The 45,618-nt window shown below is 74.3% G+C and carries 36 protein-coding genes; 19 read left to right on the top strand and 17 right to left on the bottom strand.

What is annotated here, in order from left to right; all coding sequences use genetic code 11:
• Positions 1-1,259 precede the first annotated feature (1,259 nt).
• Both ACFWUZ_RS33560 and ACFWUZ_RS33555 read left to right on the top strand, forming a co-directional pair.
• Complete coding sequence (locus ACFWUZ_RS33560) at positions 1,260-2,393, top strand: hypothetical protein (protein WP_384381463.1); 1,134 nt, start codon at positions 1,260-1,262, stop codon at positions 2,391-2,393.
• 153 nt (positions 2,394-2,546) lie between these two features.
• Positions 2,547-3,647 carry a phosphotransferase family protein gene (locus ACFWUZ_RS33555; RefSeq protein WP_384381461.1) on the top strand — a complete coding sequence of 367 codons (1,101 nt, stop codon included), beginning with the start codon at positions 2,547-2,549 and terminating at the stop codon, positions 3,645-3,647.
• Positions 3,648-3,656: 9 nt separating this feature from the next.
• Here ACFWUZ_RS33555 and ACFWUZ_RS33550 read toward each other — a convergent pair whose 3' ends face one another.
• The gene (locus tag ACFWUZ_RS33550; protein WP_384381459.1) at positions 3,657-4,115 is read right to left on the bottom strand and encodes a hypothetical protein; all 459 of its coding nucleotides are present in this window, start codon (positions 4,113-4,115) and stop codon (positions 3,657-3,659) included.
• Between the two features lie 217 nt (positions 4,116-4,332).
• Here ACFWUZ_RS33550 and ACFWUZ_RS33545 point away from each other — a divergent pair, with 217 nt between their 5' ends.
• From ACFWUZ_RS33545 to fxsA, 4 genes are all read left to right on the top strand, one after another.
• Positions 4,333-4,773 (top strand): Lrp/AsnC family transcriptional regulator, encoded by a 441-nt coding sequence (locus ACFWUZ_RS33545; protein ID WP_384381469.1) that lies wholly within the window; start codon positions 4,333-4,335, stop codon positions 4,771-4,773.
• A 67-nt stretch (positions 4,774-4,840) separates the two neighbouring features.
• Positions 4,841-6,460 (top strand): amidohydrolase, encoded by a 1,620-nt coding sequence (locus tag ACFWUZ_RS33540; protein WP_384381457.1) that lies wholly within the window; start codon positions 4,841-4,843, stop codon positions 6,458-6,460.
• A 308-nt stretch (positions 6,461-6,768) separates the two neighbouring features.
• Positions 6,769-7,536, top strand: coding sequence for a polyprenol monophosphomannose synthase (locus tag ACFWUZ_RS33535; RefSeq protein WP_384381455.1), 768 nt, complete (start codon positions 6,769-6,771; stop codon positions 7,534-7,536).
• A 160-nt stretch (positions 7,537-7,696) separates the two neighbouring features.
• Entirely contained in the window at positions 7,697-8,275 is a 579-nt protein-coding gene (fxsA, locus tag ACFWUZ_RS33530) for an FxsA family membrane protein (RefSeq protein ID WP_384381453.1), read from the top strand.
• Positions 8,276-8,389: 114 nt separating this feature from the next.
• On the opposite strand, the gene ACFWUZ_RS33525 is transcribed toward fxsA, so the two are convergent.
• The 3 genes from ACFWUZ_RS33525 to ACFWUZ_RS33515 form a co-directional block, all read right to left on the bottom strand.
• Positions 8,390-8,764: an RNA polymerase-binding protein RbpA gene (locus tag ACFWUZ_RS33525; protein ID WP_007262928.1), complete on the bottom strand. Its 375-nt coding sequence runs from the start codon at positions 8,762-8,764 to the stop codon at positions 8,390-8,392.
• 312 nt (positions 8,765-9,076) lie between these two features.
• Positions 9,077-10,459 (bottom strand): MFS transporter, encoded by a 1,383-nt coding sequence (locus tag ACFWUZ_RS33520; RefSeq protein ID WP_384381451.1) that lies wholly within the window; start codon positions 10,457-10,459, stop codon positions 9,077-9,079.
• Positions 10,460-10,526: 67 nt separating this feature from the next.
• Positions 10,527-11,297 (bottom strand): glycerophosphodiester phosphodiesterase family protein, encoded by a 771-nt coding sequence (locus ACFWUZ_RS33515; protein ID WP_384381449.1) that lies wholly within the window; start codon positions 11,295-11,297, stop codon positions 10,527-10,529.
• Positions 11,298-11,492: 195 nt separating this feature from the next.
• Between ACFWUZ_RS33515 and ACFWUZ_RS33510 the strand changes: the two genes are divergently transcribed.
• Entirely contained in the window at positions 11,493-13,001 is a 1,509-nt protein-coding gene (locus tag ACFWUZ_RS33510) for a PLP-dependent aminotransferase family protein (RefSeq protein WP_384381447.1), read from the top strand.
• Positions 13,002-13,013: 12 nt separating this feature from the next.
• On the opposite strand, the gene ACFWUZ_RS33505 is transcribed toward ACFWUZ_RS33510, so the two are convergent.
• A complete protein-coding gene (locus ACFWUZ_RS33505; protein ID WP_384381445.1) occupies positions 13,014-14,672 on the bottom strand; it encodes a hypothetical protein in 1,659 nt (552 codons plus the stop codon).
• 72 nt (positions 14,673-14,744) lie between these two features.
• Entirely contained in the window at positions 14,745-14,939 is a 195-nt protein-coding gene (locus ACFWUZ_RS33500) for a hypothetical protein (RefSeq protein ID WP_030706611.1), read from the bottom strand.
• Between the two features lie 316 nt (positions 14,940-15,255).
• On the opposite strand from ACFWUZ_RS33500, the gene ACFWUZ_RS33495 reads away from it, so the two are divergent.
• Positions 15,256-15,672: an ankyrin repeat domain-containing protein gene (locus tag ACFWUZ_RS33495; RefSeq protein WP_384381443.1), complete on the top strand. Its 417-nt coding sequence runs from the start codon at positions 15,256-15,258 to the stop codon at positions 15,670-15,672.
• A gap of 321 nt (positions 15,673-15,993) precedes the next feature.
• Positions 15,994-17,391: a HEAT repeat domain-containing protein gene (locus tag ACFWUZ_RS33490; RefSeq protein WP_384381441.1), complete on the top strand. Its 1,398-nt coding sequence runs from the start codon at positions 15,994-15,996 to the stop codon at positions 17,389-17,391.
• Between the two features lie 245 nt (positions 17,392-17,636).
• Here ACFWUZ_RS33490 and ACFWUZ_RS33485 read toward each other — a convergent pair whose 3' ends face one another.
• The 3 genes from ACFWUZ_RS33485 to ACFWUZ_RS33475 are packed head-to-tail and all read right to left on the bottom strand — an operon-like array spanning position 17,637 to position 19,916.
• A complete protein-coding gene (locus tag ACFWUZ_RS33485; protein WP_384381439.1) occupies positions 17,637-18,500 on the bottom strand; it encodes a biotin-dependent carboxyltransferase family protein in 864 nt (287 codons plus the stop codon).
• Complete coding sequence (locus ACFWUZ_RS33480; protein WP_384381467.1) at positions 18,493-19,113, bottom strand: allophanate hydrolase subunit 1; 621 nt, start codon at positions 19,111-19,113, stop codon at positions 18,493-18,495. The genes ACFWUZ_RS33485 and ACFWUZ_RS33480 overlap by 8 nt, the downstream gene beginning before the upstream one ends.
• A gap of 8 nt (positions 19,114-19,121) precedes the next feature.
• Entirely contained in the window at positions 19,122-19,916 is a 795-nt protein-coding gene (locus tag ACFWUZ_RS33475; protein WP_384381465.1) for a LamB/YcsF family protein, read from the bottom strand.
• Between the two features lie 115 nt (positions 19,917-20,031).
• Between ACFWUZ_RS33475 and ACFWUZ_RS33470 the strand changes: the two genes are divergently transcribed.
• From ACFWUZ_RS33470 to ACFWUZ_RS33460, 3 genes are all read left to right on the top strand, one after another.
• Positions 20,032-21,537 (top strand): hypothetical protein, encoded by a 1,506-nt coding sequence (locus tag ACFWUZ_RS33470; RefSeq protein ID WP_384381437.1) that lies wholly within the window; start codon positions 20,032-20,034, stop codon positions 21,535-21,537.
• A 262-nt stretch (positions 21,538-21,799) separates the two neighbouring features.
• Positions 21,800-22,702: a hypothetical protein gene (locus ACFWUZ_RS33465; RefSeq protein WP_384381435.1), complete on the top strand. Its 903-nt coding sequence runs from the start codon at positions 21,800-21,802 to the stop codon at positions 22,700-22,702.
• Positions 22,703-22,801: 99 nt separating this feature from the next.
• Positions 22,802-27,520, top strand: a complete 4,719-nt coding sequence (locus ACFWUZ_RS33460) for a hypothetical protein (RefSeq protein ID WP_384381433.1) — start codon at positions 22,802-22,804, stop codon at positions 27,518-27,520.
• 162 nt (positions 27,521-27,682) lie between these two features.
• Here the strand turns inward: ACFWUZ_RS33460 and ACFWUZ_RS33455 are convergent, their stop codons facing one another.
• A complete protein-coding gene (locus ACFWUZ_RS33455) occupies positions 27,683-28,135 on the bottom strand; it encodes a hypothetical protein (protein WP_384381431.1) in 453 nt (150 codons plus the stop codon).
• 430 nt (positions 28,136-28,565) lie between these two features.
• Here ACFWUZ_RS33455 and ACFWUZ_RS33450 point away from each other — a divergent pair, with 430 nt between their 5' ends.
• The 4 genes from ACFWUZ_RS33450 to ACFWUZ_RS33435 are packed head-to-tail and all read left to right on the top strand — an operon-like array spanning position 28,566 to position 32,937.
• Positions 28,566-31,415: a nitrate- and nitrite sensing domain-containing protein gene (locus ACFWUZ_RS33450; RefSeq protein WP_384381429.1), complete on the top strand. Its 2,850-nt coding sequence runs from the start codon at positions 28,566-28,568 to the stop codon at positions 31,413-31,415.
• The gene (locus ACFWUZ_RS33445; RefSeq protein ID WP_384381427.1) at positions 31,412-31,843 is read left to right on the top strand and encodes a roadblock/LC7 domain-containing protein; all 432 of its coding nucleotides are present in this window, start codon (positions 31,412-31,414) and stop codon (positions 31,841-31,843) included. Before ACFWUZ_RS33450 ends, ACFWUZ_RS33445 begins: the two co-directional genes overlap by 4 nt.
• Positions 31,844-31,859: 16 nt before the next feature.
• Positions 31,860-32,330 carry a DUF742 domain-containing protein gene (locus ACFWUZ_RS33440; protein ID WP_384381425.1) on the top strand — a complete coding sequence of 157 codons (471 nt, stop codon included), beginning with the start codon at positions 31,860-31,862 and terminating at the stop codon, positions 32,328-32,330.
• A complete protein-coding gene (locus ACFWUZ_RS33435) occupies positions 32,311-32,937 on the top strand; it encodes an ATP/GTP-binding protein (protein ID WP_384381423.1) in 627 nt (208 codons plus the stop codon). The genes ACFWUZ_RS33440 and ACFWUZ_RS33435 overlap by 20 nt, the downstream gene beginning before the upstream one ends.
• Before the next feature lie 181 nt (positions 32,938-33,118).
• On the opposite strand, the gene ACFWUZ_RS33430 is transcribed toward ACFWUZ_RS33435, so the two are convergent.
• The 4 genes from ACFWUZ_RS33430 to ACFWUZ_RS33415 all read right to left on the bottom strand — a co-directional run bounded on the left by ACFWUZ_RS33430 (position 33,119) and on the right by ACFWUZ_RS33415 (position 35,891).
• A complete protein-coding gene (locus ACFWUZ_RS33430) occupies positions 33,119-34,309 on the bottom strand; it encodes a lipid-transfer protein (RefSeq protein ID WP_384381421.1) in 1,191 nt (396 codons plus the stop codon).
• Positions 34,306-34,770, bottom strand: a complete 465-nt coding sequence (locus ACFWUZ_RS33425; protein WP_384381419.1) for a Zn-ribbon domain-containing OB-fold protein — start codon at positions 34,768-34,770, stop codon at positions 34,306-34,308. Before ACFWUZ_RS33425 ends, ACFWUZ_RS33430 begins: the two co-directional genes overlap by 4 nt.
• Positions 34,771-34,831: 61 nt before the next feature.
• Positions 34,832-35,170, bottom strand: a complete 339-nt coding sequence (locus ACFWUZ_RS33420; protein WP_384381417.1) for an Mpo1-like protein — start codon at positions 35,168-35,170, stop codon at positions 34,832-34,834.
• Positions 35,171-35,183: 13 nt separating this feature from the next.
• The gene (locus ACFWUZ_RS33415; RefSeq protein WP_384381415.1) at positions 35,184-35,891 is read right to left on the bottom strand and encodes a M15 family metallopeptidase; all 708 of its coding nucleotides are present in this window, start codon (positions 35,889-35,891) and stop codon (positions 35,184-35,186) included.
• Positions 35,892-35,902: 11 nt separating this feature from the next.
• Between ACFWUZ_RS33415 and ACFWUZ_RS33410 the strand changes: the two genes are divergently transcribed.
• Positions 35,903-36,418, top strand: a complete 516-nt coding sequence (locus ACFWUZ_RS33410) for an NUDIX domain-containing protein (RefSeq protein ID WP_384381413.1) — start codon at positions 35,903-35,905, stop codon at positions 36,416-36,418.
• A gap of 825 nt (positions 36,419-37,243) precedes the next feature.
• Here ACFWUZ_RS33410 and ACFWUZ_RS33405 read toward each other — a convergent pair.
• Entirely contained in the window at positions 37,244-39,616 is a 2,373-nt protein-coding gene (locus ACFWUZ_RS33405) for a glycoside hydrolase family 31 protein (RefSeq protein ID WP_384381411.1), read from the bottom strand.
• Between the two features lie 242 nt (positions 39,617-39,858).
• Here ACFWUZ_RS33405 and ACFWUZ_RS33400 point away from each other — a divergent pair, with 242 nt between their 5' ends.
• Both ACFWUZ_RS33400 and ACFWUZ_RS33395 read left to right on the top strand, forming a co-directional pair.
• Positions 39,859-41,835, top strand: a complete 1,977-nt coding sequence (locus ACFWUZ_RS33400; RefSeq protein WP_384381409.1) for an acetoacetate--CoA ligase — start codon at positions 39,859-39,861, stop codon at positions 41,833-41,835.
• Between the two features lie 74 nt (positions 41,836-41,909).
• On the top strand, positions 41,910-42,902 hold the full coding sequence (locus ACFWUZ_RS33395) for a hypothetical protein (RefSeq protein WP_384381407.1): 993 nt from the start codon (positions 41,910-41,912) through the stop codon (positions 42,900-42,902).
• Positions 42,903-42,967: 65 nt separating this feature from the next.
• Here ACFWUZ_RS33395 and ptsP read toward each other — a convergent pair whose 3' ends face one another.
• Entirely contained in the window at positions 42,968-44,638 is a 1,671-nt protein-coding gene (ptsP, locus tag ACFWUZ_RS33390; RefSeq protein ID WP_384381405.1) for a phosphoenolpyruvate--protein phosphotransferase, read from the bottom strand.
• A 75-nt stretch (positions 44,639-44,713) separates the two neighbouring features.
• Positions 44,714-45,163, bottom strand: a complete 450-nt coding sequence (locus tag ACFWUZ_RS33385) for a PTS glucose transporter subunit IIA (RefSeq protein WP_384381403.1) — start codon at positions 45,161-45,163, stop codon at positions 44,714-44,716.
• Positions 45,164-45,618 lie beyond the last annotated feature (455 nt).

Here is a 45,618-nt window from a genome sequence, read left to right as displayed (position 1 = left end):
AGCCAGACCTCGACCAGACCGTCAGCAGGATCGGGCAGCGCATCAACGCCGCACACACCCTTCTCGCCTCAGCGTCTGCGACCCGCCTGGAGCTGGACATAAGCCGCCGCCGGTCCGGTGGGCACCGCACGTTGCTTGGCGTCCGCGACCCGCCCGGGGTTGGACATAAGCCGCCAACGCTCCGGTAGGCACCGCACGTTGCTTGGCGTCCGCGACCCGCCCGGGGTTGGACATAAGCCGCCAACGCTCCGGTAGGCACCGCACGTCGCTTGGCGTCCGCGACCCGCCCGGGGTTGGACATAGGCCGCCAACGCTCCGGTGGGTACGGCACGTTGCTTGGCGTCTGCGGTCCGTCCGGGGTTGGACGTGGGCCGTGACCGGTAGGTCCGGGGAGCTTGCCTCTCACGCACCAGCGGGTTGCTTCACCGTGTGGACGCGGGATCGGGAGAGATGTGGCGTCTTGCCGGAGTGAGGGGCCGAAAGATCCGGCATCAGACTCCGTCAGCTCCCGTCCCGTGCCCTGACGGTCGCAGTGGGCCCCCGCCCACAGACATGCATAGGTGCATACGCGCGCACAACTGTGTCGCAGACGCCTGGCGACGCGCCTCACCACCGGAGCGTTGGCGGCCTATGTCCAGCCGCAGACGGACTGCTGACGCCGGGCGACGTGCGGTGCGTACCGGACCGGTGGCGGCTTATGTCCAACCCGCAGACGGCTCGCAGACGCCAAGCAATGAAGTGGAGGGTGGGAGTTGATGCGCTCCCCGATTCTGCTGATGATCTGGTCGAGGTCTGGCTCCGACAGGGCCACTGGGGGCCAGGCCCTGGAACGCTGACCGCCCCGCATCTCGTATCGGTCCCCGGTGAGCGTCTTTTTGGGGGGTTCCCGTCGGTCCTGTCTTTCCGTGGCGGGGCGGGCGGTCAAGGGGGGCCGAAGGCCATCGCGAAGCGACGCGACGAAGGAGCGCCCTTGAGGGCCCGTCCCGCCACGGAGAGACGATAGGACTGGCGGGAAACCCCCAAACCCTCCCTGATCCCGCCAAGGGGTAACAGCCCCCCGAAGCCCAACCCCGGCCAAGTGTGCCGGACTGTCAGGTTGTGCCAGAACTCTGGTCCCGGCCAGCCTTTCTGACGTACCGTCATATGCACTTGCTGCTGCCCGCCTGCCCGCCTGCCCGCCTGTTGCCTCGCTCCGGCCGGTCGACCCTGGCCGCCCCCTTGCCCCGGCCCACGCCCGTCCGTTCTTCAGGAGGTCCGCCATGCCCGCCGACCGGCCCGTCGCGCTCGACGAGTACCCCATCCACCAGGCCCCCTTGTCGATGAAGCACGTCGTCAGTGGCGACCGGAACGCCTACGACCGGTGCATCTTCCACGTCTTCGACCACGCCGGCCGTGCCGTACTCATCCTCGGCCTCGGGGTCTATCCCAACGCCGGGGTCATAGACGCCTACGCCACCCTCCGCATCGGCGAGGAACTCCTCGCCGTGCGGGCCTCCGACGCACTCGGCGACGACCGGATGAACCTTTCGGTGGGCCCGCTGTCCATCACCGTCGACGTCCCGCTCCGGCAGCTCACCCTGCGTTGCGCGGCCGACCCCGCCGACCCGCAGGGGCTGTCGTACGAGATCACGTGGACCGCCGAGTTCCCCGCCGTCTGGGAGCCTCACCACGTCCAGCGGCGCGGCGACCGCCTCATCCTGGAGGGCCGCCGCTTCGTCCAGGCCGGTCAGGTCGCCGGAACCATCAGGGCCAAGGGCGAGGAGTTCGCCCTCACGGCGGGGGAGTGGACCGGGACCCGGGACCGCAGTTGGGGCGTGCGGCCGATCCCGGGGGAGGACGGGGGCCGGGCTGCGGAGGAGTACCGCCCCGAGGGCTTCCACTGGCTCTGGATCCCGGTCCGCTTCGAGGACCGGTTCGTCATGGTCATCGCGCAGGAGGACGCGGACGGCCACCGGATCCTGAACGAGGCCGTGCAGGTCTTCCCCGAGGGCAGCGGGCGCCGCGACGTCCAGCTCGGCTGGCCGCACACCGAGATCCGTTACCGACCCGGCAGCCGGCACCCCCGGAGCGCCGTCGTCCACCTCACCGACCCCTCCCGCAAGCCCATGGAACTCGGTGTGGAGATCCTGAACTCCTCCCCGCTCGCCGTCGGCGCCGGATACCCGCCCGCAGCGGACTGGCAGCACGGGACCTGGCAGGGCCGTGGCTGGACCGACCGCCGCGTCTACGACCTGTCCGACTCCGCCGCCCACCCCATGGCCGCCTTCGGCGTCACCGACCACTCGGCCCGCTTCACCCTCGACGGGCAGGTCGGCCACGGCATCTTCGAGCACGGCAGCTTCGGACGGCACGACCCCAGCGGCTTCGCCGACTACTCCTCCGTCGCCCCGTAGGACCACGGACCGTCGCGAACCCCGTCATCCGCTAGAGCCCCTGCGAGCCCTGCAAGCCCAGCAACCCCCTGCGCCCCCAGCACCCCCGACAACCCCAGCACCCCAGGAATCCAGGAACCCCCAGCAACCCCCAGGGAAAGGGGCCCCCATCCCATGGCCACCGCACCCCGTCCGCGCACCTCCACCCGGGAACCCGAAGAACTGGGCCGGCGTCTCGCCGCCTGGCTGGACCGCGAACTCCCCGGGGCGAAGGTCGGCAACGTGTCCGTCCCGGGGTCCAACGGCATGTCCAGCGAGACCCTCCTCTTCGACCTGGAGCACCCCGACGCCCCGGTCCGCGCCTGTGCGCTGCGGCTCGCCGCCGATCCGGCCGCCTACACCGTCTTCCCCGTGTACGACATGCCGCGCCAGCACCGTGTGATGAGCCTGGTCGCCGCGCACACGGACCTGCCGGTCCCGCGCGTGCTGTGGCTGGAGGAGGACCCGGGCCCGCTCGGGGCGCCGTTCTTCGTGATGGCCCGCGCAGAGGGCCGCGTACCGCCCGACGTCATGCCCTACACGTACGAGGGCAACTGGCTGCACTCCGCGACCGACGCGGAACGCGCCGCACTGCAGGAAGCCAGCATCGCGTTGCTGGCCCGCCTCCACGACCAGTTCCCGGGCGGGGAAGCCGAGTTCCTGCTCCCCGCGGGCGAGGGCAGCCCGCTGCGCCGGCACGTGGACGTCCAACGCGCCTACTACTCCTGGGTGGTCGAGGGCAAGGCCCGGTCCCCGCTGCTGGAGCGGGCGTTCGCCCGGCTGGAGGAGCTGTGGCCGGCCGACGAGGGCCAGGCCGTCCTCAACTGGGGCGACGCCCGCATCGGGAACGTCGTCTACGACGGCTTCACGCCGGTCGCCGTCCTGGACTGGGAGATGGCCGCCTACGCCCCGCGCGAGGTCGACCTCGGCTGGACGGTCTACCTCCACCGGTTCTTCCAGGACCTCACCGTCGGATTCGGCCAGCCCGGCCTGCCGGACTTCCTGCGCCGCGAGGACCTGGAGCGCCGCTACGCCGAACTCACCGGGCACACCCCGCGGGACATGGAGTTCCACACCCTCTACGCGGCCCTGCGGCACGGCATCGTGATGCTGCGCATCGCCTACCGCCAGGCGCACTTCGGCGAGGCCGGCAGCCCGGCGGCCACCGGCGATCCCGACAGCCTGATCCTGCACCACGCCAGCCTGGCCGCCATGGTGCAGGGCACGTACTGGTAGCGGCGCGGGTCAGGCGGCCTGCACGTGCTGCTGCCGCGTCTGCGGCGGCAGCACGGGGCTCACCACGCGGACCGGACGCGAGCCCGGACCGCCGACGTGCGAGAAGGGCTGCGTCCGCCAGTCCAGCCCCTGGGGCAGGGTGGCCGACAGGACGACCGGGTCGAGCTCCGCGGCCGCGGTCTCCGGCGGGAGGATGCCCACGGTGGGCAGCGCGTCCGCCGCGGGCCGCCCGGTGCCGGCACACACCGTGAGCCCGAAGGGGTTCCACGGGGTCAGGCAGAGGGCGTGCTGCGGGAGGTACTCCTCGTCCGCGACGAGGGCGATCGACTGGCCGCAGTCGGGGCAGATCGCGTGGTGGATCTCGAAGCCTTCGGCGTCCTCGAGGGTATCGAGGTATTCGTCGTCCTCGGATTCGAGAGGTTCCAGGGGCTCCGGTTCGGTGCGACCGGTGCGCTTGGTGTTCAGCATGGATGTACTCCCCCTTGGGTGGGCCGGGCGGGCAGGTTCTTCGGCCTCGGCCACAGCAAGCACTTCCCGTCGCGCGGCACGAGTAACCACAACAGCCCGTCGTACGCCGGTATACCCTTGTGGTTTTGGTCACATGCCTGCCGCAGATGCCACCAGTGGGTGGACAGCACTGGGCCTGGACCACCCTTGGGCCTTAGGTTGAGCGGCTATGAGCGCAATGGAGGACCTGGACCGCCAGATCGTGGATCTGCTCGTGCGGGACGGGCGGATGAGCTACACGGACCTGGGCAAGGCCACCGGACTGTCCACGTCGGCGGTGCACCAGCGGGTGCGCCGTCTGGAGCAGCGCGGGGTGATCCGGGGCTACGCGGCCGTCGTCGACCCCGAGGCCGTCGGCCTGCCGCTGACCGCCTTCATCTCCGTCAAACCGTTCGACCCGAGCGCTCCGGACGACATCGCCGACCGGCTGTCGGGCGTCCCCGAGATCGAGGCCTGCCACAGCGTCGCGGGAGACGAGAACTACATCCTCAAGGTGCGCGTGGCCACTCCGCTGGAGCTGGAGGACCTCCTGGGCCGGCTGCGCGCCCTCGCGCACGTGTCGACCCGTACGACGGTCGTCCTCTCCACCCCGTACGAGGCGCGCCCGCCCCGGGTCTAGGGGCCGGCCCGCCGTCAGGCCGCACCCGCGTCCGGCCGGGCCCCGGGGAGGGGCGAGACTGGTCGGCATGACCGAGCGCGCGATCCCCGCCCCCAGCGACCCCACCCGTACCGTCCTCCTGCGCGGGGGAGAGGTCCACAGCCCCGCCGACCCCTTCGCCACCGCGATGGTGGTCGAGCGCGGCCACGTCGCCTGGGTCGGTTCCGAGGGGGCGGCCGACGCCTTCGCACAGGGGGTGGACGAGGTCGTCGACCTCGGCGGGGCGCTCGTCACGCCCGCCTTCACCGACGCCCACGTCCACACCACTTCGGCCGGTCTCGCGCTGACAGGCCTGGACCTGACCGGCGCCCGCTCGTCGGCCGACGCGCTGGACCTGGTCCGCGCGTACGCCGCGAGCCGTCCGGCCGACCGGGTGCTCCTCGGGCACGGCTGGGACGCGGCCCGGTGGCCCGAGCGCCGTGCACCGCGCCGGGAGGAGCTCGACCGGGCCGCCGGCGGCCGTCCGCTCTACCTCAGCCGGATCGACGTGCACTCGGCCGTGGTGACCACCGCCCTGCTCGACCTCGTCCCCGGCGTGGACGCCGACGGGGACGAGCCGCTGGTGCGCGACGCCCACCACGCGGTCCGCGCGGCCGCCCTGGCGGCCGTGACCCCCGCCCAGCGCGCCGAGGCCCAGCGGGCCGCGCTGGACCGGGCGGCCTCCCTCGGGATCGGCTCCGTGCACGAGTGCGGCGGGCCCGGCATCTCCTCCGAAGAGGACTTCACCGCGCTGCTGGACCTGGCCGGGGAGCGCCCCGGGCCGCGCGTCTTCGGGTACTGGGCCGACCGGGACCTCGGCCGGGTCAAGGAGCTCGGTGCGATCGGGGCGGCCGGAGACCTCTTCGTCGACGGGGCCCTCGGCTCGCACACGGCCTGCCTGCACAGCCCGTACGCGGACGCCGCCCACACCGGTACCGGCTACCTCGACGCCCGCGCGGTCGGGGAGCACGTGGCGGCCTGTACGGAGGCGGGCCTCCAGGCCGGTTTCCACGCCATCGGCGACGCCGCGGTCACCGCCGTCGTGGAGGGTGTCCGGGCGGCCGCCGAGAAGGTGGGCCTGGCCCGGGTCCGTGCGGCCCGCCACCGCGTGGAGCACGCCGAGATGATGACGCCCGCCACGATCGCGGCCTTCGCGGAGCTGGGCCTGACCGCTTCCGTCCAGCCCGCCTTCGACGCCGCCTGGGGTGGCGAGGAGGGTATGTACGCGGACCGGCTGGGCGCCGAGCGGGCCCGTACCCTCAACCCGTACGCGGCCATGCTCAAGGCCGGGGTGCCGCTGGCCTTCGGCTCGGACGCGCCGGTGACCCCGATGGACCCCTGGGGCGCCGTCCGTGCCGCGGCGTTCCACCGCACGCCCGAGCACCGCGTCTCCGTACGGGCGGCGTTCACGGCCCACACCCGCGGGGGCTGGCGGGCCGTCGGCCGGGACGACGCGGGCGTCCTCGTCCCCGGCGCCCCCGCCGACTACGCGGTCTGGCAGACCTCCGAACTGGTCGTCCAGGCCCCGGACGACCGGGTCGCCCGCTGGTCCACCGACCCCCGTTCCGGCACCCCCGGACTGCCCGACCTGAGCCCCGGCGCGGAGCTGCCGGTGTGCCTGGCGACGGTGGTCGGCGGGCGGGAGGTATTCGTACGCCCACAGGGGTGATGCGGTCGACCTCGGTTCGGTACGGGCGGCCGGACCCGGATAGGTTCGGCCGGGTCCACCACAGGACGTCCGCGCCGGATGGATCCGTCTGCTCAAGCGCGCCCGCGCCTCGGGGGCGAGGGGAGGTTTCGCCGGGCGGCGGGTGGCGCCAGGTCGGGGCCCGGCGGTCCAGTAGACAACGGTCAGGGGCGGCCCGCAGCCAGCGAGCGCCTGACCGGCCCGAAGGACCGCGGGCCCCGATCGCTGTTCTAAAATCATCCACTGTGACAGGACGTGCAGGACGAACAGGAATACCTAAAGGGGACTCAGTGAGCGACGGCGGACAGCAGAGCTACGGACCGCTCGGTACAGCCTTGGTGATCATTCCGACCTACAACGAGGCGGAGAACATCGGGCTGATCGTCGGCCGTGTCCGCGCGGCGGTGCCCGAGGCCCACATCCTCGTCGCGGACGACAACAGCCCCGACGGCACGGGCAAGCTGGCGGACGAGCTGGCGGCCGGTGACGAGCACGTGCACGTCCTGCACCGCAAGGGCAAGGAAGGCCTCGGCGCCGCGTACCTGGCGGGCTTCGCCTGGGGCCTGGAGAACGACTACGGCGTCATCGTGGAGATGGACGCGGACGGTTCCCACCAGCCGGAGGAGCTGCCCCGCCTGCTCACCGCGCTGGCCGGCGCCGACCTGGTGCTGGGCTCCCGCTGGGTGCCGGGCGGCCGGGTCGTGAACTGGCCCAAGAGCCGTGAGATCCTTTCGCGCGGCGGTTCGACGTACTCCCGGCTCATGCTGGGTGTGCCGATCCGCGACGTGACCGGCGGCTACCGCGCGTTCCGCCGCGAGACCCTGGAGGGGCTGGGCCTGGACGAGGTGGCCTCCGCGGGCTACTGCTTCCAGGTGGACCTGGCCCGCCGGGCTGTCCGGAAGGGCTTCCGTGTGGTGGAGGTGCCCATCACGTTCGTGGAGCGCGAGTTCGGCGACAGCAAGATGAGCAAGGACATCGTGGTGGAGGCCCTGTGGCGGGTCACCCAGTGGGGCGTCAAGGCGCAGGTCGCCAAGCTGACGGGCAAGGGCAAGGCCTGACCGCTCCCCGGCCGGGGCCCGCTCCGGCCCGACCGGGCCGGGCACCCCTCGCCTGACCGGGCCGTTCGCCCCGTACCCGACCGGGCCGGGCACCCCCTAGGGGATGTCCGGTACCTCCGACTGAGGTCGTTTTTACGCGGGCCCAGGCACACTGGGTGTCATGACGACCGGCGTTCCCACTTCGACGGCCCCCCGGCGGCGTTCGCCCGCCCGTACGTTCCTTCCCCTCGCGGTCGCCGCCTGGCTGATCCTGGAGATCTGGCTGCTCAGCCTGGTCGCCGGGGTGGCCGGGGGGCTGGCCGTCGCCGCGCTGCTCGCGGGCGGGATGGTGCTCGGGGTGGTGGTCATCAAGCGGGCCGGGCGGCGTGCCTTCAAGAACCTGGCGGAGACCTTCCAGCAGGCTCAGCAGGGGCAGCAGCCCACCCCGCAGCAGCCCGGCCAGGGCAACGGCCTGACCATGCTGGCGGGCCTCCTGCTGATCATGCCGGGCCTGCTCTCCGACCTGGCGGGGCTGCTCTGCCTGCTTCCGCCCGTCCGGGCGTGGATCGGCCGCAGGGCCGCCCGTTCGCTGGAGCGGAAGATGGCCTCGGTGCCTGCGGGCAGCTTCGGCGACGCCTTCCAGCAGGCACGGATCCGCCACCCCGACGGCAAGGTCGTCCAGGGGGAGGTCATCCGGGAGGGCCGGCCGGACGGGCCGCAGGGGCCGGACACCGGCTACCGCCCGCCGCTCGCTCCCTAGACCGGCGCGACCGTCGCAGGCACAGGGATCAGCGGCGGGGAGAACAGCGGAAAGCCGAGGGGCCCCGCCACACAGTGTGTGGCGGGGCCCCTCGGCTTGTGCGTCGTCCGGCTGTCAGGCGGACTTGCGGCTGTCCCGCGGATGCACGGCAATGTTCATGGCGCCGGAACGAAGGACTGCGAGCCTTTCGGCCAGCACTTCCTCCAGCTCCTCGCGGGTGCGCCGCTCCATGAGCATGTCCCAGTGCGTTCGCGCAGGCTTGCCCTTCTTCTCTTCGGGCCCGTCCCCGTCCACCAGGAGTGCCATGGCGCCGCACGCCTTGCACTCCCACTCCGGCGGAATTTCTGCCTCAACCGAGAACGGCATCTCAAATCGATGTCCGTTCTGGCATGCGTACTCCACCGCCTGGCGCGGGGCCAGATCGATGCCGCGGTCCGTCTCGTAGCTGGTAACCACGAGGCGCGTACCGCGGAGAGCTCGCTCACTCATGAATCGTGCCTCCCGGGCTTGTCGCCCACAGGACAGGTGTCGCTGTCGTCGTCATCCGGTCAACGTCCGGTCGGCGGTATAGATTCCCGCTCCGGGTCGTGCGTCGCCCGTCGTGCCGCCCCTTGTTGTACCCACCAATGCCCGTTTTGTCACATCTGGCAGCAGATGTCACCCAACGTCCACGCTTCTTGCGCGCGCAGTAACGGTCCGCCTGGCAGGCCAAAGGCGTACACTACCGGCCCTTTGCTTCAACGTCTAAATTCGTTCGGAATTCGTTCGCAGGTCCGGGTCGGGAGCACGCGCGGACCGGACTCAGATCCGCTCGGGTACAGGATTGCCTGCAGCCTCCACCGCGCGCCGCACCGGCACTCGCGCGAGGAGCACGAAACCCAGTGCGAAGAAGACCACCAACGAGATGATGGCGTCCCGGTAGCTGCCCGTGACCTGGTAGGTCAGGCCGAAGACCAGCGGTCCCACCCAGCTCAGACCGCGGTCGCTCAGCTCGTACGCCGAGAAGTACTCGGCCTCCTTGCCCGCCGGGACCAGGTGCGAGAACAGCGAGCGCGACAGCGCCTGGCTGCCGCCCAGCACCAGCCCGATCATCGCGGCGAGTGCGAAGAACCACATCGGGGTCCGGGCCGGCAGGAAGTACCCGAGCGCCAGCGTCAGCGCCCACGCGGCGAGCGACCCGAGGATCGTGCGCTTGGCGCCGTGGATCCGGGCCAGGCGGCCCATCCCCAGGGCGCCCGCCACCGCCAGGACCTGCACCAGCAGTACCGCCCCGATCAGGGTGGACTGATCCAGCTCCAGCTCCTCCGAGCCGTAGATGGAGGCCTGCGAGATCACCGTCTGCACGCCGTCGTTGTAGATCAGGTACGCCAGCAGGAAGGACAGGGTCAGCGGATAGCGCCGCATGTCCTTGAGGGTCGCGACGAGCTGCTTCCAGCCGTTGACGGCCGGCGCCGCCCCCGGCTCGCGGACCACCGCCCGGTCCCGCAGCCTGCGCAGCGGGATCAGCGCGAAGGCCCCCCACCACAGGCCCGCCGAGGCCAGGCAGATCCGCACCGCCTCGCCCTCGGTGAGGCCGAAGGACGCGTGGCCCTGGTACAGGACCAGGTTCATCACCAGCATCAGGGAGCCCGCGGTGTAGCCGAAGGCCCAGCCCCGCGACGAGACCGTGTCCCGCTCGTCGGGCGTGGAGATCTGCGGCAGGTAGGCGTTGTAGAGCACCATCGAGACCGACAGCGCCGCGTTCGCCACGACCAGCAGGAGTCCGCCCAGCAGGTAGCGCTCGCCGCCCAGGAAGAACATCCCGGCCGTGGCCGCCGCCCCCGTGTACGCGGCCACCGCCAGCAGCGGCTTCTTGCGGCCGGTCCGGTCCGCGACCGCACCCGCCAGCGGCATCAGCAGCACGGCCAGGATCACCGAGGCCGACACCGAGTACGCGTAGAAGGAGCCCGCCCGCACCGGGATGCCCAGCGGGTGCACGAAGCCCTCGGCGTCCGCCGCCGCCTTGGCCACCGAGGTCAGGTACGGGCCGAGGAAGACCGTCAGCACGCTGGCCGAGTACACCGATACGGCGAAGTCGTAGAAGTACCATCCCCGCTGCTCGCGCTTGCGCGCGGCCGCCGAGGCCGCGGCCGATCCGCCGTCCTCGGACCCGGGCTCCGCCTCGTCCGTCGTCTGCGCACTCATCCGGTGCCCCCTCGCTGGTCCCCGTACCGCACCGGCACCGACCCCGGGGCGGCCGGCCGCGGGCGTGTCAGGCCCAGGCGCCGCGCCGGTCCAGCACCGTGCGCAAGATGTCGATCCGGTCGGTCATGATGCCATCGACACCCAGGTCGAGCAGTGCCTCCATGCGTTGCGGTTCGTTCACGGTCCACACGTGGACCTGGAGCCCCCGTTCGTGCGCGGTGCGCACGAACCTCCGGTCGACCACGCGGATGCCCGCCTGGGTCTCCGGAACCTGTGCCGCCACCGCCCCGACGCGCAGCGCCGCGGGAATCGCGTACGAACGCAGCCGCAGGCCGACCACCCCGCGCACGCCGTACGAGGTCGCCAGCCGGGGGCCGGCGATCCGCTGGGCCCGGGCCACCCGGCCCTCCGAGAACGAACCCACGCAGACCCGGTCCCAGATCCCGCGCCGGGCGATCAGGTCGACCAACGGGTGCAGGGCCAACTCGGCCTTGACGTCGATGTTCCAGCGGGCTTCGGGGAACTCCTCCAGCAGCTCCTCGAAGAGCGGCAGCGGTTCGGTGCCCGCCACCCGGGCCTCGCGGACCCGGCTCCACGGCAGCTCGGCGATGCGGCCCCGCCCGTCGGTGACCCGGTCGAGGGTCGCGTCGTGGAAGGCCACCAGCTTGCCGTCCGCCGTGGCGTGCACATCGGTCTCGAAGTACCGGTAGCCCGCTTCGGCGGCCCGGTGGAAGGCGGCGGCGGTGTTCTCCAGCCCGTCCGCGGCACCGCCCCGGTGCGCGAAGGGGATCGGAGCCGGGTGGTCCAGATACGGGTGGCGAAGGCGTGCGTGCGTCACGGCCGCAGTATCCCCCGTGCCGTGCGCGGGGGCAGCCCGTGGGGGAGGAGGCGGGCCGTGGGGCGGCGGGCCGGTCCGGACGTTGCCCTGGTGGAAGTGGACCGGAGCGTGACAGTCTGGGGCGCGAGACATCAATCCAATCCAGGCTCCCGACCCGCACGCGGGGGCCAATTTCCCGAAGGTGGCCCGCACGTCATGGCCGAATGGACGTCGGCGGTCGGTGCCGCGCAGCTCGCCCGCCTCATCAGCTCCCAGCAGGAGCGGCCCGCCCCCGCCGTGCCGGGCGCCCGCAAGCCGCCCGCGTACCGCACCCTGGCCGACGCGATCCGCCGGCTGGTCCTGGAAGGCCGCGTCGCGGTCGCCGCCCGGCTCCCCGCCGAGCGGGAACTGGCCGTCGCCCTCGCCCTCAGCCGCACCACCGTCGCCGCCGCGTACGAGGCGCTGCGCGGCGAGGGCTTCCTGGAATCCCGCCGGGGCGCCGGCAGCTGGACCTCCGTACCGGCCGGGAACCCGCTGCCCGCCCGCGGCCTGGAACCCCTGCCGCCCGAGTCCCTCGGCTCGATGATCGACCTCGGCTGCGCCGCGCTCCCCGCCCCCGAGCCCTGGCTGACCAAGGCGGTCCAGGGCGCCCTGGAGGAGCTGCCCCCGTACGCGCACACCCACGGGGACTACCCGGCGGGGCTGCCCGCGCTGCGGCGGATGCTGGCCGACCGCTACACCGAACAGGGCATCCCCACGATGCCCGAGCAGATCATGGTCACCACGGGTGCCATGGGCGCCATCGACGCCATCTGCACGCTCTTCGCCGGGCGCGGGGAGCGGATCGCCGTCGAGTCGCCCTCCTACGCCAACATCCTCCAGCTCATGCGCGCCGCAGGAGTGCGCCTGGTGCCCGTCGCCATGGCCGACGGGCTGACCGGGTGGGACATGGACGTCTGGCGGCAGGTGCTGCGCGATTCCGCCCCCCGCCTCGCCTACGTGGTCGCCGACTTCCACAACCCGACCGGCGCGCTGGCCTCCGAGGAGCAGCGCCGGGCCATGGTGGAGGCGGCCCGGTCCGCCGGGACCGTGCTCGTGGTGGACGAGACGATGGCCGAGCTCCAGCTGGACCCGGAGCACGCCATGCCGCGGCCCGTATGTTCCTTCGACCCGGCGGGCAGCACGGTGGTCACCGTGGGCTCGGCCAGCAAGGCCTTCTGGGCCGGCATGCGGATCGGCTGGGTCCGCGCGGCCCCCGACGTGATCCGGAGCCTGGTGGCCGCGCGGGCCTACGCCGACCTGGGTACGCCGGTGCTGGAGCAGCTGGCGGTGAACTGGCTGATGCGGACCGGGGGCTGGCAGGAGGCCGTGCGGATCCGCCGGGAGCAGGCCCGGGAGAACCGGGACGCGCTGGTCGCGGCGGTGCGCCGGCAGCTGCCGGACTGGGAGTTCGAGGTTCCGCGCGGCGGGCTGACCCTGTGGGCCCGGGCGGGCGGCCTCTCCGGCTCCCGGCTGGCCGAGGTCGGCGAGCGGGTCGGGGTACGGGTGCCGTCGGGGCCGCGGTTCGGCGTGGACGGGGCCTTCGAGGGCTACGTCCGGCTGCCGTTCACCGTCGGCGGGCCGGTGGCCGAGGAGGCCGCCGCCCGGCTGGCGGCGGCGGCCCGGCTGGTCGGGACGGGGGCGGGGGGCAGCGGGGCGGAACCGCCGCGCACCTTCGTGGCCTGAGGTACGTCGTCCTCAGGGGGTCTCGGCCGGGACCTCCGGGGTCTGCGGGACCTCCGAGGGGGCGGCGGGGCCCTGTGCCTGCGCCGGGGGGTGGGCCTGGAGGGGCTTGGCCGCCGGGGTGCGGTCCGGGGCGCCTGCCGCGTTCCGGGGGCCGTCCTGGCCCGGTCGCCGCTCAGGGAGGAGTTCCAGTACGGCCTGGCGGAAGCCGGGGTGCGTGGCGTCGTCGTAGGGGTCCGGCGTGGCGGGCACCTGGAGCCGGTGCACCGGGCCGGTGCCGAGCCGGGCGTACCCGCGGCCGGGCGGGACCTGGCTGGTCGGGGTGGTGTGCGGCGGCAGGCCGAGGACGTCGGTGATCTGCTGGATCGCGGCCGGCCCGAGCACGACCCGGGCCCGGGTGTGCTGCCACACGGCGTCGTGGAGCAGTTCCAGGTGGTCGAACTGCTCGGCCACGACCACCGTGATGTGCGCGGCCCGTCCGTGCCGCAGCGGCACCTGGAGCTGGGCGAGCGGGTCGGGCCGGCCGTCGGCGGCCGCGAGGTGCGCGAGCACGCTCGGGCGGTCCAGCAGGATCCACAGCGGGCGGCGGGTGTCGTCGGGGGCGGGGTGGCCGCTCTCGCGGGCCCGGTGGGTGGCGACGAGCCGCCGCTCGGTCTCCTGGGCGGCCCATTCGAGGGTGTTCAGCGCCCCGGTCGGCCCGCACTCGACGGCGAGGACCCCGGTGCGGCCGGTGAGGCAGGCGTACTCTCCGCTGCCGCCGCCCTCGACGACCAGTACGTCGCCGCCGTGCCGCAGGGCCTGGAGGGCGATCGAGCGCAGCAGGGTGGAGGTGCCGGAGCCGGGCAGGCCGACGGCGAGCAGGTGCGGTTCGGTGGAGCGGGGGCCGGTGCGCCAGAGGACCGGCGGGACGTCGCGGGGCTCGCCCCCGTCCAGGACGGGCAGGGTCCGCCGGACGTTGCCCGCGTCGGTGAAGCCGAGCACGGTCTCACCGGGAGAGGTCACGAACGGCTGGGCGGCGATGCCCGTCGGCAGCGCCGCCAGCACGCTCAGGTCGAGCTGGTTGCCCTCCTCGTCCCATTCGAAGAGATACTCCCGTCCGCGCCCGGACTTGGCGTGCAGCAATGTTTCGATCCGGGCCCGTGAGGCGGCCTCGCCATCGGTGAAGTAGGCCGGGTAGTGGATGCGCAGCCGGGTGACGCGGCCCGCCTCGTCGAACTCGTAGCCGCTGAAGGCCTTGTCCCATTCCCCGCCGTGGGCGAAGAGCGGATTCGGATCCTCCGGGACGGAGAAGTACGGCACGAGGGCTTCGTAGAGGGAGCCGAGCCGTTCGGTCTCGGCATCGCTTGGCCCGGTCTTCACCGGGGTGCGGTCGCGTCCCTGCCAGGCCGCCGCCGCCATGAGGGTGATCAGGGCGAGGAGCGGGCCGTAGGGGACGAGCGCGACCACGAGGACGCAGGCGGCGCCCAGGAACAGCGCGGGACCACGCTTGTCCTTGGGGGTCTCGGCCCATGTGCGCCGCCCGGCCGAGGCCAGGATGCGCAGGCCGCGTCCGATGGTGAGGAGCGGATGGAGGACGTCCGTGGCGCTGTCGGCGGCCGTGCGAGCGAGGTCGCGGCCCCGTGCCAGCGACGTGGTGCCGCTGCTGAGGATGCGGGGAAGTGGGCGCCGGGCCACGGGCGTCTCCTGGAGTTGTGGGGTGTGACGGGTGCTTCGGGTGGGGCTGGGTGTTCGCGTGCGGGGGCCCGTCTAGAGCTTGATCCCGCCGAGCAGGCTGGCGAGGCTCGCTGTGCTCGCCGTGATGCTGGGGGCGATGGCGGAGCCGGCCAGGAAGAAGCCGAAGAGCGAGCAGACGAACGCATGGGACAGCTTCATTCCGTCCTTCTTGAAGAACAGGAAGCAGATGATGCCGAGCAGGACGACACCTGAGATGGACAGGACCATGAGAATTTCTCCTGGTGGGTGGGGACAGTCACCATCAGTTGTTCCAGGCTCACAGGAAGTATCAATGCGACAAAAGGTGCATACGGGTGAATGGCGCCGTTTTTCACTTGACCGGCTCACCCCGGCTGGCGCGTCGGGCGTGGAGGGGGCAAGGGTGATCTTTGCCTCGGGCCGGACCCGGCATGTCCAGGTCCGGGCGCTACTCTGGCGATTCACCCGCACGGACGCAGTGCCGTGCACCCCCCTGCCCGCCTCCGGCCCGGGGACGGGTGTCGGGGCGGGCCATGCGAGCAGCGAGTGAAAGACGGTACGAACCATGAGCGAGCACACCGAAGGCACCTCGGCGGACGGTCCCGACGAGGACGTCATCGAGCTGGCCACCAAGATCTTCGACCTGGCCCGGCAGGGTGAGGCCCAGACGCTCGCCGCCTACCTGGACGCCGGAGTCCCGGCCAACCTCACCAACGACCGGGGTGACACCCTCGTGATGCTGGCGGCCTACCACGGCCACGCCGAGGCCGTCACCGTCCTGCTCGCCCGGGGCGCCGAGGCCGACCGCGCCAACGACCGGGGCCAGACCCCGCTCGCCGGAGCCGTCTTCAAGGGCGAGGAGGCCGTCATCCGCGCGCTGCTCGCCGGCGGGGCCGATCCGGACGCCGGAACGCCCTCCGCCGTGGACACGGCGCGCATGTTCGCAAAGGCCGACCTGCTGGAACTCTTCGGAGCCAAGTAGTCCGCTTTTTGCCGGGCCGTGACCGGTGCAGACCTCACGGTCTGGTCACGGCAGCCGTAAATGTGGTCGCGGTGCACAAACCGCCTGGGCCATCATGGCGTCGGATTCGATTCGCGAACACGGGGGGCGGGCCGGAGCGGGCAGGACACGAAGGGTGTCCCTGCCCGGCCCGGCCACCATGGTCACGAAGTACCGACGAGAGTGAGAAGGCAATGGTCTACATCGAGCGGAACATGACGGCGAACGTCCTCACATGCTGTTACGCGGCCCTGTGAATCCCGATTCCCGGTTGCGTCCCCAGCTTGATTTGAGGCCATTCCCATGTTCGAACCAGTCATAGCACCGAGCGGCACCCTGCTCGGGCTCCTCCAGCGCGGCCGTGGCGACGGCACGCTGCACGCACTCGCGGCACCCCGTACCGAGGCCCTCGCGGCCCTCGACCGGTGCGTGCTCGGCGACCCGCGTCAGGACTGGCAGGTCGAGAACCGCTCCTTGTACTACGCCCGCCTGTACCTGGACCTCGACGGCCCCCTCGGCGCCATCGAGACCCACCTCTTCTGCGCCGAGGACCTCGTCGACGACGAGGAACACCGCACGGGCCTCGCCCTGTCCGTCCTGGGCCACCTGGCCTCGTACGGCCGTGCCGACGCGCTGATGCTGCTGCGCCGGTACGCCGCCTCCGGCGCGAACTGGGCCTGGGCCCTCGACGAGCTGGCCCTGCGCGACGACGACGGGGGACTGCGCTCCCTGGGCGCGTCCGTCGTCGCCCGCTTCCCCGCCACGGCGGAGGGTGAGGCGCGGCTGGCCGCCGCCGTCCGCGACGCCTACGAGCCCCGGCCGTGGTGCCTGTGGGAGGAGTCCCCGGAGTACGGCGAGCGGCTGCGCGCCGCCCGCCGACAGGGGTCCTTCGACCGCTGGCAGCGCCAGCTGACCCCGAACGGCCCCCGGCCCGGCTGGGGCGTCCAGGCCGTCTTCGACTGGGCCGCCGACGGACTGCGCCGCGGGACACCGCTGCACGTGCCCGCAGCACGCTGCCTCGCCGCCGTGGCCGCCCCCGAGGACCGCTCCGCCATCTTCGAAGCCGCCGCCGGAGCCGCCGGCGAGGCCGCCCGGGCCACCGCCCTGCACCACCTGGTCCTCGCCGAGCCGGAGAACCCGGCCGTGCTGGACCTCATCGAAGCCGCCGCCGACGAGCCCGCCGTGGCCGCCTACGAGCGCATGTGCGGCCCCGCCGCCCTCGACCGGGCCCGGCGCTGGATCCACCGCCCCGACGCGCTGGGCGCAGCCGCGGCCGCCGTCCTGGCCTCCCGCGGCGGGGCCGAGGACGCCGGACTCGTCCTGGGCGCCCTGCGCTCCACGGTCCGCGGCTCCGGCCCGGACACCCGGCGGCTGTACGCCCTGGTCGACGGAGCGGGCCGCCTCGCCATCGGCTGCGCCGCCCCCGTCCTGCGGCACATCTACCGCGAAACGGCCTCGTCCCACCTGCGCGGCAGGGCCGCGCGCGCCCTCGCCAGCACCGACCCCACCTTCGCGGCGGGCTTCGCGGTCGAATGCCTCTGGGACTGCGAGGAGACCACCCGCGAGGTGGCCGCCCGCCACGCCGAGACCGCCGACGCCCGGGTGGCGCCCCGCCTGCGCCGCCTGGCCTCCGATCCCGCCGAGGAAGAGGACGTGCAGTCGGCCGTACGCAGCCGGATCGCCCCGGAATCGGCCGTCTGACAGCCGTCCGGCAGTCGGCGGCCGGCCCCGGCCGCCGCGCACGCACCGCGCCCCCGGTCCGGGAACGGACCGGGGGCGCGGCTGCCGCCGGGTAGGACCGGTGGCTACGGCGTGCGCGGGACGCCCGGCGCTGTGGACGGCGTAGCCGGGCACGGGCCGGACGCCCGCCGTCGGGTCGGACGCCAGGTGCGGGCCGGCGACCCGGCGGGTGACGAGGACGGCGTCGCCGTGTTCGGCGGGGAAGCTCACCGGCTCCGCGTGAACCGGACCGGGATCCCCGGTCTGGCCTGGGCCGCCGCGTCCAGTGCCGCCGCCGGGACCACGCCCACCACCGGGTAGCCGCCCGTCACCGGGTGGTCGGCCAGGAACACCACCGGCAGGCCGTCCGGCGGTACCTGGACCGCGCCCAGGACCATGCCCTCGCTCGGCAGCTCACCGGGGCGCGCGCGCACCAGGGCGCTGCCCGCCTCCGTGCGCAGGCCGATGCGGTTGGACATCGCCGAGACCCGGAACCGCGCACGCCACAGGTCCGCGAGCGAAGCCCGCGTGAACCAGTCCGCCCGCGGCCCGAGCCGGAGCGGGAGCAGGAGCTCCGCAGGCGCCCCGGGCAGGGCGCAGACGTCCGCCCCGCCGACGGGACCGGGCCCCGGCCGGCCCACCGGCAGGAGCATCCCGGCGGCCACGACGGCCGGGCCCAGCCCCGACAGCAGGTCCGTCGAGCGGCTGCCCAGCACCGGCGGGACGGCCAGGCCGCCCCGCACGGCGACGTACCCGCGCAGCCCCGACTCCGCCCGGCCCACCTCCAGCTCCGCCCCGGCCGGCAGCCGGACCGGAGCTCCCCAGGCCGCCGGGCGCCCGTCCACCCGTACCGCGCAGGGCGCCCCGGTGACGGCCACCGTCACCGGGGCCAGGGCACGCAGCCCCACCCCGTCCGAGGTCGTCTCCAGGGCCGCCGCGTCCGGCGGGTTGCCGAGCAGCCGGTTGGCCCGTACGTACGCCCCCGTGTCCAGCGCCCCCGAGCGGGGCACCCCCAGGTGCGCGTGGCCCGGCCGGCCCAGGTCCTGGACCGTGGTCAGGGCCCCCGGCCGGACCACCAGCAGCTCACTCATCGCCGTCCTCCGTGAACCGCACCCGTACCCCCGGCGCGAACAGTGCCGCGGGTTCCCGCGCCGGGTCCCAGAGCACCGCCCGGGTGGACCCGATCAGCTGCCAGCCGCCGGGGGAGGAGCGCGGGTACACCCCCGCGTACTCGCCCGCCAGCGCCAGCGAGCCCGCCGGAACGGCCGGCCGGGGCGTGTCCCGGCGCGGCAGGCGCAGGTGTTCAGGCAGCCCCGTCAGATAGCCGAAGCCGGGCGCGAACCCGCAGAAGGCCACCCGGAAGACGAGACCGCCGACGATGCCCGCGACCTCCGGAGCCGCCACCCCCCACCGCTCCGCCACCTCCGCCAGGTCCGGACCGTCGTACCGCACCGGCACGGTCACCAGCGGCCCCTCGGTCTCCGCGAGCGGCGGCACCTCCCAGCCCGCGATCCGGGCCGCCAGCGCCGAAGGATCGCGTACGCCGTCCAGCAGCACGGTCCGGGCCGCGGGCACCACGTCCCGTACGCCGCCCAGCTCGCCCGCGTCCCGCCGCCGCAGCACCTCGGCGTGGAGCGCCGCCACGTCCGCGGCCGACCCCAGCTCGATCAGCAGCCCCTCCGCCCCCACGGGCAGCGCACGCATCCTCAGGCTCACGCGAAGGCCTCCACCCGGATCCCGGCCGCCTCCAGCGCCGCGCGCACGCGCAGCGCGATCCCCGCCGCCCCGGGGGTGTCCCCGTGCAGGCACAGGGAGCGCGCGGCCACCGCCACCGGGGAGCCGTCGCACGCCGCGACCGTCCCCTCGGCGGCCAGCCGCACGGCCCGCTCGACGACCGCGTCCGGGTCGTGCACCACCGCGCCCGGCTCCCCGCGCGGCACCAGCGTCCCGCCCGGCGTGTACGCCCGGTCGGCGAAGGCCTCGGCTACGGGAGCCAGCCCGGCCTCCGTCGCGGCCGCGAGCAGCAGCGATCCCGGCAGCCCCAGGACCGGCAGCCCGGCCGGCCCGGCGGCCAGGCGCACGCCCGCGACCACGGCCGCCGCCTGGTCCGCGTCGTGCACGGTGCGGTTGTAGAGCGCGCCGTGCGGCTTCACGTACGACACCCGGGAGCCCGCCGCCCGCGCGAAGACCTCCAGCGCCCCGATCTGATAGGCCACCTCGTCCGCCAGTTCACCGGGCGGCACGTCCATGGAGCGCCGCCCGAACCCCGCCAGGTCCCGGTAGGAGACCTGCGCCCCGATCCGTACCCCCCGCTCGGCGGCCAGCTCGCAGACCCGGCGCATGATGGACGGGTCCCCGGCGTGGAAGCCGCAGGCCACGTTGGCGCTCGTGACGACGGAGAGCAGCGCCTCGTCGTCGGTCAGCGTCCAGCGGCCGAACCCCTCGCCGAGGTCGGCGTTCAGGTCGGTCGGGACGGCGGGCCCGGGGACGGCCGAGGGTGTGATCATGGAAGCCATGCGGCGAGCGTAGAACAGCGCGCACGCCGTCTCCCCCGAGGCCGGGACGATCCGGCCGAACCATGCCGTTTGGGATGTTGTCAGGGTCAGCGCCTAGTCTTTGTCCGTGACTCTCCCCGCCCCGGCGAAGACCCTTCCGTCCCCGGCGCCGGGCCCGGCCGCCGACGAGGGCCTGGCCCGGCGGCTCCGCGCCCTCGCCTGCACCGCCCCGCTCCACGACCTCGACGTACGCAAGGCCAATCTGGCCGGCGAGTACGGGGTCTACGCGATGGCGGAGGTCGCCCTGGCCGCGATCGACCTGGTCACGCTCAACATGGACTTCGACACCGGCGCCGACCACGAGCAGATAGTGGCCAGACTGCTGCCCCGGGTCGCCGCCCAGGCCCCGGGCCGTCCGGCGGCCGAGCACGAGCGGGTGGCCCGCTGGGTGCTGGAGAACCTGATCAACGTCGGCAGCGTGGACCGCGGCTTCCGCGCGATCTACGGCACCTTCGGCCCGGACGGGGTCTACGTCCGCCGCGACTACGACTTCAAGCTGATCGAAGAGGTCCCGGGCTACGGCGGCGCCGTCTACCTGCGCACCACCGACGAGGCCGTGAACGTCCTCGTCGGCGCCCTCGACACCGACGTCACCAGCGCGCAGATCGCCGCCGAGGTCAAGCTGGAGGTGCTGATCAGCCGCGGGCGGCTCGCGGACGCCCAGCTCGCCGCGGAACAGGCCCGGTACCGGACCGTGCAGTACGCCGAGACCCTGCGCCGCACCCTGGACGCGACCCGGCGCAACGTCCGGGCGGTGGACTGGCTCCAGGCCGTCCCCGACATGATCGCGGAAGCCCTCGACCACGTCGCCGACCGCTACCGCCACGAGAACGCGATCCTCACCAACATCCGCAAGGCGCGCGACGAGGCGGAGGAGCCCGAGAACAAGCGGCGCGCCGCCGAACTCGTCGACATCGTCAAGGACTGCATCCGCCGCCACACCCAGCTCCAGTCCCGGCTGCTCGACGCCGGACCGCTCTTCCGCGCCGAACAGGACCGGCAGGCCTTCGCGGCCCCCGCCCCGCGTTCCGGCATCGACCTGTACGGGCAGCTCGTCGCCCCGCTGCTGCCGCTGCCCCTCGCCCAGGCGGGCCGGGTCACCGACGCGTTCTTCGCCTCCGGCGCGGGGTTGCGCACCCCGGTCTCCGTGCGGGTGGCCGACCTGGTGGACATACTGCTCACCCCGCCCGTGGAGCGGGAGCACCTCGGCGCGGAGATGCCGGAGCCGGACCTCATCGCCACCCCGGACGACAGCCGCTTCAGCGAGGAGCAGCTCGCCCGCGCGACGGAGCTGCTGAACCTGCCGCACGACGCGCCGCGCCGGCTGTCCGGGCTCCTGGCCGAGGCCCGCCGCACCGATCCCGAACTGCCGTACCTGGTGGCGCTGCTCGCCGTGCACGCGGCGAGCCCGGCCGTGGGGACGGCGTACCGCCAGGGCGAGGAGCGGCTGCTCTTCGCGGTGGACGACGGCACCGCCCTCGACGACCCCGAGTTCGGCGGGGCCGACCTGATCGTCGGCACGGCCCTGCTGGACGCCGCGGGCATGGCGGCCGACCGGGCGGAGGCGTCATGACGCCGGCGCCGCTGTCGCCGCCGTCGTCGTCTCTGCCGCCGCTGCCGTCTCTGCTGCTGTCGCCGCCGCCGTCTCTGCCGCCGCCGTCGTTTCGGTCGACTTTGCTGTCGTCGTCGCTGCGGTGCGGCCCTCCGGGTCTTGCCCCCGTACCGCGGCCCGGCCGGACCGGCCGCCGCACCCGGGCTGCCGGGGCCGCCGGCCCCGAACCGGCCGCCGTACCGCACGCCCTCCCCACCACCCGTACCGCCGAGGAGACCCGCCCGTGAGCGACCGCCACGCCGAGCACCCCGCGTGGAGCGAGCCCGACGCGCCGTCGGCTCCCGTCGCGCACGCCCCCGCCGGGGCACTGACCCCCGCCGACGCCGCCGACGCGGCCCGGCTCGTCGCGCTGGGGCTCCAGCCCAAGCTGCTCCCGGCCCGCGACGCCGAGTACGCCGAACTGCTGCGCCGCTACCGCGAGGACCCCGCCTTCGGCCGGCTCGCCGACGCCGTCGCCACCGGCCTCGGGCTCATCGTGCTGGAGGTGTCGCCCCGTGCGGGCATGGCCGTCGCCGCCGGCGAGGACTCCGTGTTCGCCGTCCGCATGGGCGACTACGCCCGCCGCACCGCCGCCGACTCCGCGGACCGCTTCCTGCACGGCCTCGCGCACCTGGCCGTCGCCGCCCTCGCCTTCCCCCGCCCCGAGGACCTCGCCGACGACGGCTACATCGGCCGCGTCACCGTCAACGGGGTCGACGCCTTCGTCCGTCAGACCTGCCGGCGCCTGGAGGAGCGCGCCGAGGAGCTGGGCGAGAACACCGACCCCGCCACCGACGCCCCCGGCCTGGAGGCCGCCTGGCGCGTCTACGCCCGGCGCAGCGCGACCGGCGCCACCAAGGACGCCCGCCGCCTGGCCGGCTCCACCACCGGCATCGTCGGCAAGGCCGCCGCCTTCCTCACCGACTCCGGTTTCCTCCAGCGCACCGGGGACGACGCCGGAGGCACCTACCGGACCACCCCCCGCTACCAGCTCCAGGTCCGCGACATGGCGGGCAGCGCGGCCATGGCCGAGCTCCTGGAACTCGGCGTGGTCCCCGTCAGCGACGGCTCCGCCACCCTCCTGCCGCCGCCCGAGGGCGACGACCTGGAACTGGCCGCCGACGCCGGACTCCCCTTCCACGCCTGAGCCCCCGCACCCCCGAGCAGCCGCCGCCCGCCCGCCCTTTCGCCGCCCGCCCGTCCTGCCCTCCGTACGACCCACGAGAGACCACGAGAGTCCGCCGCCATGTACGAGCTGTCCCGGATCCGCCTCTACTCCATCGGGCCCGCCGGCGCGCGCTACGCCGACACCGTGCTCGACCTGCGCGGAGTCGGCGAGCCGGTGCCCCACCCGGCACCCACCCAGGCGGAGTTCTTCGAGGACGAGCCCACCGGCCCGCCGCGCCGTCCCGCGCCCGCCGGAGTGCTCTTCCTGGAGAACGGCGGCGGCAAGTCCGTCCTGCTCAAGCTGATCTTCTCGGTGATGCTGCCGGGCCACCGCAACACCCTCGGCGGCGCCAGCTCCGGCGTGCTGCGCAAATTCCTGCTCGCCGACGACTGCGGCCACGTCGCCCTGGAGTGGCAGCACACCCAGACCGGCGAGTGCCTGGTCGTCGGCAAGGTCAGCGAATGGCGGGGCCGCCAGGTCTCCAACGACCCGCGCAAGTTCGCCGAGGCCTGGTACTCCTTCCGCCCCGGCCCCGGCCTCAGCCTCGACAGCCTGCCCGTCGCCGAGGCCACCGCCGTCCGCCCCTCCGCCGAAGGCGCCTCCGGCGCGCAGGGCCGGCGCCGCACCATGAAGGGCTTCCGCGACGCCCTCACCGAGGCGGGCAAGGCTTACCCCCACCTCGAAGTGGCGTGGGAGGAGATCCACGACCGCTGGAACGAGCACCTCACCGAACTCGGCCTCGACCCGGAGCTCTTCCGCTACCAGCGCGAGATGAACGCCGACGAGGGCGAGGCCGCCGGCCTCTTCGCGGTCAAGAAGGACTCCGACTTCACCGACCTCCTGCTGCGCGCCGTCACCGACACCCGCGACACCGACGGGCTCGCCGACCTCGTCCACGGCTTCGGCAACAAGCTCGGCCGCCGCGCCGAGCTGATGGCCGAACGGGACTTCACCGCGGGCTCCGTGGACCTGCTCACCAAGATCGTCGAGGCGGCCGGGACCCGCTCCCGGCTCCGTGACGTCCACGCGGGCGCCGAACGCCGTACGCGCACCCTCGCCCGGCGGCTGTCCGCCCGGGCCACCGAGGAACGCGGCCGCGCCGCCGACCTCGCCCAGCGCGTCACCGCCGCCGCCCACGAGGTCACCGCCGCCGAATCGGCGCGAGCCCGCAGCGCTGCGGTCTCCGCCGAACTCGCCTACCGGCACGCCTCGCTGGCCCTGACCGTCGCCGACAAGGCCGCGGCCGCCCAGCGCCGCGAGCTCCTGGAGGCCCGCACGCTCCACTCCGCCTGGCAGGCCGCCGAGACCGTGCTGCGCCACCGCGCCGCCGCCGACCGCTCCGCCCGGGTCGCCGCGGCGATCCTCGAAGCCGAGCGGGACGCGGCCCCCGCGCTCGCCGCCCGCGCCACGGCCGCCGCCGACCTCGTACGCGCCCTGCACACCGCGGCCGAGCACGGCGAACGCCTCGCCAACGAGGAGGAGGAGCGCTCGGCCGTCCTGCAGGACGCCGGGGAGGCCGCCCACCGCGACGCCACCGCCGCCGCCACGGCCGCCCAGCGGGCCCGCAGCGAGGCCGAACACCTCCGTTCGCGCCTCGGCGAGGTCCAGCAGGAGACCGCCGAGGCCGTCCGCGCGGGCTGGCTCGACGACTCCGCCCCGGACGCCGACCCGGCCCGTGCCGCCCTCGCCGCCGCCGATGCGGAGCAGACCGCCGTGGCCGCCTGGGACGAGGCCCGCGAAGCCTCCAGGGCCGCCTCCGAAGCCGCCCGGGAGGCCGCCGCCGCGGAGTCCCGCTCCGAACTCACCGCCGCCCGCGCCGCCGACGCGGCCGAGGCAGCCGAAGCCGCCCACGAGGCGGAACACCGTACGGCCGCCGCCCTCGCCGCCGCACCGCGGCTGACCGAGCTGCTCGGCCTCCCGTCCGCCCCCGACGCCCCGGTCCCCGCGCCCCGCGCGGGCGACGGCTCCGCCGCCGGCGCTGCGGACGGGCAGCCCCGCGCCGGCGGTTCCGGCCCCGGCGCCGCCCCCGGTGGCGCCTCGCCGACCGCGGCCCGTGCCGCGCTGGCCACCGCCACCGGGCAGCTCACCGCGGAGGACCTCGACCGGGGCGCCGACGAGCTGCGCGCCCTGCTCACCGACGCGGTCGCCTCGGCGGAGCGCCAGCTGTTCGAGCTGCGCACCGCGGCCGCGGACGACGCCCGGATCCTCGGGGCGCTCGGCGACGGCGGCCTGCTGCCGCCCGGCCCCGACGTCCTCGCCACCGTCGAGTACCTCGGCGAGCACGGCATCCCCGCCCTCCCGGGCTGGCGCTACCTCGCCCAGTCCGTGGACCCCGCCGACCACGCCGCCGTCCTCGCGGCCCGCCCCGAACTCGTCGACGGCGTCGTCATCACCGACCCCGACACCCACAGCCGCGCCCGCGAGGTCCTCTCCGGCGCGGCCCTGCTGCCGCGCTCCACCGTCGCCGTCGGTACCGCCGCCGCCCTGCTGGCACCCGTACCGGCCGCCGACCCCGACACGGCCGCGGCCGCCATCTTCATCGTCTCCCCGAACCCGGCCATGCACGACGAGCAGGCCGCCGACGAGGAACGCCAAGCCCTGCGCACCCGCGCCACGGACCGCGACGCCGAGATCCGTGACCTGGCAGCCCGCCTCTCCGGGGACCGCGAACTCGCCGCCCGTCTCGCCTCCTGGCGCACCGGCTGCCCGCCCGGCCGCCTCGCCGAGCTCGCCCAGCAGGCCGCAGCGGCCCGTACCTTCGCCGAGGAGGCCGACGCCGAGCTCGCGGAGGCCCGTACGGTCCGCGCCGAGGCCGAGGAGGCCGCCGCCGACGCCACCCGCGTCCGCGACGAGCGCCAGGACACCGCCCAGCGCGCCCGCCGGGTCGCCGACGCCCTCGCGGGCCTCGCCTTCAGGCTGCGCGAACGCGCCGGCTGGCAGGCCCGGCTCCGCGAACTCGCCGACGACGCCGCCGAGTCCGAGGCCCGCGCCGAGGTCTGCCTGGACCGGGCCCGCGCCGCCGACGAGGACCGCCGCGCCGCCCAGCGGGCCGCCGACGACGCCCGGCGCACCGCCCGCGCCCTGCGCGCGGAGCGCGCCGAGATCGCCGGCGCCCCCGACCCGCTCCCCGAGGACGACGGCGCCCCCAAGTCCCCGCTGCCCGACCTCCGCGAGGCCTACCGCGCCGCCTCCCAGCTCTACGAGAAGGTCGGCGTCGGCGCCGACCTGCGCGCCGAGCAGGCCCGCGCCGAGAGCGACGAGAGCGCCGCACTCGCCGAACTCGACCGCCTCACCAACAAGGTCCGCACCCGCGCCGCCCAGCTCCTCGAAGGCACCGACGGCGCCGACGGCCCCTCCCGCCAGGCGGCCGCCGCCCGCGCCGAATCCCTCGTGCAGATGCTGGAGACCCGCGCCTCCCAGGCCAGCGAACAGCTCGGCCGACTGCGGGGCGAGGCCGAGCGGCACGCCCCCGCCGAGGGTGAGGCGCACACCGAACTGCCCGAGGACATGGTCCCGGCGGACGTCGACCAGGCACAGGGCCTGCTGCGTACGGCCACCGCCCAGCTCGCCGCCCACACCGCCGCGGTGGAGCACGCCCGCGCCGCCCACGCGGACCTGCTGCGCGCCCACCGGGCCGCCGAGGACGGAGCCGGCGGCTTCGACGAGACCGCGGCCCTCCTGCGCGACCTGCTGCGCGACCACACGCACCCGGAGGACGAGCAGGAGCCGGCCGCGCACCCGGGCACCCTGGAGGAGGCCCGGCAGTCGGCCGCCGAGGCCCGCCGCTCCCTGCGCGGCTGCGCCACCGAGCTCTCGGCCGCCGAGTCCGCGCTGCGCGAGGCGAGCGACATCCTGGTCCGGCACGCCAACGCCACCCGCTACGAGCAGGTACGCACCCCCGCGCGCCAGCAGATCCGCGAACTGCCCGCCTCCGCCCTGCCCGAACACGCGGCGGCCTGGGCGGCGGCCTTCGCCCCCCGGCTGCGCGTCCTCACCGACGAGCTGGAGCAGCTGGAGCGCAACCGCGACAGCATCGTCGACCGGCTGCGCGGCCTCGTCGAATCGGCCCTGGCCACCCTGCGGTCCGCGCAGCGGCTGTCCCAGCTGCCGGAAGGCCTCGGCGAGTGGTCGGGCCAGGAGTTCCTGCGCATCCGCTTCGAGGAGCCCGACCAGGCGACCCTCACCGAGCGCCTCGGCGAGGTGATCGACGAGGCCACCCGGGCGGCGGTGAAGAAGAACAGCACCGCCTCCTTCGGCGAGGGCCGCCGTGACGGCATGTCCCTGCTGCTGCGCGCCGTCCAGGCGGCGCTGGAGCCCAAGGGCATCTCCGTCGAGATCCTCAAGCCGGACGCGGTGCTGCGCGCCGAGCGGGTCCCGGTCGGGCAGATGGGAGACGTCTTCTCCGGCGGGCAGCTGCTGACCGCGGCGATCGCCCTGTACTGCACGATGGCGGCGCTGCGCAGCAACGACCGGGGCCGGGACAAGCACCGCCACGCGGGCACGCTGTTCCTGGACAACCCCATCGGCCGCGCCAACGCCACGTACCTGCTGGAGCTGCAGCGCGCCGTCTCCGACGCGCTCGGCGTCCAGCTGCTGTACACGACCGGCCTGTTCGACACCACGGCCCTCGCCGAGTTCCCGCTGGTCATCCGGTTGCGCAACGACGCGGACCTGAGGGCGGGCCTGAAGTACATCAGCGTGGAGGAGCACCTGCGCCCGGGCCTTCCGCAGCAGTCCACCGAGGGGGAGACCATCCACGGCGAGATCACGGCCACCCGGATGTTCCGCCGCAGCTGACCCTGCCGTGGCGACGCGGCTCCGTACGCGGCCGCCCCTGGGATGCGCCGACGATCGCGGCCCCGGCGACCGGCCCCGCCCCGGCGACCGGGCGCGTCGACCGGGCCCGGCGACGGCGTTCGCCGACCCGGCGCGACCCGGGGCCGGGATCGGCCGGGGGGCCTAGCGGCGCCCGAAGGCCGTCAGGGGCCCGTCCTCGCGGCGTATGCGCCCCGCGCCGGGTCCGCGCGCGGCCCGGGCCGCGCGCGCCGCCCGGCCGGCCTCGCGGCGGCGGGTCCGCGCCGTGCTGCTCGGCTCGGACAGGACCCCGTACCGCTGGTTCCACGCCTGCCGGGTGATCCACACGTCCAGGACGCCCCAGGTGGCCACGATCGTCCCCGCGACCGCGGCGAGCGCCATCGGGAAGGCCAGCCACGAGCCCGTGAGCGTGAGGAAGAAGCTGATCGTCGCCTGGGTCAGGGTCACGGCCACGATCAGCACCGCCCGCACCGCGGACGCCCTCACCGGGTCCGGCATCCGGCGCCTGCGGGCCGGCTCCTCCACCCACAGCCCGCGCCCCTGCCCGTCCGCCCCCGTCCCGCCGTCCCGGCGTCCGTAGCCCTCGTCACTGCTCATGGTCCGCTCCCTCCCCACCACGCGGTCCGCCATCCGTCCCTGCCCGCCGCGCGACGTCCGTCAGGACACCTGTCCCAGACGTCTACCCAGACGTCCGTCCCATGCGTCCCCTCGAACAGACAGACGTACGGCGGCGTCGGGAGATTCCCGCATCGCGGACACCTCACCGGGCCGGGTGATGCCGGAACACACAATTCCAGCCATCCATCCGATTGCGGGAACCGACGCCTCACCGAGTGTCATCTGCCGCATATCGGGCGGCTCTTGACCGGAAGTATCGGACAACTGGTGATCTTCGTCCAGGGGTCCGGCCGAAAACGTTTGGACACGCCTTCGAGGCCGCTCCGTGGCAGTAGTAGGCTCACGCCGTTTAAATGACGGAACACCGACCTCCGACAACGGGGTTGAGCTGGGGGAGGCTGGGGAGGCCATGCGCTTTCGCGGGAAGTCCATCCGCCGGAAGATCGTGGCGTTGCTCCTTGTGCCGCTCGTCTCCCTGACCGCCCTCTGGGGCTTCGCCACGGTCATCACCGGCCGCCAGGCCGTCCAGCTCCTCGATGTCGCCTACGTCATCGAGAAGGTCGGCTATCCCATCGAGGACGTCGTCCGCGTCGTCCAGAAGGAACGCCGCCAGAGCCTCGTCGTCCTCGGCGACCCCCGTTCCTCGGCCGCCACCGCCGAACTCGCCAAGAACCGCGCCGCCACCGACGAGGTCGTCGAGCAGATCAGCGCGAACGCCCGGGACCCCGAGGTCACCGACGAGCTGAGCACCCCGAACGCCCAGCGGCTGCGCACCATCCTCGCCGCCTTCCACGGCATCAGCGCCCTGCGCCACTCCGTCGACCAGAACACCCTCGACCCCGGCCAGGCCCTGGAGCTCTACAGCCGCCTCGTCGACCCCTGCTACGACTTCCTCATGAACCTCCACGCGCTGGAGGACGTCGAGATGGACAAGCAGGGGCGCGCCCTCGTCGGCATCACCCGGGCCCGCGAGGCCTTCTCGCGCGAGGACGCCGTCATCGCTTCCGCCCTCGCCGCCCACAGCGTCAGCGCCACGGACATCCGCAACGTCTCCGACTTCTCCGCCAACCGCAGGCTGCTGTACGAGTTCAACCTCGCGATCCTCCCGGCCGCCGACCGCCGGCGGTTCGAGGAGTACTGGGCCGGCAGCGACACCAAGGCGCTGCGCGACGCGGAGGAAAGGTTCCTCTCCGGCGGGACGTCCAAGAACCCCCGGATCACCGCCGCCCAGTGGGACGAGGCCGCCGCCAAGGTCCTCGACGACCTCGCCGTCATGGGCACCGCCGCCGGAGACCGCTACCAGAAGCGCGTCGAACCCGTCGCCATGGACGTCCTCGTCCAGGCCGCCGTCGCCGGAGTCCTCGGCTTCATCGCCCTGACGGTCTCCCTGGTCCTCTCCGTACGCATCGGCCGCGACCTGGTCCGCGACCTGTCCCGGCTCCGCAAGGAGGCCCACGAGGCCTCCGGGGTCCGGCTGCCCTCCGTGATGCGCCGCCTCGCCGCCGGGGAGCACGTGGACGTGGAGACCGAGGCACCGCGCCTGGAGTACGAGAAGGACGAGGTCGGCCAGGTCGGCCAGGCCCTCAACAGCCTCCAGCGCGCCGCCGTCGAGGCCGCCGTCAAACAGGCCGAGTTGCGCAAGGGCGTCTCCGAGGTCTTCGTCAACCTGGCCCGCCGCAACCAGGTCCTGCTGCACCGCCAGCTGACCCTCCTCGACACCATGGAACGCCGTACGGAGGACAGCGAGGAGCTGGCCGACCTCTTCCGCCTCGACCACATGACCACCCGCATGCGCCGCCACGCCGAAGGCCTGGTGATCCTCTCCGGCGCCGCGCCCTCCCGCCAGTGGCGCAAGCCCGTCCAGCTCATGGACGTCGTACGGGCCGCCGTCGCCGAGGTCGAGGACTACGAGCGCATCGAGGTGCGCCGTCTCCCGCGCCTGGGCATCGCCGGGCCCGCCGTCGCCGATGTCACCCACCTCGTCGCCGAACTGCTGGAGAACGCCACGGTGTTCTCGCCTCCGCACACCGCGGTCCAGGTGCACGGCGAGCGCGTGGCCAACGGCTTCACCCTGGAGATCCACGACCGCGGCCTCGGCATGAACCCGGAGGCGCTCCTCGACGCGAACCTCCGGCTCGCCGAGACCCCCGAGTTCGAACTCTCCGACACCGACCGCCTCGGCCTGTTCGTCGTCAGCCGCCTCGCCCGCCGCCACAGCGTCAAGGTGGTCCTCCAGCGCAGCCCGTACGGGGGCACCACCGCGGTGGTCTTCCTCCCGGCCGCCCTGCTCACCGAGGCCCCCGAGACCAACGGCACGGGTGTCCGGCTGGACGCGGCCCGCGGCGGCCGGCCCGCGCGGCCCCGTACGATCCCGTCCGCCCGGACCGCCCCCGCGGTGGAGCGCGCCCCGTCCGGCCGCCCCCTGCCGGCCGCCGACTTCCGCGGCCCGGTCGAGCTGGAAGCCCCCCTCGGAGCCTTCGGCCTGGACCCGGTCGACGGACTCGACGACCCCGCCGTCCCCGACGCGGGCACCGGCGGCGCTCCCCGCCCGGCCATGGCCACCCTCGACGACGAGACCCCGCCGAACGGCACGCCGCGCAGCGCCCTGCTCGGGCTGCGCCCGGCGGACCGGCCGCACACCGACCGGCACGCGGAGCGGGGCGGCGCCTGGAAGGGCGACCGCGACGGCTTCCGCGAGGGCTTCCGCGACCGCGACGGCAGCCGCGACGCGGCCCGGCACGCAGGCCGGTCCGCCGACCGGCACCCCGCCGGCGACCGCGAGCCGCTGGCCCCGACCGGCCCGGTCCGCCTGGAGAGCCCGCGCCGGGACCCGGCCCGCCCCGAGGGCGCCCGTACCGGCGGGGCCGTGCCGCTCCCGCGCCGCCGCCCCGCCCCGACCCTGGTCGCCCAGCACGGCCGCCGCGTGGAGCCCCGTCCGGTCTCCGCGGTCCCGCAGCCCCCGGCCGGATCCGAGGCCGGCGAAGCGCAGCCCGGTCCGGGCGGCCCGGTGCTGCCCCGGCGCGTCCGCCAGGCCAGCCTGGCACCCCAGCTCAAGAACTCCGGGGCCCCTGCCCCCGCGGCCCGCGAGGCGGATCCCGTACCCGACCGTGACGCGGAGGAGGTGCGGTCCCGGATGTCCGCACTCCAGCGCGGCTGGACGGCGGGCCGCCACCAGCAGGCACAGCAGCAGTCCGAGGCCGAGGCAGGCACCCCCGCCGCCGGAGGTCCCGCGCACGAGAACGAAGGGGACGGTCGATGACCGCACCGCAGACCGGCAACGACAGCAGGGGCCGCGGCTCCGGCCCGCTCAACTGGCTCCTCGACGAGCTCGTCGACCGGGTCGGGAGCATCCGCAAGGCGGTGGTCCTGTCCGGGGACGGCCTGCCCACCGGCAGCTCACAGGACCTGACCCGGGAGGACAGCGAGCACCTGGCGGCGGTGGCCTCCGGCTTCCACAGCCTGGCCAAGGGCGTCGGCCGGCACTTCGAGTCCGGAACGGTGCGCCAGACCGTCGTCGAGCTGGACGAGGCCTTCCTCTTCGTCATGGCGGCCGGTGACGGCAGCTGCCTGGCCGTCCTGTCCGACGCCGACTCCGACGTCGGCCAGGTCGCGTACGAGATGACGCTGATGGTCAAGCGGGTGGGCGACCACCTGGCGACCGCCCCGCGCACCGGGCTGCCAACCTGAGGGTGAGACGCACGGCATGAGCGAATCCGGCCAGGACCACCCCACCGGCACCCCCACCGGCTTCCCCTCCGACGCCCGGGCCGGTACACCGGCCGAGGCACAGGGCTACGACCACCCCCACTGGTTCGACGACGACGCGGGACCCGTGGTGCGTCCGTACGCGATGACCCGCGGCCGGACCAGCCACGCGGGCCAGCACCGGCTCGACCTGATCGCGCTCGTCGTCGCCGAACCGGCGGCCGACGACCCGGTCTGGGACATGACCCTGTCCCCGGAACACGCCCGCATCCTCGGACTGTGCCGGGAGCGGCCGCAGTCGGTCGCGGAGCTGGCGGCGGACCTCGACCTCGCGGTCGGGGTCGTCCGGGTCCTGATCGGTGATCTGCTCGACGACGAACTGGTCCATGTGACCCGGCCGGTACCTCCGGCCGAACTCCCCGATGAATCCATTCTGCGTGAGGTGATCGATGGCCTTCGGGCGCTCTAGCCGCACCGGCGCGATGCATGCCGTGTCGCCGGTCGAGCCGCTGACCCTGAAGATCCTGGTCGCGGGCGGCTTCGGGGTGGGCAAGACCACCCTGGTCAGTGCGGTGAGTGAGATCAGACCGCTGCGGACCGAGGAACAGCTCTCGGAACCGGGCGTCGGCATCGACGACACCGGGGGAGTGGAGGGCAAGAGCACCACGACCGTGGCCATGGACTTCGGGCGCATCACGCTCCGCGAGGACCTCGTGCTGTACCTGTTCGGCACGCCCGGGCAGGACCGCTTCTGGTTCCTGTGGGACGAGCTGGCCCAGGGCTCGCTCGGCGCCGTGGTCCTCGCCGACACCCGCAGGCTCGCGGACTGCTTCGCCGCCATCGACTACTTCGAGCGCCGCGAACTGCCCTTCGTGGTCGCCGTCAACTGCTTCGACGGCGCGGACCGGCACCCGGTGGTGACCGTACGGGAGGCGCTCGACCTCGACCCCGAGGTTCCTGTGCTCCTGTGCGACGCCCGGGACCGGGAGTCCGTGAAGGACGTCCTGGTCGGGGTCGTGGAACACGCGATGACGCTGGCCCGCGCTCGGCGCCGGAGCCTGACGCCGGGGGCCTGACGCAGGTCCCGCGCGGGACGTGCCGCCGGGCCCGACATGGAGGCGGCCCGTACCCCCGCCGACTGGGGTACGGGCCGCGGCTCTCATGGGGGGACAAGGGGTCCCGGTCGCGGCTCGGGACTGTGGAGCGAGTGTGAACCCGCCGGCGGGGGTCGTCAAGCATCCCGACAGCACGCGCTGTTCAGCGCACGGCGACGACCGCCGAGCCGTGCCCGAACAGCCCCTGGTTGGCCGTGATCCCGGCCCGCGCCCCGGCCACCTGCCGGGCCCCGGCCGTACCCCGCAGCTGCCAGGTCAGCTCGCACACCTGGGCGATGGCCTGCGCCGGCACCGCCTCCCCGAAGGAGGCGAGTCCGCCGCTGGTGTTGACGGGGATCCGGCCGCCGAGGGCCGTCGCCCCCTCCCGTACGAGCTTGGCGCCCTCGCCCTGACCGCACAGGCCGAGGTCCTCGTACCACTCCAGCTCCAGAGCCGTGGAGAGGTCGTAGACCTCGGCGAGCGAGAGGTCGTCCGGCCCGAGCCCGGCCTCCTCGTAGGCCGCGCGGGCGATCGAGGAGCGGAACGAGCCGGGCGCCGGGCGGACCGCGACCGTGGAATCCGTGGCGATGTCGGGCAGGTCCAGGACGGTCCGCGGAAAGGTCGGCGTCACCGTGGACACGGCCCGGATCCGCACCGGATCGGCGACCCCGCGGGAGCGCGCGAAGTCCATGCTGCTCAGCACCAGGGCCGCACCGCCGTCGGAGGTGGCGCAGATGTCCAGCAGCCGCAGCGGATCGGCGACGACGGCCGAGGCGGCGACCTCGTCCGCGGTCACCGCCTTGCGGTAGCGGGCGTTCGGGTTGAGCGCCCCGGCCGCCGCATTCTTCACCTTGACCTGCGCGAAGTCCTCCGGGGTGTCCCCGTGCACGGCCATCCGGCGGCGCGCGTACAGCGCGAAGTACGCCGGGTTGGTGGCTCCCAGCACACGGAAGCGCAACCAGTCCGGGTCGTCCGGCCGATCGCCCCCGGCGGGTGCGAAGAAGCCTTTGGGCGCGGCGTCCGCCCCCACCACGAGCACCACGTCGGCCAGCCCGGCCAGGAGCTGCGCCCGCGCCGTCCCGATCGCCTGCGCTCCCGAGGCGCAGGCCGCGTACACGCTGGTCACCCGCGCTCCCTGCCAGCCGAGGGCGCGGGCGAACGTCGCCCCGGCCACGTAGCCCGGGTAGCCGCCCCGCACGGTGTCGGCGCCGACGACGGACTGCACGTCCGTCCAGTCCAGCCCGGCGTCGGCCAGCGCCGCCCGCGCGGCGGCCCGACCGTACTCGACGAAACTGCGGCCCCACTTGCCCCAGGGGTGCATCCCGGCGCCGAGGACGGCGACGTCGGCGCTCACGACGCGGCTCCCTCGGTGATCACCGGGCGGAACCGCCAGGTGGTCCAGGTGGTGCCGGCGTCCTCGTCGAGTACGCCGCCCTCCACCTCGACCTCCGTCCCGACCGGCAGATCGGCCACCGTCACCCCGGGCGCCGCCTGCCCGAGGACGACCATCCCCTCGGCCTCCAGTTCCACCGCGACCAGGGTGTACGGCTCCCAGGGGGCGTCCGGGTCGGAGACGTACGGGGCGGGCGGCCGGTACCGCCCGTCGGTGCAGGACCAGACCCGCCCGCGCGGGGACAGCGGCACCTCGGCGAGTCCGCCGCCGCCCGCGCAGTGCGGATTGCGGCAGTACGCGTCCTCGCGCGGGAAGTACACGGTGGTGCAGGCGGAACACCGGGTGCCGAGCAACCGGAAGCCGCCGTCCGGTCCGTGCTCGGTGAACCAGCCGTCCACGACGGGTGTGCGTGTGCGTGCCAAGACCCCTCCCCTGCCGAATCTGACGCATCGTCAGGAGTCTGCCACGGCAGGCCCGGCCGGGTCACCGGTTCTCGGCAAGCCACTTCTGGGCGATCTCGGCCAGCTCCGCGTCCCGGCCCGACAGCATCATCCGGATCATCTGCGCGTCCCCGCGCAGCGACCACCCCGGATTCCCGAAGGTCGCCGGGTTGTTCCCCTCGATCAGGAAGTGCGCCGGCCACGCGGTCCCGTACCCGATGAGGGGGAGCGCGGCGAGGTAGCGCTTGCGGCCGCGGGCCAGCCCGTACGCCGTCACGGCGAGGCCGGTGAGGGTCCCGGTGAGGTGGACCCACCGGGTGGCGGCGCGGGAGTGCATCGCGACGTAGTAGGGCCAGAATTCCTCGTACGAACTGAAGGTCATACGGGCACGGTACTCACGGCCGGACGGCGGCGACAGCGACCGGAAAATCGAAATGCGTGTCCGGGAACGCCTCCGGCCGCAAGGTGAAGTGCCACCATTCCTCGGGCAGGTTGACGAACCCCTGCTCACCGAGGGCGCGCTCCAGCAGCTGCCGGTTGGCCCGCGCCGCGGCCCCGATCCGGGGATCGCCGGTGTGCGACAGCGGATCGAAGTAGTCGAAGGGCGTCCCCATGTCGACCTCGCCGCCCGACAGCTCCTCCAGCGTCACGTCGACCGTGCTCCCGCGGCTGTGCCCGGACCTCTCCGCGATGTACCCCTCCGGAATCAGCCGGTCCCGCTCCACGTGCGGATAGAACTCGGCCTTCGCCCGCGCGTCCCCGGGGCCGTCGGAGCCCCGGGCCCACCGCACGAAGTGGTCGACCGCCCGCTGGGGCCGGTAGCAGTCGTACACCCGGAGCACGTACCCCCGCCGCAGCAGCCCCCGCTGCGCCCGCCGCAGCGCCTCCGCCGCGGGACGGCTCAGCAGGCAGACCGGCTCCTCGTACCCGTCGACCACCCCGCCGGTGAAGTTCCGCGCACCGGCGTACCGCATGTCCTGGCGGATGCTCGGATCCACCTCGCGCAACGCGGCGAACCCCGGCGGCGCCGCCCCTCCGGCCGGCACCGCCATCAATCCCGCGACCAACCCCGCAACAGCCTTCGCCCACATGCCCCTTGGCATACCATCGCCGGATGCTGGAACAGCTGAAGGACTCGCACGCGCACTGCTCCACCTGCGGAGCGCCGCACGGCTCGGCGGCATGGCCCCGCACCTGCACCGCGTGCGGCGCCACCGCCTACCGCAACCCGCTGCCCGTCGCCGTCACCCTCCTCCCCGTCGAGGACGAGCACGGCACCGGCCTCGTGGTCATCACGCGCACCATCGAACCGGCCCTGGGCGGGGTCGCCCTGCCCGGCGGCTTCATCGACTTCGGCGAGGACTGGCGCGAGGCCGTCGTCCGCGAACTCCGCGAGGAGACCGGCATCACCGCCGAGGCCCGGGAGGTCGCCCTCGCCGACGCCCTGAGCTCCCCGGCGGGCCACCTGCTGCTCTTCGGCCTCCTCCCGCCCCGCCCGGTCGCCGCCCTCCCCGCCTCGACGGCGACGGACGAGACCACGGGCTGGCACGTCCTGCGGTCCCCGGCCGAACTGGCCTTCCCCCTCCACACCCGCGCAGCCGCCAACTGGTTCGCCGGCACCTACACCTGACCCCCGCCCGCCCCGGCACCCAGGGCCGCGCCGTCCCCGCCACGGCGCCGGACCGGCCGCGCCGGACGTCCCGCTCCGGACGTTGCGCCGAACCGGCCGCGCCGGATCGCCGGCGCCGGACGGTCCATGGCTGACCGGCCGCTCCCGCCCGACCGCGCCGGCCGGGCCGGTCGACCCGTGGCTGACCGGCCGCCGCCGGACGGACCGCGCGGGACCATCGGCGGCGGACGATCTGCGCCCCGGACCCGCCGCCCGTGGCGAACCGGCGGTACCGGACCGGCCGTGCCCGGCGCTCCGCCACGGACCGGCCGTGCGGGACCGATCGTGCGGGTCGACCCGTGGCGGACCGGCGGCGCCGAACGCGATCCGCGGCGGACCGGCGGCGCCGAACGCGATCCGCGGCGGACCGGCTGCGCCGCCCCTGCCGCGCCGGGCGCGGACTCCGTCCGGTGCCCGCTCCGCCCCGGCGGCCGGGGCCGAGCCACCTCCGGCACCAGCCCCGGCGCCCGGTGGCGGGCCGCCCGCCTCGCGTCCCGCGGCGTGCCGGCAGGCTCGGCGCTGCCAGACCCACCGTGTCCTGCTCGGGCACCGCCCCGCTCCGGCACCGCCAGGTCCGCCGAGTCCCGCCCCCGCGCCGCCGAGCCCCGGGCTGCCCCGCTCCGGCTCCGCCCCGCTCCGGCTCCGCCCCGCCCCGGTGCCGCCCCCGCGCCGTCAAGCCCCCGCCCCGCCCGGCTCCCGCGCCGTCAAGCCCCCGCGCCGTCAAGCCCCTGCGCCGTCAAGCCCCCGCGCCGCCAAGCCCCCGCGCCGCCCGGCTCCCGCGTCCCGTCAGAGGCCCCGTACGACGGCGTCGTCCACCGGGTTCCCCGACTCGTCCTCCACCACCACCGCGTCCCCGTGCCACCGCACCACGTACCGCTCCACCTCGCCGGGTTCGAAGCCCGGGCCCGGGTCGCGGATCACCACCCCGCCCCCCGTGCGGCCCCGCGCCGGGGCCCAGGCCTCCAGGGTCACCGGGCCGGGCCCGGTTCCGTCGCGGCCGCCCGGAGCGGACCGTACCGGCAGGACCGAGCCCGCCCGGGCCAGCACCGGGATGCGGCCCGGCGGGGCGTCCAGCAGGATCTGGCCGGGACCCTCGTACGCCACCCCCGTCGCGGTGTCGTACCACCGCCCCCGCGGCAGCCGCACCGCCCGCCGGTCCGCCCCGCACTCCATCACCGGCGCCACCAGCAGCGCGTCCCCCAGCAGGAACGCGTCCTCGCAGTCCCGCAGTCCCCGCTCCTCCGGCGCCCCCCACCACAACGGCCGCACGTACGGGGCCCCGGTCCGCCGGGCCAGATGGGCCAGCGTCACGAAGTACGGCCGCAGCCGCTCGCGCTCCGCCATCACCGCCCGCGCGTGCCCCTCCACCTCCGGCCCGAACGCCCACGGCTCCCGCCGCCCGGCCCAGATCGCCGAATGCGTCCGGAACAACGGCAGGTAAGCCCCCAGCTGCAGCCACCTCAGGTACAGCTCGCCCGAAGGCGACCCGCCGAAGCCCCCCACGTCCGGCCCCGAGTACGGCACCCCGCACAGCCCCAGCCCCATGACCAGCGCCAGCGAAGCCCGCAGCCCCTCCCAGCTGCTCTCCACGTCGCCCGACCAACTGCCCCCGTACCGCTGCATCCCCGCCCACCCCGACCGCGAGAACAGGAACGGCCGCTCGGCGGGCCGCAGCCGCAGCAGCCCCTCCCAGCCCGCGCGCGCCATCGTGAGCGCGTACACGTTGTGCCCCTCCCGGTGGTCCCCGCCCGCGCCGTCCATCGCGTGCCGCGCCGACCGCGGCAGCGAGGCGTCCCCGAACGGCGCGAAGGACACCGGCTCGTTCATGTCGTGCCAGAACCCCGCGAAGCCCCGCGCGAGCCGCTCCTCGTACAGCCCGCCCCACCACTCCCGCACCGCCGGATCCGTGAAGTCCGGATACGCGCACGTTCCGGGCCACACCTCACCGCGCACCTCCACGCCCCGCGCGTCCCGTACGAAGGCCCCCGCCGCCCCCACCCCCAGCCCCGCCGCGTGCACCGGGTCCCCGGCCTTCACCGCCGGATCGACGATGGACACCAGCCGCACCCCCGCCCCGCCCAACTCCCGCGCCAGCCCCGCAAGATCCGGGAACCGCTCCTCGTCCACCGTGAACACCCGGTGGCCGTCGTAGTGGTCGATGTCCAGGTGCACCGCCGACAGCGCGAACCCCCGCTCCGCATAGCCCCCGACCACCCGCCGCACCTCCTCGGCGCTGCCGAACCCCCACCGCGCGTGCTGGTACCCCAGGGCCCACTCCGGCGGCACCGCCGCGGCGCCGGTCAGCCCCGACCAGCCCTGGAGCACCCGCGCCGGCGTCCCCGTCAGCACCCAGCACCGGAGCGGCCCGCCCTCCATCCGCAGCTCGCTCGACCCCGGCCGGTCCGCCCCCGAGCCCGCACCCTCCTCGCCCTCCCGGAGCGTCACCCGCCCGTCCCAGGAGTTGTCGTGGAACACCAGGTGCGTCCCCGCGTCCGCCACCACCAGCTGCACCGGCATCGTCACGTACAGCGGATCGTCCCCCGGCCCGAAACCCCCCTTGGGGTCCGTGTTCCACAGCCGGTACACCCCGTCCCGCAGCCGCGGCCCCGCCGCCCGCCCGCCCAGCCCGAAGAACCGTGCGTCCGCCGGCACCTCGCTCCGCTGCAGCCACCGCGCCCCCACCCCCGCGGCGCGGTCCACCGGCTCCCACCAGCGGGGCGGCAGCTCCCGCCGCAGCACCGTCCCGCCCGGGGTCCGCACCTCCACGGCGCCGTGCCGGGACACCGCCACCGTCACCCGCTCCGACACCACCCGCCAGCCCCCGTCGGTGTCCGGCTCCAGCACGGCCCGCGGATCCGGCTCCGGCCCGCCACCCGCCACCGCGTACGAAGGCGTCGCGCCGGCCCCGTCCCAGCTCCAGAACACCGCACCGCCCACGGCGACCCGTACCAGCAGCTCCGAGCGGGCGAACCGCAGCACGCCCCCGCCGGGCCGCGGCTCGGTCCCGCTCAGCAGTCCCGGCACCCGCGCCCGCTCCGCGCCCCGGCGCGGGAGCCCCACCGCATCCGCGCGCCGGTGGCGCCAGGCCGACCACCAGGCCCGCCGCCCGCGCTCCGTACCGATGTCCTTGACCGCACGCACCAGATCACGACCGTCCATGGAGATCACCCTGCCACCGGGCCCGGCCGAAGGGGCTGCGTTCAACTGCCGTTCACCCGCAGGCGATCACCGGTGGCCGGTGTCCGCCCCCGTGCCGTCCGCCCCGCGAGCGGCGAAGACGACTCTGGTGCGGATGTCGATCACGTGGCATCGTCCCTGTGAGCCGCCGTGCACCCACCCGCCGCGCGATGGCACCGTACGCACACGAAGCGCGAGCCACAGACCTGACCGGGAGCCGACCCATGACCTCAGCCACGCAGCCGGAACCCCTCTGGGCCCCGGGCCCCGACCGGATCGCCGCGGCCCGGATCACCGCCTTCCAGGCCTGGGCCGCCGACCGGTACGGAGCCCCCGCGGACGGCGGGTACCCCGCCCTCCACAGCTGGTCCGTCGACGAGCTCGACACCTTCTGGCAGGCCGTCGCCGACTGGTTCGACGTCCGGTTCACCACCCCGTACGAAGCCGTCCTCGCCGACCGGTCCATGCCCGGCGCACGCTGGTTCACCGGCGCCACCCTCAACTACGCCGAGCACGCCCTGCGCGCCGCGGAGGACCCGGCCCGCGCCGGGGACCCCGCCCTGCTCCACGTCGACGAGACCCACGAGCCCACCCCCGTCACCTGGGCCGACCTCCGCCGCCAGGTCGGCTCCCTCGCCGCCGAACTGCGCGCCCTCGGCGTCCGCCCCGGCGACCGGGTCAGCGGCTACCTCCCGAACATCCCCGAAGCCGTCGTCGCCCTGCTCGCGACCGCCGCCGTCGGCGGCGTCTGGACCTCCTGCGCCCCCGACTTCGGCGCCCGCAGCGTCCTGGACCGCTTCCAGCAGGTCGAACCGGTGATCCTCTTCGCCGTCGACGGCTACCGCTACGGAGGCAAGGAGCACGACCGCCGCGACACCGTCGCCGAACTCCGCGCCGACCTGCCCTCCCTGCGCGCCGTCGTCCACATCCCCCTCCTCGGTACGCCCGCCCCCGAGTCCACCCTGACCTGGGCGGACCTGACCTCCGCCGACACCGAGCCCGTCTTCGAGGCGGTCCCCTTCGACCACCCCCTCTGGGTCCTCTACTCCTCCGGCACGACCGGCCTCCCCAAGGCCATCGTCCAGTCCCAGGGCGGCATCCTCCTCGAACACCTCAAGCAGCTCGGCCTGCACTGCGACCTGGGCCCGGAGGACCGGTTCTTCTGGTACACCTCCACCGGCTGGATGATGTGGAACTTCCTCGTCTCCGGGCTCCTCACCGGCACCACCGTCGTCCTCTACGACGGCAGCCCCGGCCACCCCGACACCGGCGCCCAGTGGCGCATCGCCGAGCGGACGGAGGCCACCCTGTACGGGACCTCCGCCGCCTACGTCATGGCCTGCCGCAAGGCCGAGGTGCACCCCGCCCGGGACTTCGACCTCTCCGCCGTGAAGTGCGTGGCCACCACCGGATCCCCGCTGCCGCCCGACGGCTTCCGCTGGCTCCACGACGAGGTCGCCCAGGACCTCTGGATCGCCTCCGTCAGCGGCGGCACCGACGTCTGCAGCTGCTTCGCCGGCGCCGTCCCCACCCTCCCCGTCCACATCGGGGAACTCCAGGCCCCCTGCCTCGGCACGGACCTCCAGTCCTGGGACCCCTCGGGCAAGCCGCTCGTCGGGGAGGTCGGCGAACTCGTCGTCACCAACCCCATGCCGTCCATGCCGATCCACTTCTGGAACGACCCCGACGGCAGCCGCTACCGCGACAGCTACTTCGAGATGTTCCCCGGCGTCTGGCGCCACGGGGACTGGATCACCCTCACCGACCACGGCTCGGTGGTCATCCACGGCCGTTCCGACTCCACACTGAACCGCCAGGGCGTCCGGATGGGCTCGGCCGACATCTACGAGGCCGTCGAACGCCTCCCGGAGATCAAGGAGTCGCTCGTCATCGGCCTGGAGGAAGCGAACGGCGGCTACTGGATGCCCCTCTTCGTCCACCTCGCCCCCGGCGCCACCCTGGACGACGACCTGCGCGCCCGCATCAAGGCGACCATCCGCGAGGAACTCTCCCCCCGCCACGTCCCCGACGAGATCATCGAGGTCCCCGGCATCCCGCACACCCTCACCGGCAAGCGCATCGAGGTCCCCGTCAAGCGCCTCCTCCAAGGCACACCGATGGCCAAGGCGGTCAACCCCGGCTCGGTCGACAACCTCGACCTCCTCCCCTTCTACGAGGAGCTGGCCCGTACCCGCCGCTGAGGACCGAGGTCACTGTCAGTGGCGATGGCTACGCTGAGTGAGCAAGTGATTGCGCTACTCAGGGGGAGCCAGCCATGCCACCGACGAACCACGCCGGCACGGGCCAGACCGGCCCGACCGGCCAGACGGACAAGAACAGCAAGACCGGCCAGAACAGCAAGAGCGGCAGGACCCGCCGGCCGAGCAGCAGCACCAGCAGGCGCCGTACGCTGCGCCGCGAAGTCCCCAGCACCGTCGGCCTCCTCGCCGACGCCGAGGACTTCGCGGCCATGTGCGGCTACCGCAGCTTCACCTTCGGCCACCCCAGCGACTACCCCGACTACCTCCACCACGTGGACGGCCTGCTCCGCTCCCTGGCGGCCCAGGGCATCCACACCACCGTCGCCCTCTTCGACCCCGTCGAGTACGCCGCGTACTGCACGGACCAGGGCCTGGACCCCGACACCGCCGAAACGCGCACACGCTTCACCGCGGAACTCGCCGGCACCGGCGCCGGCCTGCCCTACACGGGCCAGACGGTCGACGAGCTCGTCCCGCTCCTCGTCGACGAGGCCGTCCGGCAGGCCACCTGGGACTACGCCGGCACACTCCTGGCCCAGGTCGGAAGCTGCGCGGACTGCGGGGAGGACATCGGCCAGGCCTCCTTCGACCGCGCCGCCGACGCACTGAGGCGGCTGCTCGCCGGCGCCGGACCGGGCCACCACCACCTCGTCTGCAGCGTCCCGACCGAGACGGAACAGCTCGTCGCCGTCCTCCACGCGCAGACCTCCGCAGATCCGCAGGCCCTGCCCCGGCTCGAGGGCCGGGAGGGCCTCGGCTTCGTGACCGTGCTCGCCGCCGGACTCGCCCTCGGCGGCCCCGGCGGACTGGTCCTGCGGAGCAGCTCCGAAGGGCACGGGGACCGGGTCCACGGCTGGCGCCTGGACCGGGGCCGCCTCACCGCGCTCTCGGCGGCGGCCGTGTTCAACGCCTACTGCACGGACGCCGACACCGGAGAGCCCGTCGCCCCCGAACCGGGCGTGGAGTACTGCCCGGGTTACGAGGTGGACGAACCGGCCCCGCACTAGACGGGAACGGCCGAGGGGCCCTCGCCACCGGCGAAGGCCCCTCGGCCGGACGACGTGACCGCCGGCTACTCGCCGGACAGCACGGCCTGGGCGGCCACCCGGGCCTCCTCGGCCGTGTCCGCGGCACGCGCCGCGGCCGCCGCACGCTCGCACTGGGCCAGCGTGTGCTTCGCGAGCGTCGCCCGCACGTACGGAATCGACGCCGCACCCATCGACAGGGAGGTGACACCGAGACCGGTCAGCACACACGCCAGCAGCGGGTCGGAAGCCGCCTCGCCGCAGACGCCACAGCTCTTGCCCTCCGTCTTCGCGGCATCCGCCGACAGGGCGATCAGGTCGAGCAGCGCGGGCTGCCAGGGGTCCTGCAGGCGGGAGACGGCGCCGACCTGCCGGTCGGCGGCGAAGGCGTACTGCGCCAGGTCGTTGGTGCCCAGCGACAGGAACTCGACCTCCTGCAGGATCGAGCGCGCGCGGAGCGCGGCGGACGGGATCTCCACCATCGCGCCGAACTTCGCCCGCAGCCCGGCCTCACGGCAGGCGTCCGCGAAGGCCTTGGCGTCGATCCGGTCGGCCACCATCGGGGCCATGACCTCGAGGTAGACGGGCAGACCCTCGGCAGCCTTGGCCAGCGCGGTGAGCTGCGTGCGCAGCACCTCCGGGTGGTCGAGCAGGGCACGCAGACCCCGCACGCCCAGCGCCGGGTTCGGCTCGTCGGCCGGAGTCAGGAAGTCCAGCGGCTTGTCGGCGCCCGCGTCCAGGACCCGTACGACGACACGGCCCTCGGGGAAGGCCTCGAGCACCTTGCGGTAGGACTCGATCTGCTTCTCCTCGGAGGGAGCCTTCTTGCTGTCGTCCAGGAACAGGAATTCGGTGCGGAACAGTCCCACACCTTCCGCACCGGCCTCGACGGCGGCCGGCACATCGGCAGGGCCGCCGACGTTGGCCAGCAGCGGCACCTTGTGACCGTCGGAGGTGGCGCCCGGACCGGAGGAGGCGGCCAGCGCCGCCTTCCGCTCGGCTGCCGCGGCCGCCAGCTCCGCCCGCTTCTCCGCGGTCGGCTCCACGTACAGGTCACCCGTGCTGCCGTCGACCGCGATGACGGTCCCCTCGGCGATCTCACCGGCGCCGGGCAGCGCCACGATCGCCGGCACACCCAGCGCCCGCGCCAGGATCGCGCTGTGGCTGGTCGGCCCGCCTTCCTCGGTGACGAAGCCGAGCACGAGCGTCGGGTCCAGCAGCGCGGTGTCCGCGGGAGCGAGGTCCCGCGCGATCAGTACGTACGGCTCGTCGCTGTCCGGGACACCCGGCATCGGCACGCCCAGCAGGCGCGCCACGATGCGGTTCCGGACGTCGTCCAGGTCGGCCACCCGGCCCGCCATGTACTCACCGGCACCCGCCAGCAGATCGCGGTAGGAGGCGAACGCGTCGTACACCCCGCGCTCCGCGGTGCTGCCGACGGCGATCCGCCGGTCGACGTCCGCCATCAGTTCGGGGTCCGTGGCGATCATCGCCTGGGCCTCGAGCACGTGCTGGGCCTCGCCGCCGGCCAGCTGGCCGCGCGCGATCAGGTCGGCCGAAACAGCCTCCACGGCCTTGCGGGCGCGCCCCTGCTCACGCGCCGCCTCGTCCGCGGTGATCTGCTTGGCCGGCGGCTCCAGAACCGCCGTGCCCATGTGCCGCACCTCGCCGATCGCCACACCGTGGCTCACGCCGACGCCTCGCAGCGTTGTCTCCATTTCACCCGTCTCCGATTGAGCGGCGGACCGAAGCCGCCGCGGTGGATGTCCGACCCGCCCGTGCAGGCGGACGTGTCACTTCCAGTTGAAGAGAACGTCCCCGGCCTTCATGTCGCCGCTCTCGGCCACGTCGGAGAGGGACTCCGCGGAGGCCTCCAGCGCCACGACCGGGCAGATGGGGGACTTGCCCGCGGCCTCGACCGCGGCAGGGTTCCAGCGGATGACGACCTGGCCGCGCTGCACGGTGTCGCCCTTGTTCACGAGGAGCTCGAAGCCCTCGCCGTTCAGCTGCACGGTGTCGATCCCGAGGTGCGTGAGCACGCCGTGCCCGTCCCCGTCGACGACGACGTACGCGTGCGGGTGGAGGGAGACGACCACACCGTCGACGGGGGACACCGCCTCGAAGGAGTCACGCGCGGGATCGATGGCCGTGCCCGGTCCCACCATCGCGCCGGAGAACACCGGATCCGGCACTGCGGCGAGTCCGATGGCGCGCCCGGCAAGTGGGGACGTCACGCTGGTCATGGGGGCCTCCCAGGGGTGGGGCTTCGTCGTGTCGCCGTCACTGCCTGTTGCGAACGGCATACTCTTCAGAAGGATAAGTCACGGGTTGTACGGGTTCGTCCGATGTTGGTCCCGACTCGGACGGCCCTTCGGCACGGAGACTAGTGGACTAGACCGGTGGACTAGACCATACGCCTGATGCGATTTGCCTGGCCACTACCCGACCTGTACTGTCGTGACTCCCGCCGCGGCGCCTCGTGTGAACACCTCGCGAACAGTCGGTGGCCGGGACACCTCCTCTCCAGTACTGATCTTGATCCTTCCATTCTTTCCGCATGCCCATTCGGTAAACGGCAGAGTGGTCAGGGAGACGGAAAAGCACTGATAGAGTCGGACTCGCCGGAAAGGGAAACGCGAAAGCGGAAACCTGGAAAGCGAAACCCGCTTCGACCGGGAATCGGACACGAAAGAGTCTG

This window comes from Streptomyces sp. NPDC058646, assembly GCF_042716875.1.
Classification (GTDB): Bacteria; Actinomycetota; Actinomycetes; order Streptomycetales; family Streptomycetaceae; genus Streptomyces.
The sequence above is the reverse complement of the archived record's forward strand: the minus strand, read 5'-3'. Positions and strand labels throughout refer to the sequence as shown.

Coding starts and splice junctions, on each gene's coding strand:
- ACFWUZ_RS33490 (WP_384381441.1), top strand. CDS start 15,994: ATGTTCGAACCAGTCATAGCACCGAGCGGCACCCTGCTCGGGCTCCTC.
- ACFWUZ_RS33455 (WP_384381431.1), bottom strand. CDS start 28,135: ATGAGCAGTGACGAGGGCTACGGACGCCGGGACGGCGGGACGGGGGCG.
- ACFWUZ_RS33495 (WP_384381443.1), top strand. CDS start 15,256: ATGAGCGAGCACACCGAAGGCACCTCGGCGGACGGTCCCGACGAGGAC.
- ptsP (WP_384381405.1), bottom strand. CDS start 44,638: ATGGAGACAACGCTGCGAGGCGTCGGCGTGAGCCACGGTGTGGCGATC.
- ACFWUZ_RS33560 (WP_384381463.1), top strand. CDS start 1,260: ATGCCCGCCGACCGGCCCGTCGCGCTCGACGAGTACCCCATCCACCAG.
- ACFWUZ_RS33460 (WP_384381433.1), top strand. CDS start 22,802: ATGTACGAGCTGTCCCGGATCCGCCTCTACTCCATCGGGCCCGCCGGC.
- ACFWUZ_RS33525 (WP_007262928.1), bottom strand. CDS start 8,764: ATGAGTGAGCGAGCTCTCCGCGGTACGCGCCTCGTGGTTACCAGCTAC.
- ACFWUZ_RS33405 (WP_384381411.1), bottom strand. CDS start 39,616: ATGGACGGTCGTGATCTGGTGCGTGCGGTCAAGGACATCGGTACGGAG.
- ACFWUZ_RS33555 (WP_384381461.1), top strand. CDS start 2,547: ATGGCCACCGCACCCCGTCCGCGCACCTCCACCCGGGAACCCGAAGAA.
- ACFWUZ_RS33440 (WP_384381425.1), top strand. CDS start 31,860: ATGAGCGAATCCGGCCAGGACCACCCCACCGGCACCCCCACCGGCTTC.
- ACFWUZ_RS33480 (WP_384381467.1), bottom strand. CDS start 19,113: ATGCGTGCGCTGCCCGTGGGGGCGGAGGGGCTGCTGATCGAGCTGGGG.
- ACFWUZ_RS33500 (WP_030706611.1), bottom strand. CDS start 14,939: ATGGTCCTGTCCATCTCAGGTGTCGTCCTGCTCGGCATCATCTGCTTC.
- ACFWUZ_RS33475 (WP_384381465.1), bottom strand. CDS start 19,916: ATGATCACACCCTCGGCCGTCCCCGGGCCCGCCGTCCCGACCGACCTG.
- ACFWUZ_RS33420 (WP_384381417.1), bottom strand. CDS start 35,170: ATGACCTTCAGTTCGTACGAGGAATTCTGGCCCTACTACGTCGCGATG.
- ACFWUZ_RS33485 (WP_384381439.1), bottom strand. CDS start 18,500: ATGAGTGAGCTGCTGGTGGTCCGGCCGGGGGCCCTGACCACGGTCCAG.
- ACFWUZ_RS33410 (WP_384381413.1), top strand. CDS start 35,903: ATGCTGGAACAGCTGAAGGACTCGCACGCGCACTGCTCCACCTGCGGA.
- ACFWUZ_RS33385 (WP_384381403.1), bottom strand. CDS start 45,163: ATGACCAGCGTGACGTCCCCACTTGCCGGGCGCGCCATCGGACTCGCC.
- ACFWUZ_RS33395 (WP_384381407.1), top strand. CDS start 41,910: ATGCCACCGACGAACCACGCCGGCACGGGCCAGACCGGCCCGACCGGC.
- ACFWUZ_RS33520 (WP_384381451.1), bottom strand. CDS start 10,459: ATGAGTGCGCAGACGACGGACGAGGCGGAGCCCGGGTCCGAGGACGGC.
- ACFWUZ_RS33400 (WP_384381409.1), top strand. CDS start 39,859: ATGACCTCAGCCACGCAGCCGGAACCCCTCTGGGCCCCGGGCCCCGAC.
- ACFWUZ_RS33545 (WP_384381469.1), top strand. CDS start 4,333: ATGGAGGACCTGGACCGCCAGATCGTGGATCTGCTCGTGCGGGACGGG.
- ACFWUZ_RS33415 (WP_384381415.1), bottom strand. CDS start 35,891: ATGCCAAGGGGCATGTGGGCGAAGGCTGTTGCGGGGTTGGTCGCGGGA.
- ACFWUZ_RS33540 (WP_384381457.1), top strand. CDS start 4,841: ATGACCGAGCGCGCGATCCCCGCCCCCAGCGACCCCACCCGTACCGTC.
- fxsA (WP_384381453.1), top strand. CDS start 7,697: ATGACGACCGGCGTTCCCACTTCGACGGCCCCCCGGCGGCGTTCGCCC.
- ACFWUZ_RS33550 (WP_384381459.1), bottom strand. CDS start 4,115: ATGCTGAACACCAAGCGCACCGGTCGCACCGAACCGGAGCCCCTGGAA.
- ACFWUZ_RS33445 (WP_384381427.1), top strand. CDS start 31,412: ATGACCGCACCGCAGACCGGCAACGACAGCAGGGGCCGCGGCTCCGGC.
- ACFWUZ_RS33510 (WP_384381447.1), top strand. CDS start 11,493: ATGGCCGAATGGACGTCGGCGGTCGGTGCCGCGCAGCTCGCCCGCCTC.
- ACFWUZ_RS33435 (WP_384381423.1), top strand. CDS start 32,311: ATGGCCTTCGGGCGCTCTAGCCGCACCGGCGCGATGCATGCCGTGTCG.
- ACFWUZ_RS33450 (WP_384381429.1), top strand. CDS start 28,566: ATGCGCTTTCGCGGGAAGTCCATCCGCCGGAAGATCGTGGCGTTGCTC.